Source organism: Planococcus halocryophilus (assembly GCF_022489025.1).
Taxonomy (GTDB): domain Bacteria; phylum Bacillota; class Bacilli; order Bacillales_A; family Planococcaceae; genus Planococcus; species Planococcus halocryophilus_A.
Window position 1 is genome coordinate 1 of record NZ_JAKVTG010000013.1, and the last position, 57,671, is coordinate 57,671.

The 57,671-nt window shown below is 38.4% G+C and carries 50 protein-coding genes and 1 pseudogene (1 of these 51 running past the window's edge); 9 read left to right on the plus strand and 42 right to left on the minus strand.

Annotation, left to right across the window (positions count from 1 at the left end):
• Positions 1-21 precede the first annotated feature (21 nt).
• The 6 genes from MLE13_RS13445 to MLE13_RS13470 form a co-directional block, all read right to left on the minus strand.
• On the minus strand, positions 22-570 hold the full coding sequence (locus MLE13_RS13445) for a divergent PAP2 family protein (RefSeq protein ID WP_240750193.1): 549 nt from the start codon (positions 568-570) through the stop codon (positions 22-24).
• Between the two features lie 116 nt (positions 571-686).
• Positions 687-1,775 (minus strand): threonine aldolase family protein, encoded by a 1,089-nt coding sequence (locus tag MLE13_RS13450; protein ID WP_240750194.1) that lies wholly within the window; start codon positions 1,773-1,775, stop codon positions 687-689.
• Positions 1,776-1,917: 142 nt separating this feature from the next.
• Positions 1,918-3,594, minus strand: coding sequence for a glycerol-3-phosphate dehydrogenase/oxidase (locus MLE13_RS13455; protein WP_240750195.1), 1,677 nt, complete (start codon positions 3,592-3,594; stop codon positions 1,918-1,920).
• A gap of 257 nt (positions 3,595-3,851) precedes the next feature.
• On the minus strand, positions 3,852-5,354 hold the full coding sequence (gene glpK, locus MLE13_RS13460) for a glycerol kinase GlpK (RefSeq protein ID WP_240750196.1): 1,503 nt from the start codon (positions 5,352-5,354) through the stop codon (positions 3,852-3,854).
• Between the two features lie 20 nt (positions 5,355-5,374).
• Complete coding sequence (locus MLE13_RS13465) at positions 5,375-6,205, minus strand: MIP/aquaporin family protein (RefSeq protein ID WP_240750197.1); 831 nt, start codon at positions 6,203-6,205, stop codon at positions 5,375-5,377.
• Positions 6,206-6,389: 184 nt separating this feature from the next.
• On the minus strand, positions 6,390-6,935 hold the full coding sequence (locus tag MLE13_RS13470) for a glycerol-3-phosphate responsive antiterminator (protein WP_346429172.1): 546 nt from the start codon (positions 6,933-6,935) through the stop codon (positions 6,390-6,392).
• A 653-nt stretch (positions 6,936-7,588) separates the two neighbouring features.
• Here MLE13_RS13470 and MLE13_RS13475 point away from each other — a divergent pair.
• The 5 genes and pseudogenes from MLE13_RS13475 (at position 7,589) to MLE13_RS13500 (ending at position 11,711) form a co-directional block, all read left to right on the plus strand.
• Complete coding sequence (locus tag MLE13_RS13475) at positions 7,589-8,299, plus strand: MBL fold metallo-hydrolase (protein ID WP_240750198.1); 711 nt, start codon at positions 7,589-7,591, stop codon at positions 8,297-8,299.
• A 217-nt stretch (positions 8,300-8,516) separates the two neighbouring features.
• A pseudogene (locus tag MLE13_RS13485) lies at positions 8,517-9,421 on the plus strand (glucosyltransferase domain-containing protein).
• Between the two features lie 288 nt (positions 9,422-9,709).
• The gene (locus tag MLE13_RS13490; RefSeq protein ID WP_240750200.1) at positions 9,710-9,970 is read left to right on the plus strand and encodes a hypothetical protein; all 261 of its coding nucleotides are present in this window, start codon (positions 9,710-9,712) and stop codon (positions 9,968-9,970) included.
• Positions 9,971-10,092: 122 nt separating this feature from the next.
• The gene (locus MLE13_RS13495; RefSeq protein WP_240750201.1) at positions 10,093-11,268 is read left to right on the plus strand and encodes a DUF2157 domain-containing protein; all 1,176 of its coding nucleotides are present in this window, start codon (positions 10,093-10,095) and stop codon (positions 11,266-11,268) included.
• A complete protein-coding gene (locus MLE13_RS13500; RefSeq protein WP_240750202.1) occupies positions 11,265-11,711 on the plus strand; it encodes a GDYXXLXY domain-containing protein in 447 nt (148 codons plus the stop codon). The genes MLE13_RS13495 and MLE13_RS13500 overlap by 4 nt, the downstream gene beginning before the upstream one ends.
• 77 nt (positions 11,712-11,788) lie before the next feature.
• Here MLE13_RS13500 and MLE13_RS13505 read toward each other — a convergent pair whose 3' ends face one another.
• The 21 genes from MLE13_RS13505 to MLE13_RS13605 form a co-directional block, all read right to left on the minus strand.
• On the minus strand, positions 11,789-12,502 hold the full coding sequence (locus MLE13_RS13505) for a CpsD/CapB family tyrosine-protein kinase (RefSeq protein ID WP_240750203.1): 714 nt from the start codon (positions 12,500-12,502) through the stop codon (positions 11,789-11,791).
• Complete coding sequence (locus MLE13_RS13510; protein WP_240750204.1) at positions 12,496-13,230, minus strand: YveK family protein; 735 nt, start codon at positions 13,228-13,230, stop codon at positions 12,496-12,498. Before MLE13_RS13510 ends, MLE13_RS13505 begins: the two co-directional genes overlap by 7 nt.
• 207 nt (positions 13,231-13,437) lie before the next feature.
• Positions 13,438-14,151 (minus strand): sugar transferase, encoded by a 714-nt coding sequence (locus MLE13_RS13515; RefSeq protein WP_240750205.1) that lies wholly within the window; start codon positions 14,149-14,151, stop codon positions 13,438-13,440.
• Positions 14,152-14,170: 19 nt separating this feature from the next.
• Positions 14,171-15,496, minus strand: a complete 1,326-nt coding sequence (locus MLE13_RS13520) for a UDP-glucose dehydrogenase family protein (RefSeq protein WP_240750206.1) — start codon at positions 15,494-15,496, stop codon at positions 14,171-14,173.
• 14 nt (positions 15,497-15,510) lie between these two features.
• The gene (gene galU, locus MLE13_RS13525) at positions 15,511-16,398 is read right to left on the minus strand and encodes a UTP--glucose-1-phosphate uridylyltransferase GalU (protein WP_240750207.1); all 888 of its coding nucleotides are present in this window, start codon (positions 16,396-16,398) and stop codon (positions 15,511-15,513) included.
• A gap of 270 nt (positions 16,399-16,668) precedes the next feature.
• Entirely contained in the window at positions 16,669-17,622 is a 954-nt protein-coding gene (gene manA / locus MLE13_RS13530; RefSeq protein WP_240750208.1) for a mannose-6-phosphate isomerase, class I, read from the minus strand.
• Between the two features lie 62 nt (positions 17,623-17,684).
• Entirely contained in the window at positions 17,685-19,070 is a 1,386-nt protein-coding gene (locus MLE13_RS13535; RefSeq protein WP_240750209.1) for a sugar phosphate nucleotidyltransferase, read from the minus strand.
• Between the two features lie 466 nt (positions 19,071-19,536).
• Positions 19,537-20,820: a glycosyltransferase family 4 protein gene (locus MLE13_RS13540; protein ID WP_240750210.1), complete on the minus strand. Its 1,284-nt coding sequence runs from the start codon at positions 20,818-20,820 to the stop codon at positions 19,537-19,539.
• A gap of 48 nt (positions 20,821-20,868) precedes the next feature.
• The gene (locus tag MLE13_RS13545) at positions 20,869-21,978 is read right to left on the minus strand and encodes a glycosyltransferase family 4 protein (protein WP_240750211.1); all 1,110 of its coding nucleotides are present in this window, start codon (positions 21,976-21,978) and stop codon (positions 20,869-20,871) included.
• 58 nt (positions 21,979-22,036) lie between these two features.
• Positions 22,037-23,413, minus strand: a complete 1,377-nt coding sequence (locus MLE13_RS13550; RefSeq protein ID WP_240750212.1) for a hypothetical protein — start codon at positions 23,411-23,413, stop codon at positions 22,037-22,039.
• Positions 23,414-23,470: 57 nt separating this feature from the next.
• Positions 23,471-24,442, minus strand: a complete 972-nt coding sequence (locus MLE13_RS13555) for a glycosyltransferase family 2 protein (RefSeq protein WP_240750213.1) — start codon at positions 24,440-24,442, stop codon at positions 23,471-23,473.
• A 39-nt stretch (positions 24,443-24,481) separates the two neighbouring features.
• Positions 24,482-25,546, minus strand: a complete 1,065-nt coding sequence (gene gmd / locus MLE13_RS13560; RefSeq protein ID WP_240750214.1) for a GDP-mannose 4,6-dehydratase — start codon at positions 25,544-25,546, stop codon at positions 24,482-24,484.
• Between the two features lie 11 nt (positions 25,547-25,557).
• Entirely contained in the window at positions 25,558-26,499 is a 942-nt protein-coding gene (gene fcl / locus MLE13_RS13565; protein WP_240750215.1) for a GDP-L-fucose synthase, read from the minus strand.
• Between the two features lie 262 nt (positions 26,500-26,761).
• Positions 26,762-28,237: an MOP flippase family protein gene (locus MLE13_RS13570; protein ID WP_240750216.1), complete on the minus strand. Its 1,476-nt coding sequence runs from the start codon at positions 28,235-28,237 to the stop codon at positions 26,762-26,764.
• Between the two features lie 21 nt (positions 28,238-28,258).
• Positions 28,259-30,373, minus strand: a complete 2,115-nt coding sequence (locus tag MLE13_RS13575) for a hypothetical protein (RefSeq protein WP_240750217.1) — start codon at positions 30,371-30,373, stop codon at positions 28,259-28,261.
• Positions 30,374-30,421: 48 nt separating this feature from the next.
• Entirely contained in the window at positions 30,422-31,438 is a 1,017-nt protein-coding gene (gene rfbB, locus MLE13_RS13580) for a dTDP-glucose 4,6-dehydratase (RefSeq protein ID WP_240750218.1), read from the minus strand.
• A 12-nt stretch (positions 31,439-31,450) separates the two neighbouring features.
• The gene (rfbA, locus tag MLE13_RS13585; protein WP_240750219.1) at positions 31,451-32,341 is read right to left on the minus strand and encodes a glucose-1-phosphate thymidylyltransferase RfbA; all 891 of its coding nucleotides are present in this window, start codon (positions 32,339-32,341) and stop codon (positions 31,451-31,453) included.
• Entirely contained in the window at positions 32,338-33,510 is a 1,173-nt protein-coding gene (locus MLE13_RS13590) for a DegT/DnrJ/EryC1/StrS family aminotransferase (RefSeq protein WP_240750220.1), read from the minus strand. The genes rfbA and MLE13_RS13590 overlap by 4 nt, the downstream gene beginning before the upstream one ends.
• A 37-nt stretch (positions 33,511-33,547) precedes the next feature.
• Positions 33,548-35,026, minus strand: coding sequence for a lipopolysaccharide biosynthesis protein (locus MLE13_RS13595; RefSeq protein ID WP_240750221.1), 1,479 nt, complete (start codon positions 35,024-35,026; stop codon positions 33,548-33,550).
• Positions 35,027-35,507: 481 nt separating this feature from the next.
• Complete coding sequence (locus tag MLE13_RS13600; RefSeq protein WP_240750222.1) at positions 35,508-36,419, minus strand: glycosyltransferase family 2 protein; 912 nt, start codon at positions 36,417-36,419, stop codon at positions 35,508-35,510.
• A 198-nt stretch (positions 36,420-36,617) separates the two neighbouring features.
• Positions 36,618-37,742, minus strand: a complete 1,125-nt coding sequence (locus MLE13_RS13605; protein ID WP_240750223.1) for a right-handed parallel beta-helix repeat-containing protein — start codon at positions 37,740-37,742, stop codon at positions 36,618-36,620.
• Positions 37,743-38,097: 355 nt separating this feature from the next.
• Between MLE13_RS13605 and MLE13_RS13610 the strand changes: the two genes are divergently transcribed.
• Positions 38,098-39,087: a GNAT family N-acetyltransferase gene (locus MLE13_RS13610; protein WP_240750224.1), complete on the plus strand. Its 990-nt coding sequence runs from the start codon at positions 38,098-38,100 to the stop codon at positions 39,085-39,087.
• A gap of 35 nt (positions 39,088-39,122) precedes the next feature.
• On the opposite strand, the gene galE is transcribed toward MLE13_RS13610, so the two are convergent.
• The 5 genes from galE to MLE13_RS13635 form a co-directional block, all read right to left on the minus strand.
• The gene (gene galE / locus MLE13_RS13615; RefSeq protein ID WP_240750225.1) at positions 39,123-40,088 is read right to left on the minus strand and encodes a UDP-glucose 4-epimerase GalE; all 966 of its coding nucleotides are present in this window, start codon (positions 40,086-40,088) and stop codon (positions 39,123-39,125) included.
• A 271-nt stretch (positions 40,089-40,359) separates the two neighbouring features.
• Entirely contained in the window at positions 40,360-41,487 is a 1,128-nt protein-coding gene (locus tag MLE13_RS13620; protein WP_240750226.1) for a right-handed parallel beta-helix repeat-containing protein, read from the minus strand.
• A gap of 135 nt (positions 41,488-41,622) precedes the next feature.
• On the minus strand, positions 41,623-41,856 hold the full coding sequence (locus tag MLE13_RS13625; RefSeq protein WP_240750227.1) for a hypothetical protein: 234 nt from the start codon (positions 41,854-41,856) through the stop codon (positions 41,623-41,625).
• A 187-nt stretch (positions 41,857-42,043) separates the two neighbouring features.
• On the minus strand, positions 42,044-42,523 hold the full coding sequence (locus MLE13_RS13630) for a VanZ family protein (RefSeq protein ID WP_240750228.1): 480 nt from the start codon (positions 42,521-42,523) through the stop codon (positions 42,044-42,046).
• A gap of 181 nt (positions 42,524-42,704) precedes the next feature.
• Positions 42,705-43,709, minus strand: coding sequence for a peptidoglycan bridge formation glycyltransferase FemA/FemB family protein (locus MLE13_RS13635; RefSeq protein ID WP_240750229.1), 1,005 nt, complete (start codon positions 43,707-43,709; stop codon positions 42,705-42,707).
• A 603-nt stretch (positions 43,710-44,312) separates the two neighbouring features.
• Here MLE13_RS13635 and MLE13_RS13640 point away from each other — a divergent pair.
• On the plus strand, positions 44,313-45,044 hold the full coding sequence (locus MLE13_RS13640; RefSeq protein WP_240750272.1) for a polysaccharide deacetylase family protein: 732 nt from the start codon (positions 44,313-44,315) through the stop codon (positions 45,042-45,044).
• A gap of 55 nt (positions 45,045-45,099) precedes the next feature.
• Here the strand turns inward: MLE13_RS13640 and galU (MLE13_RS13645) are convergent, their stop codons facing one another.
• The gene (gene galU, locus MLE13_RS13645; protein WP_240750230.1) at positions 45,100-45,981 is read right to left on the minus strand and encodes a UTP--glucose-1-phosphate uridylyltransferase GalU; all 882 of its coding nucleotides are present in this window, start codon (positions 45,979-45,981) and stop codon (positions 45,100-45,102) included.
• A gap of 268 nt (positions 45,982-46,249) precedes the next feature.
• Here galU (MLE13_RS13645) and MLE13_RS13650 point away from each other — a divergent pair, with 268 nt between their 5' ends.
• Positions 46,250-48,226 carry a putative bifunctional diguanylate cyclase/phosphodiesterase gene (locus MLE13_RS13650; protein WP_240750231.1) on the plus strand — a complete coding sequence of 659 codons (1,977 nt, stop codon included), beginning with the start codon at positions 46,250-46,252 and terminating at the stop codon, positions 48,224-48,226.
• 44 nt (positions 48,227-48,270) lie between these two features.
• Here MLE13_RS13650 and MLE13_RS13655 read toward each other — a convergent pair whose 3' ends face one another.
• Both MLE13_RS13655 and MLE13_RS13660 read right to left on the minus strand, forming a co-directional pair.
• The gene (locus MLE13_RS13655; protein WP_240750232.1) at positions 48,271-49,464 is read right to left on the minus strand and encodes a cation:proton antiporter; all 1,194 of its coding nucleotides are present in this window, start codon (positions 49,462-49,464) and stop codon (positions 48,271-48,273) included.
• A 153-nt stretch (positions 49,465-49,617) separates the two neighbouring features.
• Entirely contained in the window at positions 49,618-49,989 is a 372-nt protein-coding gene (locus MLE13_RS13660; protein WP_240750233.1) for a helix-turn-helix domain-containing protein, read from the minus strand.
• Positions 49,990-50,182: 193 nt separating this feature from the next.
• Here MLE13_RS13660 and MLE13_RS13665 point away from each other — a divergent pair, with 193 nt between their 5' ends.
• On the plus strand, positions 50,183-50,944 hold the full coding sequence (locus tag MLE13_RS13665; protein WP_240750234.1) for an SGNH/GDSL hydrolase family protein: 762 nt from the start codon (positions 50,183-50,185) through the stop codon (positions 50,942-50,944).
• A gap of 45 nt (positions 50,945-50,989) precedes the next feature.
• Here MLE13_RS13665 and MLE13_RS13670 read toward each other — a convergent pair whose 3' ends face one another.
• The 7 genes from MLE13_RS13670 to MLE13_RS13700 all read right to left on the minus strand — a co-directional run.
• Positions 50,990-51,907, minus strand: coding sequence for a N(5)-(carboxyethyl)ornithine synthase (locus tag MLE13_RS13670; RefSeq protein ID WP_240750235.1), 918 nt, complete (start codon positions 51,905-51,907; stop codon positions 50,990-50,992).
• Positions 51,908-52,270: 363 nt separating this feature from the next.
• Positions 52,271-53,233: a hypothetical protein gene (locus MLE13_RS13675; protein ID WP_240750236.1), complete on the minus strand. Its 963-nt coding sequence runs from the start codon at positions 53,231-53,233 to the stop codon at positions 52,271-52,273.
• Positions 53,234-53,411: 178 nt separating this feature from the next.
• Entirely contained in the window at positions 53,412-54,419 is a 1,008-nt protein-coding gene (locus MLE13_RS13680; RefSeq protein WP_240750237.1) for a GNAT family N-acetyltransferase, read from the minus strand.
• Positions 54,420-54,574: 155 nt separating this feature from the next.
• Positions 54,575-55,516, minus strand: a complete 942-nt coding sequence (locus MLE13_RS13685; protein ID WP_240750238.1) for an acetamidase/formamidase family protein — start codon at positions 55,514-55,516, stop codon at positions 54,575-54,577.
• Positions 55,517-55,665: 149 nt separating this feature from the next.
• Entirely contained in the window at positions 55,666-57,084 is a 1,419-nt protein-coding gene (locus MLE13_RS13690; protein WP_240750239.1) for an amidase, read from the minus strand.
• A complete protein-coding gene (locus MLE13_RS13695) occupies positions 57,081-57,260 on the minus strand; it encodes a hypothetical protein (protein WP_240750240.1) in 180 nt (59 codons plus the stop codon). Before MLE13_RS13695 ends, MLE13_RS13690 begins: the two co-directional genes overlap by 4 nt.
• A 178-nt stretch (positions 57,261-57,438) precedes the next feature.
• On the minus strand, positions 57,439-57,671 hold the 3' portion of the coding sequence (locus MLE13_RS13700) for a DNA/RNA non-specific endonuclease (RefSeq protein ID WP_240750241.1). 1,504 nt of this gene lie beyond the right edge of the window; the window shows 233 of its 1,737 coding nt (coding positions 1,505-1,737); the start codon falls outside the window, past its right edge — the gene reads right to left on this strand; its stop codon occupies positions 57,439-57,441.

Here is a 57,671-nt window from a genome sequence, read left to right on the forward strand (position 1 = left end):
AGGAATGGCTTCTTATATTTATTAAGACCGGGTCATTCGACGACCTCGTCCATCGTAGGCTATTTGATTTTTAGAGCGTTTTTCTTTTTCTTCAATTTCACGGAAGCGGTTTTCAATCGCTGCTGAAACCAATCCAAGAGCTGTACCGAAAACAGCTCCTGCAGCCACTTCTACAGGTTGGTGACCAAGTAATTCTTTTAAATCTTTTTCGCGTTCGACAAATTCAAAACTTGGAAACTCTCCAGAGAATTTCACAAAACTGTCTTCTAGTTCATTTACCAGTCGTGCGATTTCTCCTGTATGACGACGTATCCCTTGTGCGTCGTACATAACGATGACACCGAACACAATCGCAAGGGCTGTTTCTGTATGACGCGCACCTTTATTCGCAGCCACATACGCCGCAAGCGCTGATACACCCGCTGAGTGAGAGCTTGGCATGCCACCTGTTGTAAAGGCTTGTCGCCAATCCCAATTACCCGTTACGGTTTTGTGTGTCACGATTTTCAATGCTTGTGCCACGCCAATAGCCCCTAATGAGGTGATCATCCCTCTGTTCATCTTTCTCATCTGCTCATCCCCCAGTTATCAGTTTGACAACTTGCTGCTGCCATTCAATATACTTCTTTACCCATTCTTACAAAAGAATATGTTTATTCGAATAAAAAAAGGGATTTTTTCACCCATTACCTTATGGCTTCCATCTTTTCGGCCAACCATTCAAAAAGAACTTTCACTTTTTGTTGCGGAATTTTATTGTATTGATCGCCTATACTGACTTCAAACGAACAGCCTTGCTTTTCTTTACGCAAATAGCCGGTAACGCCTAAATTCATTATTTCTTGAGCTTGTGCTAATATCGGCGCGATCCTTTCAGGTATTTCAGTAAAATGCACATGGAACATATTGGTAACAGGCACTTCAGGTATAGTGGAAATTCCCTTGCATGAATTAAAATACAAAGCCAATTCTTTCGCTTGCACGTAATAATCTCCCATGCGATTTTTGCGTTGCGCAAAATACGCATCCGCACTCAAAATATACGGATACAAGGAAATCAAATCACCACCATGACGTTTTTTCCAAATTTTTGATTGAGCTATAAAATCTGAATCACCTGCTAAAATGGCCCCTGCAATACCGCCGATTCCTTTGTACATCGACAAATACACCGAATCGAATAAAACACAAACTTCTTTAATGGTTTTCTCATAGTACGGAAGACATTCTAAAATTCGCGCACCGTCCAAATGAAGCTTGATCTCTTTTTCTCGGCAATAACTTGAAATGGCTTCAAGCGTTTCAAAACTGGGCAGCTGCCCTCCAATTTCACGCTGGGGCAATTCTAGCAACACGCACGCAACATCTTCGCTCATCGAAGTGACATCTTCTAATTCAATTACGCGATCTTCAGTTGCTAATAAAATCGATTGAATGCCATGTAATTCTTTTAAGCCATCTTCTTCGTGGATTTCCAAATGACTTAAAGGATGATAGGCAACTTTTTTCAGGTCTTTTTCATCACACCAAATTCGTAAAGCAATTTGTTGAGCCATCGTGCCACTCGGGAAAAACACGGCCGCTTCTTTCCCTAAAAAATCGGCCATTTGCTTTTGAAAATCTTCGATCACAGAACCTTGTCCATATTTATCACTGTTGATTTTTCCATCAATCGACTCGAAAGCATTTTTCAAAACCGCTATATTTCTTGGGCCATGCCCTGCCAATTGTTGAGTTGTTTGTTCGTAACTCTTCAATAATTCATTTTGCCTCATTGTATTGGTTCCTCCAATAGTCAGACTATTTTCCAACTAACTATAACATGAACTTGAACCGTACAAGTTTTTATAAATAGGCTCTATACGCAAAAAATCCTGCCCAAAGTCACTTATAGACGATGGACAGGCTTGATTTTAATTAGTTTAAGCTTTGAGAAGATACTTCAACCGGATGCGTTGCTTCATAAAGCAAGCCTTCCAATTCAGCACGGTATTCTTCAGTTTGTTCTTCACTCCATACGAGCGTTTTGCTCATATAAGCGATGACATTTTCTTTATGTGCATGTACCCAATGAATATCGAAGAACAACGCACCTGTACGACGGATAAAGAAATCGATTGGTTTGTACGCTGATTCGTATTCCATTGAATAACGCAACATCGCGTAAACAATCGGATCGAGTCCAGCTTCCGCTGCAGCATCTAACCCTTGTGTATAGTAATGTAGGACTTTATCGACGTTTGAACCATAACGACTTACAAGCATATCCATCGCGTCAGGCGTCAGCCCCATGCTAGCCGCTTGTTGAACACGGTCAGCTCTGAACGTTTTCAGACCTTTTGATCCGCCCACATCGCCACCGGAAACCGGCAAGCGTTTTGTTGAGATTTTCGGATACTTAGTTCCCCGTTCTTTTTGTAATTGCTCTGCCACAAGATCGACAATGCTTTCACCCATCTTACGGTAACCAGTCAATTTACCACCCGCAATCGAAATTAAACCAGAATCTGAAATAAAGATTTCATCTTTTCGTGAAATTTCAGATGGATCTTTTCCTTCTTCGTGAATCAGTGGACGCAACCCAGCCCAGCTTGACTCGACATCTTCTTTTGTAATTCCCACTTCAGGGAACATAAAGTCTACAGCTTCCAAGACATAAGTGCGATCTTCTTCTGTCATCGTTGGGTGAGCGATATCTTGTTCGTACACTGTATCTGTTGTACCGACATAAACTTTTCCTTGGCGCGGAATTGCAAACGCCATGCGGCCGTCCGGCATATCAAAATAAATGGCTTGTTTTAATGGGAAACGACGGCCATCAAACACTAAGTGAATGCCTTTCGTCAATTGCAAAGTTTTACCGAATTTCGAATGGTCTTTGTCGCGCAATGTATCAACCCATGGGCCAGCCGCATTGACAATTTTTTTCGCAAACACTTCATGAACGTTGCCATCAATCTGATCTACGACACGTACGCCAACTGCTTTGCCATTGTCGTAAATAAAGCTTTTCACTTTTGCATAGTTCATCGCCATTGCGCCTTTTTCGATTGCTTTCTTCATCACTTCCATCGTTAAACGCGCATCATCTGTTTTGTATTCTACGTAATAGCCCCCGCCTTTAAGTTCTTTTTTCTTCAATAAAGGCTCGCGACGCAATGTTTCTTCTTTACTTAACATTTTGCGGCGTTCTGATTTTTTAACACCTGCTAAAAAGTCATAAACACGAAGACCAACGTTTGTGCTGAGCGGTCCGAATGTTCCACCTTTATAAAACGGTAGTAACATCCATTCAGGAGTCGTTACGTGCGGTCCGTTTTCATATACAATTTCGCGCTCTTTGCCAACTTCTGCTACCATTTTCACTTCAAATTGTTTTAAGTAACGCAAGCCACCGTGAACCAATTTTGTTGAGCGGCTACTTGTTCCTGCTGCAAAATCTTGCATTTCGACTACTGCAATATCCATACCGCGCACAGCCGCATCTAGTGCAATTCCTGCACCTGTAATTCCGCCACCAATGACTAAAACATCTAATTGCGATTGTTTCATTTGGTTATATCGTTCATTTCTGTTCAAACTTGAAAATTTCATAAGTTCATCTACTCCTTCTTTTTTGTTTGAGATATAGATCTTCATTTACCTGCTTTGATCCACCCAAAAACTACATTTGCAAAAAATGGTTTATACGGAATAGGTTCAAGCAGTTTGAAAAATGGCTCTTTCTAACTTGTATACCCATTTTTCCAAATAAAAAGAGAGATCCAGGCACAGTTACAGAATTTTTTCTGTAAAACTGGCTTGGTCTCTCGAAGTCTCCGGCCGTATATCTCTCGTTATTAACTTTTATGTTATTTCTCGGGTTTGAACAATCGTGTTGCTGCTACCGCTTGTTTCCAGCCTTCATAAAGTTTTTCGCCATCTTCTGTCGACATATCACGTGTAAAGGTTTTGTCGACTTTCCATTGCTTAGCGATTTCTTCTTTGTCTTTCCAGAATCCAACTGCCAGTCCAGCTAAGTAAGCTGCACCAAGTGCTGTTGTTTCCTGAACAACTGGACGTTCTACCGGTACATCTAGAATATCACTTTGGAACTGCATTAACAAATCATTTGCAACTGCTCCACCATCAACACGCAAGGTTTTTAGTTCGATTCCTGCATCTTCAATCATAACATCTACAACGTCTTTTGTCTGATATGCGAGTGATTCGAGTGTTGCACGGATAAAGTGAGCTTTCGTTGTACCGCGTGTTAAACCGAACACCGCACCACGTGCATCTGTATCCCAGTAAGGCGTTCCAAGTCCAACAAATGCGGGAACCATATATACGCCGTCTGTTGACTCAACTTCCATCGCATAGTTTTCACTCTCGGGAGCATTTTTGATGATTTTCAAACCATCACGCAACCATTGAATGGCTGAACCAGCTACGAAAATACTACCTTCAAGCGCGTATTCTACTTTGCCATCAACGCCCCAAGCTAAAGTCGTCAACAAGCCATGTTCAGATTTAACACCTTCTTCACCCGTGTTCATCAACATGAAGCAACCAGTTCCGTAAGTATTTTTCGCCATCCCTTTTTCAAAGCAAGCTTGACCGAATAAGGCAGCTTGTTGATCACCCGCAATACCGGCAATCGGTACTTCGTGACCAAAGAAATGATAATCTACTGTGTTTGCATAAACTTCAGATGATTGATGCACTTCTGGTAACATGCTCTTCGGTACAGTAAGAATATCTAATAATTCCTGATCCCATTCTAAATCAAAAATATTATACATCAATGTACGTGATGCATTACTGTAATCTGTTACGTGTGCTTTACCACCTGACAATTTATAAACCAACCATGTATCCATTGTTCCAAACATCAAGTCGCCATTGTCCGCTTTTTCACGTGCACCTTCAACATTATCAAGAATCCATTTCACTTTCGTTCCAGAGAAGTAAGCATCGATTAAAAGACCGGTTTTATTACGGAATAATTCGTTCAAACCTTGCTCTTTTAATTCATTACAAATTCCGTCAGTTTGACGCGATTGCCAAACGATTGCTTTGTAAATCGGCTTGCCTGTATGACGATCCCAAACCACTGTTGTTTCACGTTGGTTTGTGATACCAATACCTGCTATTTGAGTTGGACTAATATCCGATTTGCGCAATACTTCAGCCATACACGCTAGAACAGATGTCCAGATTTCATTTGCGTCATGCTCTACCCAGCCTGGCTTCGGAAAGAATTGCTGGAATTCCTGCTGGCCAGTTTCAACGATTTCACCATTGTGATTAAACAATACCGCACGTGAACTTGTCGTACCTTGGTCGATAGATAAAATATAATCTTTACTCAAAATGATCTCCTCCTAATGAATTATGAAATATTTTCTTCAATTGTATCAGCTGCTGTATGTTCTTTTTTCAATTCTACACTTGCCGCTCCAAATAATACCAGTAATAAGACGACGGTCATGATCCAAAATGGTAAATCATATGCTCCTGTGAACAACGCTTTATAAAATAACGCGCCGTATATACCACCGAAAATAGGACCGACAACCGGCACCCATGCATACGACCAATCTGAACTACCTTTTCCTGGTATCGGCAACAATGCGTGTGCAATACGCGGACCTAAGTCACGCGCCGGGTTAATCGCGTATCCGGTAGTGCCACCAAGTGACATCCCGATTGCGACGATCAACAAACCTACGATTAACGGATTCAAGCCTTCAGTAAAATCATTCGCGCCAATGAACAATAAGCCCATCACTAATACGGCAGTTCCGATAATTTCGCTTACTAAGTTGGAGAAAGGACTACGGATCGCTGGACCCGTTGCAAATACGGCAAGTTTCGCACCCTTGTCTTCTGTACGTCTCCAATGCGGTAAGTAGTTTAAGAAAACAATAACTCCACCAAGAATAGCTCCGAGAATCTGTGCAGCGATATACATTGGAACTTTAGCCCAAGGAAAATCTCCTACAGACGCAAGACCTAAAGTTACTGCTGGATTAATATGTGCTCCTGAAAAACTCCCGACTGCGTAGACAGCCATGGTAACAGCTAGACCCCATGCAAGCGTTATCAAAACCCAACCGCCATTTTCTGCTTTAGAGTCTTTTAATACCGCCCCTGCCACTACACCTCCACCAAAAATAATTAAAATCATCGTACCAATTACTTCTGCTAAAAACTCCGTCATCGTTTTGCACCCCTTTGTTTTTTTCGTTTAAGAACCATCTCGAAAAATATAAAAAGACCCACACTGAACCAGCCACTCTTTTGTTAAAAGCGCTCTTTTCAGTGCAGGTCTCCATTTCTCCAACACAGTTCTTAACTTGTAAGTCTAAGTTATCAGTTAATGAAAACGCTGTCAACATATATTTTCACAATTCCCAAAGTTCTGGTTGTGATGTTGAAATCGCTTTAGCTCCTCCGTCGTAAGCAAGTTGAATATCTTCTTTCGTCCGAATCAATCCACCGGCAATAACCGGTATACCCGTCTTATCGAAAACTTCTTTAATAACGGACGGAATAATCCCTGGCAATATTTCAATATAATCAGGCTTTACTTGATTAATCAACTTAATATTATGTTCTAGCGCCTGACTATCGAGTAAAAACAATCGCTGAATTGTCATCAAATTATTTTTCTTCGCTAATGAAATAACATTGCTTCTTGTCGAAACAATTCCATCTGGTTTGACTTCTCTCAATAAATACTCAAATCCATAAGCATCCGCTTTTAACCCTTGGATTAAATCGACATGAAGAATCACTTTTTTTTCAGCCTTTTTCGCTGCTTGCACCAATTGTTTTAATTGTGATAACCGCGTTTCCAAAAAGATAATATATTCATGATCGCTACTAAGTAAACGTTCAAATTCTTTCATATTGCGTAAAACAGGTAAAACGCCAGTTAACTCATGCACCGAATTCCCTCCTCTCGTTACTCCACATTATCTGCCCAAACAGCTTACCATTCTATAATTTGATACTCTCTTGCCTCTTCTGCTACATACGGATCCATTTTGAATAAGGTGTCGCAGTTTTCATGTGATTCCGCTTTATAAATGACCATTCCACCAGAACCATGCTGAAATCCGACTTTTATCGCTGTCTTTCATTGGCAATAGCACCACAAATTACTTTATGGCCCCATACCCCTTTCATCTATTATAGTGAGCTCGTTTGAAAATGTCTGTTATTGACGTGAAATTCGTTTAAAGTATCTTTACGGATTCCAGTTTCTGGACATACTGTCCGGTTCAGCTCAAATACTGTCCGAATTTGTGAAATACTGTCCAAACGGCACCATTTACTGTCCAAATCACAACAAATACTGTCCGCATCCCATTTCCTCAGCGGAAAGCGCGACCTTGCGCTTTCCTGGTCTTCGGTAAGTATGGTTTTGAACTTTGAGCAGGAAGAAACTGGGCATACTGTCCGAATTCTATTGAATACTGTCCGTTTCAGCACAAATACTGTCCGTTTCGGATGAAATACTGTCCATTTCTCATCATTTACTGTCGAAACAGTATAAACTAGAGTTAAACAAACATTTTCTTAAAGGAGTGAACTACCCATGCGGATGACAAAAAAAGGACCTATTTACCAATTAACTTTCTTACCAAAATTACTTCCAATCAATTGCTATATTATCGATGAAGAAACTGAATTGACCTTAGTAGATGCCGCACTGAGCCTTAATGCGAAACAGATTTTATTATCGATTCGTGTTATGCAAAAACCATTAACTCAAATCATTATCACCCACGCCCATATGGACCATCTCGGTGCACTTGATGCCATTAAACACGAATGGCCAGATGCCGTGGTCAGTATGTCCTCACGCGACGCTCGTTTGCTCAAAGGGGATATTCACACTCTTCCTGGCGAACCCGACTCGCCCATTAAAGGCGGTGTCCCAACAAATATCAACACACAACCTGATCGCTTGCTCGAAGAAGGCGCGCGGATTGGTTCGCTTGAAGTGGTGAATACACCTGGACATACACCTGGCTCGATTTCGTTGCTTGATACTCGCAATCGTTTTCTCATTGTGGGAGATGCCCTTCAAACACAAGGTGGCATTGCCGTTTCTGGCACATTCAAAGCGCTATTCCCTTTTCCAGCATTCGCTACATGGAACAAAAAAACAGCACTGGAAAGCGCCAAAAAAATCAAAAACTTACATCCCCAATTATTAGCGGTTGGCCATGGGAAAATGATTGCTAATCCACTGAAAGCTATCGAATTGGCAATTTTGGATAGCGAAAAAAAGAATTGGCAATAACAGCTTAAGCAAAATTAATCTCCTATATCACTAGGAAAAGAATGTTCTATTTTTCCAAAACAAAGTTTGCTACGATTAGAATTGGGAATTATAAACCAAATTCAATTAGTGTTTGTACTAGATTAGGAGCTATCGCAAAATGCCCGAAAAAATTCCACAAAAATTATAATCAATTATAAAACCACAACGGAAAACAGCTTTTCTAACCGCTGTTGTGATGGAATTTTTATGTTATCTATTTGTGTTCACCAACTTACTTCCTAATCACGACAGCCTGTTTAATACACATAGCCCTCAACTAAAAGCTGATTCAGGACGCTTTTTCTTGTCGCCTTTTAGTGGAATCAGTTCTTATTTCGACTTACAGTGGATTAATGGTATGCTTGCAATTTTTTATTTGGCTTTAATAGCTGTTATGCTCACCGAATTGTTTCAATTGAAAAAAACATTTTCCATCTTGGCTGTTAGTTGCTTGATAGTCACATTTCCAACGATCGCTTCCACTTTTTCTTATATGTTTACTGCGGATGGTTATCTATTTGGGTTTTACTGACAGTTCTATCTGTACTTATCACCCAAAAATACAAATACGGCTTTATCCAGGCTTCTATCCTATTCTACATAAGTGCCGGGATTTACCAAGCCAATTTACCACTTCTTTCTACACTGATCTTAGTTTTCTTTATAACTGAAATCATAGGCAGAAAAATCACCGGCCTTCAATTAACAAGTTATCTTTTACGTTTCTTTGCCTTAGCTAGTATTGGGATGTCTTTGTACATCATTAATTTTAAACTTTATACGACTTTATTCGTAGGCAACATTACGAGCTATCAAGGGCTTGACTTGGTTGGACAAAGCGATGCTTCTATTTTTGAGCATTTTAAACAAATCCATGAAGCCTTTTCTCTATTTTTCTTCCGAGGATTTATTACAGACTTCCCAGTAAATTTATTTGAATGGTTGAATGTTGCGATCTTTTTATTAATCGGCTTTGGCTTCATTTTATTGCTAATTCAAAATAGCAGATTTATATCAAAACTACATGCTTTTTCCGCTGCAGTAATGGTGTTATTTATGCACTCTCTTCTTATATATTGTACTTTATGTCAGCAGACTTGACTTACCAAATGTTGATGGTATTCGCTCTTGTTAGTTTTTATATATTGCCTGTTTTTTTATGAACACCTTTCCGTTCCAACTGTTTTTATAAAGAGCTTTTCATGGCTAAGCGTTCTAATTATTTCGTAACTATTTTCAATTTTTGCGCTTATCTCAAATATCGCATATTTAAATATAGAACTAAAATATGAAAAATCAACTGCTTTTGTTAACCGGTTAATCAGCCGAATCCAGCAAACTGAAAACGTCACACCTAGCTCTAAACTGGCTATTATCGGACGATACAGATTGGACTCAACTTTGAGTACAAGTAACATTTCAGAAAGCATTCCGAAAATGACTGGTCCTTTCGGGGATAGTATTGTTTTATATCCTTACTATTACAATCAGATGATGCAAAATCATTTTGGTGTTACTTATAAATTCGTTTCTGAGCAAGAATATTTAGAAATTGCAGCTTTTGAGTCATTCGCAGAAATGGACGCATGGCCATCCCAAAATGCAATTCGTATCATTGATGATATCGTTGTTGTAAAGCTACAAAACTAGAAATACACCAAACATGGAACAAAATTCCGTTGTTTGGTGTTTTTCTTTTTCTGATACCATTTTCCTATATACTTTAATAATTTTCAGCTATACTTAAAGGAATAAACTAAGGAGGAGTGACAATGGATACGGAGAGAAAACTGAAACAATGGCAACAGGCTGAACTAATAGATCAAGGTACAGCCGAACGTATTTTGGCGTTTGAAAAGCATCAGCCGGCTCCTAAAAAGCTACCTTTGCTTTTAATGATCGGTTTGATTTTCTTTGCGCTTGCCGTGTTTAGCTTTATCGCAGCCAATTGGCAGTCGATACCGGATATAGCAAAAGTATTGCTTATGCTGTCATTAATGTGGCTGTTTTACACCATTGCTTATTTTTCCGAAAAGAAAGCTTTTGGCTATCCACTCTTATTCAGGGTTATCGGTCTTGCAATGTTTGGTGCAACTTTGCTGACAGTTGCTCAGACTTTCCACTTTCCACTTGCGAACTCCGTTTTGCCATGGGCGATGTTTTTAGCAGCGCTTGCTCATTATTTTTACTGGCGGCATCTCATCTATTCACTCATCGGATTTTTCTTTGGTGGATCTGTTTTAATGTCGTTCTTGCCTAATATCGGTTGGGTCGAATGGGGTATTTTTATCGCCGTTACATTTGGCTGGTTTTATTTCAGCAAAAATTTTGCATCTACTGCATTTAGTTGGATACTATTATTCGCTTCTGGCTTTATGCTATGGGGACTCGTAGATTACGATAGTGTTCTTTGGCCAATCTGGACTTTGTTCGCGCTTGTATCACTTCTTTTTATTGCTCCCGAAAATAAACAGCAAATGATTCGGCCGCTTTATTTAATGACTGCAGGGATACTGCTTGTTGTTTATTTAGCAATTCGCGGCCAAACATTTATCAGTATAATCGATGAAAGCCACTGGCTAGAAGCCATCGCTTTAGCCATAGTGGCAGTTGGCGTGCTCCTTATCAGTTATTTCAAATTCCGCTCTCTCATGTGGATAGCAATTCCTGGTGTCATCGGATTGCTACTCTTTGACGAAACGGCCATTGGGCTTGCAGTGGTAGCTGAGCTAAGCGGGCTTGCATATTTAATTATTGCGCAGCAGCAAAATGAAAAGCTGGGATTAGGCTTTGTTTATTTTATCATTGTCCAATTTGTAATTTACATTATTTACGCTTGGGAACGTCTCGATATGTCTCTCTTCTTCCTTATCGGCGCTATACTACTGTTTCTGCTATCAGGAGCAGCTTGGTGGATTAATCGTAGGAAAGAAGGTGTGAAGCCATGAAAGCCTGGCTCTTACCGATTATTCAAACCGTATTTATTGTGGTACTACTCGTAAGCTATTATGCGGCCACTTGGTTCGGCGAACAATATATATTAAGAGCAGAACCTCTCGATCCGTTTGACCCTTTTTACGGGGAGTATGTCATGTTACAATATCCAGACTTGCAGTCTCCTTCTATCACCGATGACAGTTCCATTTACTTTACGTTAAAAACTGGGGAAGATGGCTATGCTATTCTTGACCGCGTTGAAACTAATCCATTCTTTGGGGCTATTGAGGGCTATGTGTATGATAGTCGCGTCACAGCACCTCAATTAGAACAGTTTTACGTAGAACAAGGCCAAGGACCTCAACTCGAAGAAATACGCGACCTGCAAGTAACGATAGACGTTTCAAGCTGGGGCATCATCCGTCCTATCTCGCTCGAAGAACGAATTGAATAATCCACAAAAAAAGTTCAATCAGAAGACTGATTGAACTTTTTTCTATATTATTTCAGCAATAAATACAGGAGATCTAATTATTTTTCAAGTTGAGATTGAGTATAATACTGAGCATAATTGAAATCCTTATCCACTTGAACGTTGTTAAGGACTATACCAAGCAGCCGCGTTTTTGTTGCTGTAGTAATAGCATCTTTTGCTTTAAGCGCATGTGCCCTTTCTGTCTTCCCCGAATTCACCACTAAAATAGTACCTTCGCATTTATTTGCTAAAATAACACTGTCTGTAACCGAAAGAACTGGAGGACTATCAAAAATCAACATATCGTACGTATCCAAAGCATTTTCAAAAAGGAGGTCCATATTAGAAGAACTCAGTAACTCTGCCGGATTTGGAGGAATTGGTCCAGAAGGCAGCAAATCTAAATTTTCAATTCCACTAGCTTGAATCGCCATCTTTAAAGACACTCGACGAACCAATACATTAGATAATCCCTTTGAATTGCTAATTTTAAACGTTTGATGCATTGTCGGCTTTCTCATATCTGCATCAATCAATAAAACACGTTTGCCTTCTTGCGCAAAAACAATCGCCAAATTCGATGAGGTGGTTGATTTACCTTCCGAATGAGATGCCGAAGTCACGACTAATGAACGGATTTTTCCACCCGGAACAGTAAAATGAATATTCGTCCGCAAGGTTCGAAACTGTTCTGAAACACGTGATCTTGAATTGGTAAATGCGATTAACTTTCTATTCTTTACTTCAGGCTTGTTTTTTTTCTTTACCATTCTTGTTCCTCCCTGCGTTTAAAAGCAATCGGTTCGTTAACCGGAATGTCTTCTTCATCATTCATTGGCGAGATTGCTCCTAGAACAGGTAGTCCCAAAAGATCTGTTACATCTTCTTCTACTCTGATTGTCGTGTCTAAATAACGTAATATCATAGCAATGGTTGCGCCAATTACAAGACCGACAATTGCACTTAGTAAAATATTAAGTGGAGGGTTTGGCGACACAGGTATCTGATTCTCCAAGACAACAGCCGGTGATAAAATGGAAACATTATCGATATTCATCAATTCCATAATTTCCGTTTCGAAAACTTCAGCGATTTTGTTCGCAATTCCGACAGCAACGGCAGGATCTGGATCAGTTACGAATATATTGAGTAGCTGTGAATTCTCTGCAAATTCAACATTTACTTTCCCCTTAATTTCTTGATAAGACATATCCAACTCCAATTGACTAACTACTTGATCCAATATAATAGGACTTTTTATAATCTCACTATATGTACCGACTAATTGCAAATCGATATCGATGCTTTGGGAGTCGATAATCATTTCGCTTTGCTTTTGACTAATAAGTAATTGAGTGGATGTTTGATAAATCGGGGTGATTAAGTAGTACGATATCAAGGCTGTGCTCATCATAATTGCAATGGTAATAGCCAGTATTAAGCGCATCTTATTTTTTAATATGCCATAAATTTCACGTAAACTGATGGTTTCTATCATTTCGCCAAACCTCCTTTCAATCAAATTTTCTCAAAAGCTAACATGAGCGACTTTAAAATAGAGACGCTTATTTTTGCTTTTAAAACCAGCTATAGGACATCAAGGTCATTCCTCGATGTCCCCAAGTTCGAATTTATGAGCATTACATGACAGCATCAATTTGTAGATTGCTTGCCTTCACTCAGAAAATCTACTTATTGGCCACCATCAATACGCATCTTTTGATCCGAACAACACTAGAATCGTCTTGAAGATTAATTTAATATCTAATGCCGTTGTGCGCTTGCGGATGTATTCCAAATCCATTTCGACCCACTCTTTGAAACTTATATTGCTTCTGCCATTAACTTGCCAAAAACAAGTTAACCCAGGAGTTACACTGATACGCTGTTTTTCATAATTTGTGTATTGTGCGACTTCATCTGGCAAAGCCGGTCGCGGACCTACAATTGTCATATCTCCACTTAGCACATTAACCAACTGAGGAAGTTCATCGATACTTGTTTTTCTAATAAACTTCCCGATTTTTGTAATTCTCGGATCGAATTTAATTTTGAATACAGGTCCCGATGCCTCATTCTGTTGCTGCAAAGCAGCTTTTAAATCCTCCGCGTTACTGACCATGGATCTGAATTTGTACATATCAAAGGTTCTGCCATGCTTGCCTACTCTTTTTTGTTTAAAGAATACCGGGCCCTTAGGATCTTCCATTTTAATTAACAGACTGATAATCAGAAATACGGGAATCAACATAATCAGCCCTACTAATGAACCGATAATATCTAGAAAGCGTTTTGTATATAAATAACCATTGCTAGTATTTGTTTTTACGCTTTCAAATACCAATTCACTGTATCTTGTTTTCACATTTAACTTTTCTTTTTCAGGAGCGGATACTGACATTTGAATCACCACTTTCATCATAAATTCCTGTTACTTATCAGATGGGAGTTACTTCAATCTTTTTGGTTGCAGCCGGTCTACCGATTGAACGATATTCTATCCCGTGCATTTCCATGTCTTCGACTAAGAAGCAATTTCGCCCATCAATAACAAGCGGAGTTTTCATTTTATTAAATACGGTTAGCTCTACATTTTTAATCTCATCCCAATCGGTTAAGATTAATGCTGCATCGCTATTTTCGATTGCCTCTGCTATTGAGTCAGCATATTGAATGCTTGTGTTGAGGATAGATTTTGCATTATCCATTGCAATCGGATCATACGCCACTACTTCTGCTCCTTGTTTGATCAATTCTTCAGTCACCAAAATAGAAGCGGATTCGCGTAAATCATCTGTATTGGGCTTAAATGCTAGTCCTAGAACAGCAATTTTCTTACCAAAAATATTAGGAATGCAGTCGTTTAGTTTTCGTATAATAAGACCTTGCTGTTTTTTATTGACGTTAACTACGCCTTTCAGCAATTCAAACTCGTATGCGACATTACCCGCGATTTGGATAAGAGCTTTTGTGTCTTTTGGAAAACACGAGCCTCCGTACCCAATTCCGGCTTTTAAAAATTGACTGCCAATTCGTTGATCCAGACCCATACCCGTTGAGACATTTTCGATATTAGCGCCCAATAACTCACAAATATTGGATATTTCGTTAATGAAACTTATTTTAGTTGCTAAAAATGCATTTGATGCATATTTAATCATTTCTGCACTTTTAATGTCTGTTTTAAAAATAGGGACATTAAACGGTTGATTGATTTTTTCAATAACGTCAAAAGCATGTTCACTATCTGCTCCTATAACAATACGATCTCCATGAAAGGAATCGTGAATAGCAGAACCTTCTTTTAGAAACTCTGGATTTGAAACAACTTCAACTTTTAAGTCACTAGTTAATTGAGATTGAATGATGTCCTTAATCATGTCGTTTGTGCCAACAGGAACGGTACTTTTCGTAACGACAATGACATCATGCACTATACAGTCGACAATGTTTTCTGCCGCTTGGATAACAAAAGATAATTCAGCAGAGCCATCTTTGTTTTCTGGAGTTCCTACTGCAATGTAAACGACATCCGCTTGCTGGAGCCCTTTTCGGTGATCACTTGTAAAACTCAAACGCTGCGCTTTAATGTTTTTTGTCATTAATTCACTTAAACCAGGTTCATAAATAGGCGAGGTTCCTTTTTGCATTTTTGCTACTTTGTCTTTATTAAGATCGATACAAACCACGTGGTGACCAATTTCAGACAAACTCACACCGGTTACCAATCCAACATATCCAGTTCCGATTACAGCTATTTTCATACCGATACCCCCGACTAAAATAGTGGTGTAGCTGATTTTTCAGCCATCAATTCGTTAATGATGTTCTCTACATCTCGTCCGAACTCGGGGCTATCTAACGCGAACTCAATGGTTGTCCGCAAGAACCCAAGCATTTCACCTACGTCATAACGTTTGCCTTCAAAGTCATAAGCGAAGACATTTTGAACTTCGTTTAGTTTTTGAATGGCATCTGTAAGTTGAATTTCTCCTCCGGCGCCGGCACTTTGATTGCCTAAAAAATTGAATATTTCCGGTTCTAAAATATAACGCCCCATAATTGCTAAATTCGAAGGAGCAGTTCCTGGCTTTGGTTTTTCTACAAAGTTACTAACTTCGTAACAACGTCCATCCACTGCCCTTGGTTCAATAATGCCGTATCGGTGAGTTTCGTGATCAGGAACTTGCTGGACCCCAATAATAGATGATTGCATTTTGTCGTATTGATCGATTAATTGTTTTAAGCAAGGTTTTTCAGCTTTTACTATGTCGTCTCCTAATAGCACCGCGAAAGGTTCATTTCCGATAAACTTACGCGCACTCCAAACCGCATGTCCCAAACCTTTTGGCTCTTTTTGACGAATATAATGAATTTCCACATTAGAGGTGTGCTGAACTTTTTCAAGAAGTTCGAATTTACCTTTTTTAAACAAATTATCTTCTAACTCAAAATTCTTATCAAAATGATCTTCAATGGCACGTTTGCCTTTGCCCGTAACAATAATGATATCTTCAATACCAGAAGCGATTGCTTCCTCTACAATGTATTGAATTGTCGGTTTATCGACGATTGGTAACATTTCTTTGGGCATCGCTTTTGTTACTGGAAGAAATCGAGTACCTAGACCCGCTGCTGGAATGATTGCCTTTGTAACTTTTTTCATTAGAGTACCCACCCGCCTTTCGATTTTCACAAAACATCAATTCTCGTTTCGGAATGGGTACCAAACGTGCCATGAAAGAAATCACTTCCTTGCATATAGCCCGTTTAATATTGCCCCATTGTAACACCAATAGTCCTTGAACTGGTGTTTATTTATTTAAAACTTTCAGATAAATAATAATATATAGTTTTAAATACCTACATATTTAATCTTATATTTACAAATATACATATATTTTATTTTTAAATATTCTGATAATTAAAGTCAGTTTTAAGTATGAGAAACAATCATCTCAAGATCTCCATCAATAAAATAATCACCTATTGTTGCTGGCACAATGAAATTATCGCCTTTTTTCACAGTCGACACACTTTCTTTCGTGACAAGTTGGCCCATTCCATTAATTACACTGACTAATAAAAATCCAGTTGTTAATGGCACTTCAGCTCTTCCACCAAGCTTCCAGTGATAAACCGTAAAGTATTCACCTTCAATTAAACGAGTCGACTCCAGATTATTCATGCTCTCTTTCAAGTTATCTTGTATGACTTGTTTGTGAGGGCAAGTCAATACTGCCATCGCTTGTTCTAAGTGCAGTTCACGTTTCTTACCTTCATGATCGACTCGGTCGTAATCATAGAGTCGGAATGTAATATCGGAACTTTGTTGTGTTTCTAAAATCACAATGCCTTTTCCAATTGAGTGTACCGTTCCACTTGGAACGTAAACAAAATCCCCTTTTTTTACTTTCAAACTTTGAAATAACTTACTCCATTCACCACAGGCAACTAGTTGTTGAAATTCATCTCTTGATTGTGCCTGGTGACCAATGATGATTTCAGCATCTTCTTCACAATCCAAAATATACCAACATTCAGTTTTCCCACACGACTTATGAATAGAGTCATCGGCGTAATGATCGTCCGGATGTACTTGAACAGACAATTGATCGTGTGCATCAAGTATTTTTACTAGTAGCGGAAATTCTCTATCCGTGATATCAAAACCAAATAACTGAGGATATTTCCACCAAACATCCGATAATTTTTTCCCTTCTAATTCACCATTCATGATAATAGAAGGTCCATTTTCATGAGCAGAGATAACCCACGCCTCACCAGTCGTCTGCGATGGAATATCGTAGTTAAACAGCTCTTGCAGTTTCCCACCACCCCAAATTCTCTCTTGAAAGACTGGTTTTAAAAAAACAGGTTCCTTATACATGAGACTTCCTCCCATCATAGAAATGACAAATTGTTATTCCTGTTCTAATTCTTTCGCACACATCATCCGTAGCGAGCAGTCAGTTTCACTTTGCAAATTTCTTCGATTTCTTCCCATTCATTTGAAGTGCGGAAAATATCTTCTTCGATCAATTCACTTCCTGTTTGCACTTCAATAATCTCCATATTAGTCGTTGCTTTTAACGTGTGCTTTGCACCTAGTGGGATATGGATCACATCACCTGTACGTACATGGCTCAATTGATCGTTAAAAACAAAAATACCTTCCCCTTTAACGATGGTCCATACTTCACTGCGTTTGTAATGCATTTGGTAGCTAAGGTTTTTTCCTGCCGTTATACCTAGTCGTTTAATTAGCACTTCGTTGCCTTCAGCATACCGTGTATATTCCAGCACACGATACCAGCCCCATCTACGCTCTTCATACATCGGCCGACTATTAAAACCCTCGACATACTCTTTTACTTTCGTGCTAGCATCTTTATCTGTCACTAAAATTCCATCTGGACTGGCCGCAACCACTACATTATCCAAACCGAGCAAGGTAATCGGAATATCGAGTTCGTTCACAATATGAGAATTTTTTACTCCCTCGCCGATTACTCCTTTGCCCGTCACTTGAACTGCCATTTCATCTGTTAGCGTGTTCCACGTCCCTAAATCTTTCCAATAACCGTCATAAGGCAAGGATACGATATGATTAGCGCGTTCAACCACTTCATAATCAAAACTATTTTTAGGAAGTTGATGATAATTTCTCAGCAATTGAGAATATTCAACAGGCATTCCTCTGTCTTTTAGCAAGTCGATTATATAACCTAATTTAAAAGCAAAAACACCACAGTTCCAAAGCGCATTTTGTTGGATTAATTCTTCTGCTTGCTCTTCTGTTGGTTTTTCTTTAAAGTAGTCAACTGTTAAATAAGCATCTTCCGTTTTGTTTTCCGGAATAATATAACCGTATTTAGCAGAAGGATACGTAGGTTTTACTCCCATTAATGCCAAGTCCGCTCCAGAAGCTAGTAAGGCTTCTTCCAAATCTTGTACACGATTAAAGAAACGATTCTCTACATAAGGATCTACCGGCAGCATTCCCACAACTTCATCTAGAGAACATTTTTGAACTGAATAAAGATAAACTGCCGCAAGAGCAATTGCAGGGAATGTGTCTCTTCTTTCTGGTTCAGTTACGACATGCACTTCTTGTCCTAATTGCGTTTTGATCATATCTACCTGGGAACTACTGGTTGCAATAATGGAATTTTCAGCCATTCCAGTTTCCTCGATTTGCTTCCAAACGCGTTGAACCATCGAAACTTTATTGCCATCCTGATCACTTAATACTTTAAGAAACTGTTTGGATCGTGCGTCATTTGATAGCGGCCATAGGCGTTTGCCTGATCCCCCAGATAATAATACTAATCTCATATTACGTCCTCCTCCTCGCTATACGCTTCCAAACTGAGTTATCAGCTCTAGTGATTATTAAGACCCAGTTAATGTGCTTGCGGAAAAAAATATAGGTAATATTCGCCTTAAAAACAAACTTACTAACCACTCGTTATAGTTAATTTGAAACGGTATGAACTCATTATATATATAAATACCTAATATTTCAATCTAATTTTCTAATTAATTAGAAATATCAGATATATTTACCTATTAAGAGTCCCGAACATTGGTATATCAACGATTCTCAAGTTATTTTATTTTTCTTTTTTTTTAGAAATTTAATACATTTTAATTTTAGATTTATAATTCCAAACTGATTAACCAATTTTCCGCACCATTTTAAAGAATAAAATTTAACATAAAAAACCTGGGTTTACGAAATCAATTGATTTCGTAAACCCAGGTTTTTTATCATTTGTTTATTTTCATAAATTACTTTCTCTTATTGTTCAATAGGTCGAGTTGCACCTGGCTGCGAATGATCTGACACTGTTTGCAGAACATCACGGTATTTATTAATTGAAGTATCTCTTGTTAAGTTTTTTTCGAGATAAGAACGTCCTTTCAAGCCCATCGCTTTCAGTTCGTCTCCGTCTAGACTCCTCAAATAATTAATCGCATGCACAACACCTTGATAATTTTGAGGTTCAATAACCAAACCTGCTCCACTTTCAAAAATTAGACGTTGCACTTCGCTCCCTTGTTCTAGAACTCCAAGAACTGGTTTGCCAGCGGCCATAACACCATAAATTTTACTCGGTACTGAAACACCTTTAATCCCTTTTTGATTCACAACCAAATGAACGTCAGCTGCATTTAAGGAATACTTAAGAAATTCTTTAGGTTGATAAGGTAAAAATTTAACGTTCTCCAACTTATTTTCTAACGCATATGTTTGTATCCGTTGTTTAACGGCTCCTTCTCCGATAAACAAGAAGACAATATCTGGCTGACCGACAAATTCTTTAGATACTTGAATTAAGTTTTCTAAATCATAATACAATCCAAGATTCCCTGAATACATGACGATAAATTTATCTTGTAACCCGTGCATTTCTAAAAACTCACGGATTTCAGGCTCGTTTTTCTCAAGCGGTACAATGGCGTCTTCATCTGTCCAATTACTGATGACCGTATGCTTTGGTACTTTTCCTCCCTCGAATCGGCCTCTTAACGTTTCTGCCATATCTTCCCCGACAACCAATACTTGATCCGCATAACTGCAATTTAGTTTGTCGATCGCTTTAGCAATTTTAAAGACGGTTTGGTTGTTTGTATAAGCAACTGCTTGCGCCTGTTCAGGATTAAAGTCATGAATACTATAAATATGTCGCGACCGTTTCAGCAGTTTTCCGATGGTTCCGATCAATCCGCCCAATACGGGTGGTTGAGAAATCGTAAAAATAACATCTGTCCCTTTTTCCTTGAGCAACGCAAGGTTTGCTAACAAGAAATAAGAAGAGATGTATTTGATTCGACTGATTTTCGAGTTTTTGTTTACTTCGGGCAGCTTGATCCGAACCACTTTAATATTTTCTACGTAAGCTTCTTCAAAGAGCTTTTTACTGTCATGATTTTCTCCTGCATATCCCGGTTGTGCCGCAATAACTGTAATTGTGAAGTCATATTGGAGATACTTTGTTAGTTCGGTCATCAATTGACTTGTTGCTGCAAGATCCGGATAGAAGTAATTAATAACAAATGTGATTTTTCTTTTGCGTATCATATGACCCTTCCTTTCCTTAAAAGCACGCAACAAATTCGTTGCCTTTACTTAAAGTTCATCAAAAATAGACACTAACCGATCGGTGTATTTATCTTCCGTATAAAACTCTTCAAACGTATCACGACTCATTCTTCCAAGCCGCATACGCTCTGCATCATTCGTCACCAACTCTTTTATCGCAGCTTTTACGCCTTCTATCGTTGGTTCGATAATCACACCACAATCTTTGATCAACTCCGCAATAATTCCTCGGTCCGAAGAAATAATCGGCAATCCCGCTGCCATTCCTTCAATAATAGACATGGGTTGACCTTCTACTTTATATTTGGTCGGTAACGCCATCATATCTGATTCAAGGAAAAAACGTTTTTTCTCTTCCCCTTGCTTTAACCCGTGATATTGAATCAAGTGATCTACATCATTCTCTGCGATATAATGCTTGATTTCTTGGAATTCATCTTCATTTTGAATTCCACCAACCAAATCTAAGCGTAAATTATGACCTTCTTGAATTAACGCAGTTGTTGCTTTAATCAATTCAATATAGCCTTTTTCAAACATGAGATTACTCAAATACAAAAGAGAGATCGATCCTTTTTTCTTCCCCTGCCCCACTTCATTCTTCAATATAAAGTCTGCAGGAATACCGTTGGATACCACTTCCACATGTTTGACATGACCGCGGTAATTTGGCGTTAGCTTTTCACCTAATACAATTCCAACATCAATTTTCTGCAATGAATGGATGATGAATTTTTGCGTAATTCCAGAAGTAGCGTCAATCGTGCCACCTAAGTTATTGCCATGTAAATGACTCACTACTTTACCACGCCCAAGAACTTTACAAGCTTGGATCATCACACAATCACGTAACAACCCCATTTTAGTTTGCGAAATGGAAATATACAAAATTGGTTTTTTCATACGCAGTGATAAAAAGCCAGAGTAAAAAACAGCTAACGAATCATGCAGCAATTTATCAAAAGAAAGCGCACCAGGATGTTCAAAATCTTTCTTGCTTAAATTAATTTTTTTCACATTATATTGTTGGTGAAGTTTTTCTGAATTATACAGGGATTGAAGAGCAATGCTTTCTCCTAGTATCGGAGGAGGCAAGGGCCCAACAAATATCAAATCCCCTTTTTTTGTCCCAGTCATGTTAAAGCACCTCTCTTATAAATGACATCAACTAGCCAGTGCCACAATCCGACGTTTTTTAATGCGGATCAGTAGATTTCAATTCACGTTTATCCACTAAATCTTTTTCGAACGAAGAAACAACAAGATAGATAATGATAAAAACCGGAAGGATAATGACTAACGGCTTGATGTAATAAATAAAGCCGTACCAGAATACTCGCGCAATGGTTAAAACAATCCAGTAATACCCTAATGCCATTCCGAAATTACCGAAGAGTTTTTTCAGGATAATAGTGGGCGTGAAAATAATAATATATGTAGCAAATGGTGCAATAACTAGCCCAAGAACTCCTAAGTTTAAGTAAAATTCTCCGTAGACAAATAAACCGTAGTTTGTGTGTATAATCGAAGCGACAAGATGGGCAGCTTCTGGGCTCTTCGCTTCAATTCCAAGAAAAGAAGGAATTAGTTGTGGAATGTAATCGATAATTGTATGGAAATTACCGTACGTATGAGTTACTTCAATTGCAGCAGCTGTGGAATAAACAAGATCTTGAACAGTTGGGTAGTTGACCAAAATTGCTACAGAGTCAAGAATTGCTTGCACGTCAAAAATCAGTCCTGTATGTCTCACCAAACCTAAATAAGAAAAAAGTAGCAATCCCCCAGCGATTAACGCCACTTTTTTAAATGAAAAACTCGACTTAATCACATCTAATTTTTTAGTGGCCGTTAATAATAAATACAAAATCAACAGCAAACCTAAAATATCGACTCGAGCATAATGGGACAAAAGCCAAAAAGGGACAAACAAAATGGCGAATTTCCGTAGTCCACTCTCTTTAACGCCCATCAGCACAAAGAAGTACGAAATAACAACAACAGAGTTCCATGCATTCCCAGGCAATAAACTTGGTGAAAGTTCGTTATACGCCCCTCCAGGTAGATCCGGCAAATAGATGATTGCGGAAACTACAGCTAAAATACTGAATAGCCAAGTCGCTAACAAACTATGAACTGTTCCGGAATAATACGCCAAAATTTTAGCATCGTAATTGCCATAAGTCTTATTTGATACCCACAGCAAAATCGACCAAGCGTAGTAGAAAAAAAGCGCACCAAATGCCAATGTATAAAAATGTCGTTCAATAAGATGGGTACGATCATTAAATAAGGGCTGCACTTCCCCAATTGGCGCATAACCTAATATACTGATAATCGGCAAAAACAAAAGAACAAGTGAAAAAGAAGAAAATCCCACCTTGAATATATAAATATCCATTAATAACTTGAAGGAAAATATAATTAAAATGAACAAGTTCCATGGATCGTCAGCATTGAAAACCTGACCTAACTGAAGCAAGTAATAGATCACTGAAATCCCAGTTATTAAATTAACGATGATAAATAGGACTTTTTCAAATCGATCATCGGCTTCTATATGCTTTTCCATAGTCTCATTCCTTTATTTATAATTCTCTTTTTAGACAACCCATTGCCTACCACTCTGTTAGGAAGGTACATCTGCAGAGAACATCTGGGATTTTTTATTGTTTTTTTTGGATTGTCTATATAGGTAGCTTAAAATTTTTATATGCAAGAAAGTGGACAGGTAATAGAATAGAAAATTCAATGACACTCGGTCATTTTTAAATCCTTCTAACAGTATTTTTCTAGACAACTGCACGACTTCTTTGTTTTGACCGATTATCCCCGTTCGGAAAACAACTTTCCAAATGGTTAAAGTAAAACGATGGAAAGTAGACTTCCGCTGTTGCATGGCTAGTTTTTTATACTTCTCGAAAATGCTTAAATGCCCATTGAGTACAGAAGTTTTATTGGTCGTAATTCGTTCCCCGCTATGATGATAAAATAACACCATGCTTTCTGTGACAAAATCGAATTTTGTCACCTGCGCCAGCCTGATATACAAATCCCAATCTTGACAACTTGGCAGCTTGGCATCAAAGCCATCTATTTGGTCTAATACTTCTTTTCTAACTAATACCGAAGAAGTAGTATCGATATAGTTAAATTCAAGTAACTTGGACAAAATATCTCCGCGATATTCCGGAATGATTTTACGAGTAGGCTGATTGTTTTCATCAACTACTTGCACACCTGAATAAACTACTCCGACATCTGGCTCATCATTAAATTTCTCCAGCTGCTTTTCGATTTTTTCTGGTAGCCACTGATCATCTGAATCTAAAAATCCGATGAAATTTCCAGTGGCTCTTCTTAAACCGGTATTTCTTGCTTCCGACCCACCTTTGTTCACCTCGTGTTTCAAGTAGATAATTCGGTCATCAGTCATTTCTGCAACAATAGCTGCCGTATTATCAGTTGAAAAATCATCAATAATGATGATTTCCAAGTTTTGATGACTTTGCTTTTCTAAACTTTCAACAGCTTTTTTCAGCAGTTCCGAACGATTGAACGTTGGAATAATAACACTGACTTTGTCATTTAAGGTCACCATTGCACTTTATCCCTCCCCCCGTTAAGGAACCCGCTCAGTTTAGTATTCGCTAATTGCACTCTTTTCTCGGTTCACCAAATTACAATCATGTGTCACCATAATTTCCACTAGCTCCTCAAAAGAAGTCGCTGTTGGATTCCAACCAAGTAGCTTTTTCGCTTTTGAAGGATCGCCCAATAACTGCTCAACCTCAGCTAAACGGAAATATTCTGGATTTACTTCAACTACAACTTCGCCGGTCTTTGCATTAAAGCCTTTCTCATCAATTCCTTCTCCTTGCCACTCTACTTCGATTCCCGCATGTTTAAATGCGAGTGTCGCAAATTCACGAACAGTATGCATTTCCCCAGTTGCGATGACAAAATCTTCTGGCGTATCATGTTGTAAAATAAGCCACATGCATTCTACATAGTCTTTGGCATAACCCCAGTCTCGCCTTGCATCAAGGTTCCCGAGTAACAATTTGTCTTGCTTGCCATTCGAAATACGCGCAGCAGCCATTGTAATCTTACGTGTTACAAACGTTTCTCCACGTCGTTCGGATTCGTGGTTGAAAAGAATACCGTTGACCGCGAACATATCATAAGATTCCCGGTAGTTTTTCGTGATCCAATAACCATATAATTTTGCCACTCCATATGGGGAACGCGGATAAAACGGCGTTGTTTCTCGTTGTGGAACTTCTTGTACTTTTCCATATAACTCTGAAGTAGAGGCTTGATAAATGCGCGTCTTTTTCTCCAAACCGAGAATACGCACTGCTTCGAGAATACGCAAAGTTCCGATTCCATCAACATCTGCTGTGTATTCAGGAGTTTCAAACGACACTTTTACATGGGACATTGCCGCTAAGTTATAAATTTCGTCTGGTTTAATTTCGCTAATCAGTCGAATGATGTTGGAAGTATCCGTCATATCCCCATAATGAATATAAAAGTTTTCACTCGACTTTAACTCTTCAATATATAAGTGCTCGATGCGCCCTGTATTGAAACTCGAACTTCTCCGAATGATGCCATGTACCTCATATCCTTTTTCTAATAAGAAATCCGATAGAAACGAGCCATCTTGACCGTTAACTCCTGTAATCAATGCTTTTTTCATAATAATCCCCCTTATAATCGTACTTTCTCTGTCTGTTCTAAAAACCAGTCATAAGCCATTTTTAATCCATCATCTAACGGGATTTTCGCTTCCCATCCAAGACTCTTTAATCGACTAACGTCCACTAACTTACGCGGTGTACCATCAGGTTTCGATGTATTAAAGACGATTTCTCCTTCATAGCCGACAGTTTTCCCAACTTTTTCGGCGAGCTCTTTAATCGAAATATCTCTGCCAACACCGATATTGACCAAATCGTTGCCATTATAAGTATTCATCAAATAAATAGCTGCATCTGCCAAATCATCAGAGTAAAGAAATTCACGTTTTGGTGTTCCTGTGCCCCAAACTTCAACAGTCTCAGCCTGAGCGTTTTTTGCTTCATGAAATTTCCGAATAAGCGCCGGTAGAACATGTGAACTTGTTAAGTCGAAATTGTCATTCGGTCCAAATAAGTTAGTCGGCATGATTGATATAAAGTTCGTACCATATTGACGGTTATAAGATTGGCACATTTTAATGCCCGCTATTTTAGCAATGGCGTATGGCTCGTTGGTTGGCTCAAGTTCTCCAGTCAATAAGGCATCTTCTCTCATCGGCTGTTCTGCGAGTCTTGGATAGATACACGTACTGCCGAGAAACAGCAGTTTTTTTACTTTATTCCGATGAGCAGCATCAATGACATTTGTTTGAATCATCAAATTGTCTCGGATGAATTCTGCTGGGTAGTCGTTATTTGCAGCAATCCCCCCAACTTTTGCTGCTGCTAAAAATACGTAGTCTGGTCGTTGTTCTTGAAAAAAAGAATCGACTTGATTGGAGTTTGTCAAATCAAGTTCTTTACTGGTCCGAAACACAAGATTGTGATAGCCCTTTTCTTGTAGGTTTCTCACAATTGCTGATCCGACAAGACCTCGATGTCCCGCTACATAAATTTTCGACTCCAAGTTCATAAATATCCCACCTTTTTTAGCTATTGCCTCACGTGATCCGATAGAAGTTAACGTTTATTTCATGGTCATTTTTTCAAAAAAGCTATTTCAGTAAAAAAACAACCTTTTACCCAAGACTTTATACTTACTAATCAAACTTATTTTCTTATTCTACCATACAATAGTCTAAATATTACAGATTATTTAGACTATTTAATGTTTTGTGCAATTAATTTTAATTTTGTACCGAGCAAATGCATAAGACATTTCTTTCGAATCATGTTTACCCTTGTTTCACTAAGGTTTTTTTTCGAAAAAATCCTTTTACTTCAACTACTAACTCACGTTGATTTAATACCATTAACACACCATAAATTACCCCACCAGTAATCGAGTCAATAATGATGATTCCAACTGCTCCAACTTCTGTTAACTGGGAATTCAAAAAATACAAAAGTACCATCATAATAAGTGAATGAACAACCGGCTTCGCAATAGAGAGGTTTAATTCACGTAAGCTATCCCCAATAATTTGACGGATTCGCACAAAATAACTGACGTAAAATAACAGCATTCTAAGCAAACCAACTGCAATTGCAACAATGAAAATTTCACCAGACAATCCTGCTAGGAATACGACAACCGGAATAATCCCTAGTTGAAACAATTGCCAGTAAAAGCTCCACCTTACTTTGCCAACGGCGATAAACAAGCTGCCGCTCGGATTTCCTAAAGCTTTGAATAATCCGTACAAGCAAAGAATTTGGATAATGAGAACGCTTTGCGTCCACTCTTTGCCAAGTAGCAGAGGGACTGCGTATGGTGCTAAAACAATGACGCCCGCCAACAGCGGCGCATTAAAGCTCGTTAACATATTGGTGATTAGTAAATATGTTTTTCTCAGTTTACGTTGATCCAATTGAATTTTTGAAAACACAGGAAACGCCACTCGATTAATCATAGAATTCAACTTTTGCACCGGCTGCATAATAAGATTCATAGCCATGCTGTAATAACCAAGCGCAACAGGGCCTAACATAACACCTACAACCATTTGATCAATTTTAGTCGTAAAATAATTGATACTTGTGGAACCTAGACGATACAGACCGAAGCTGACAAAACCTTTAATCGCATTCCACGAAAAGACCAGTTGTGGTCGAGCTTCCGCATCCCGGTACCCAGCTATAACCCACGGAACACTTCTAAATAACGACATCACAATATGACCGTAAACGAGTGACCATGCACCAAGAGTGGTAAAGCTAGCTAAGTAAACTGTTAACAAAACGCCAATTGTTGTTGCCAAAATTTCATTTTTTGTAATTTGTGCAAATTCCAGTTTTTTTGTAGCAAGTGTCTGAAATTGCAAACCGAATGGCAAGATGATAAAGCTAATTCCAACGACTTGTATCATGCCAGTTAAACTCGGTTCATTGAACATCAACGCAATGACTGGAGCCAGCATGAATAAGATTAGGAACAAGAAGAATCCGACAAAAATAGAAAACCAGTACAAACTTGATAGCTCAATTTTGCTGATTTTTTCTTTTTGAATAATGGCGTCTGTTATCCCCATTTCCAAGAATAGTTGTGAAAATTGAATAACAATTTGCACCATAGCTATTAGACCAAAAATTTCCGGCCCCAACACTCTACCCAAAATCAGTAACTGAGCGATTTGGAGAACGCTCGTCACAAGCATCGATATGGAAGTAAGTTTGACACTAGTTACTGCTTTGCTTTTTAAAGATGTCATAGGCCATTCCTCTAATCCGGTTTAATATAGAATTTTTCTCCACATATTCCGCCGTTGCTTCGGGAAAATCCCATAAGGACGGTCTTCTGCAAAATCTTCTGGGAATCCATTAAGGTCAAACGAATCATTAACACTGGGTGGTAGTTGCTCGTATTGATACAAAAACTCAAAGTCGATCAATCTTAATCCTTCAGATGTTAGCAAGATATTTCCGGGATGGAAATCAATTAGCGCATAGCCTTTGTTGTAGAAAAACTCGTTAATCCTAAAAATTTCTTGTTTATGTTTTCGTTTTAATATTTGTTTTTTGATATGCCAGCTTTCCGATAATGGGTTTGTTTTTAAATAAGGAACAATAATATAATTTTTTCCGCTGCTAATTAGCTTCGGAATAAATTCACATTCTTTGCTCAATTCACCGTAAACAAATTTTTCGCGTTCCAAAAATCGCTCTTTGCCCGCTTTATATGTCTTTTTCACAGCTTTACGCCCCTGATATTCAATAACTTCCACTTTGGCACGACGTTTTTTCTCTGAAACATCAGCAATTACCTTTTCTTTTGTCCGGTAAGCTTTGTCCCAAGCTATAACGATGTCTTTAACTTCTAGTAAAAGATCCGGAGCGACTGCTGCAATATAATCCAATGCTTCAATTTCATCGTCTGCACTATGAAGCGGATTGGCGCGCTGTTCGTTAACTAGAGCAAAGTTAATCTCCGAACGCAGCTGTTCTTTTAACAAATAATGTTGGTTCGACACATGTGGATACTTTTTCTTCATTTTTGCAGGTAGTGGTTTGGGGTGATAATCATACATGACCAGTAAGGTGGACGGCTTTCCGCCACTCACTGGCCATGGTCCTTGCCCCCAATTTCCGCCTCTTAAATTTTGGGCTGCGTTTCTTTTTTGTTCGTCATCGAGTGTAATTGCTCGAATAAGACATAACCCATTACGTTCAAACCAATCAATAATTTTGTCAGTTAGTTGCCGTTCTTCTGCCCATTCTCTTACGACAAATACCATCAATTCGCCGTCTTTTTCGAAATTGTGCTCACTCGACTTAATAATCGACTCGAGCCAATTGCCACTTACCCCAATCAATTTACGAATGGTATCTGTTGAAGGAGCCCAGCCTTTTTCCTCAAGAAAATGATGAAAATATTCCAAGCTGACTTCGTCAAGCTTATGTCCAGTTTCATTTGCTAAACGCTTTAAAATCCCTGGATAATCATGATCTTGCGGAATTTGTTTGACTACGCCGTCCGATTTTGCCGGAATCCCCGACTTTTCACCTTTATGATAAACTGCGTGATACATCAAGCTAAGCAAATGATGATCATCTGACGGTACGTAATACTTGTTGTTCCACAGCTGACGTTGATCCAATATGATTTCTCCAATGTACGGAGGATAATAAGCAATGTTCTTGAAATTACTTCCCATCAGCCCGCCCACGCTGTATATATCAAAAGGTAAAATCCCTACTTTTTCGTTTAATAAATCTCTAACCTTTTCAATATGTTCGTCGGCAATTAATAAATCTACATCCTCGTCCAACTCTAAAAATGACAATTCGTCAAACCAACGCAAAATAACGTATTCCAGCTGGCGTTTGTTAAGAATGCCAAAGAAATTCTCCAGTCCAAGTTCAGGTGACAAATATTGTCGCGCTTGCTTTTCTTTTTGATGATTTCGCTTAAAGACGATGCTAGTTCGCGTACCTCCTAAACGATCCGTAAAATTTTCAAAGCGGAAACTCCATTTTTTCTTCCTGGCTAATTTATACGCCCAAAGAGGTAAAAAGCTTGCGCGATCAATAATTTTCGCCGGGATAAAAAGAATGATATTTGCAGAAGAATGGAAAGCATTTTTTAAATCCAGAAAATCAGCTTTGTTAATCACCAGTACTTCTGCATTATTTTTATAGGTAAGTGTTTTTTCATCAGCATAATAAAGATCTGGATTTTGCTTCTCTCCTGGCTTTTGTGTGCAGATTCCTAAATAATTTTCATACCCTTCATCGGCAAGCTGTCTTTTCAAACTACTCGTTTCAGCATTATATTCCAGTATTTTTACTGATTGTTTTGTTGGATACGCAGTTTTTATAAATTCACTAATTGTCGGCTGAATTGCCATTACCCCATTCCCCCTTGTCCACCGGCAGATCTGGTTAGACACAGATTGTTATTTGCGCGCATATTGCCTGTCAAAATATTGTTGGTATTCGCCACTGATAATTTGTTCCCACCATTCATTGTTCTCTAAAAACCATTCGACCGTTTGTGCAATTCCTGTTTCAAAATCGTAAACGGGCCGCCAACCTAATCGTTCGATTTTTGTCGGATCAATCGCATACCGTTTGTCGTGACCAAGACGATCTTCGACAAATTCGATTAAGTCTTCTGATTTTCCCAAAGCGCGGATAATCGTTTTTACAACATTAAGATTTTTTTGTTCATTATGTCCGCCAATATTATAAACTTCTCCAATTTCTCCGCTATGCATGACCAAATCGATTGCCGAACAATGATCTTGCACATGCAACCAATCTCGCACATTTTTGCCGTCGCCATAAACCGGTACTTTTTGATCATTCAACACACGCGAAATTGTTAATGGAATTAGCTTTTCTGGAAAATGGTAAGGACCATAATTATTGGAGCAACGTGTAATATTGACCGGTAAGCCGTAAGTTTCGTAATACGCTCTTACCAATAAATCCGATGATGCTTTACTAGCACTGTAAGGACTACTAGGTTGAAGCGGTGTTTCTTCAGTAAAAAAAGTAGTAGGATCAAAATCCAGCTCTCCGTATACTTCATCTGTAGAAACGTGGACAAATTTTTTAATGTTTGCTCGTTTTGCAGCTTCAAGTAATACTTGCGTTCCAAGCACATTGGTCCGGATAAAAATTTCCGGCTCTGTTATAGAACGGTCAACATGACTTTCAGCCGCAAAATGAACGATATACGTAAAGTCAACTTTTTCAAATAAGGCTTCAACAGCTTGACGATCCGCGATATCGATATGAACAAAACTATAATTTTCATCTTTTTCGATCGCTTGATGTTTCGTTAGATCTCCTGCATATGTCAGTAAATCTAAGTTGTAAATATGGTAATCAGGATAATTAGCGGTCATGTATTGGACAAAGTTCCCTCCGATAAATCCCGCTCCGCCGGTGACGAGTATATTTTCCATAGGTGCGCTCCTCTACGATTTATTCGGTGAAAGTGATTTCTCACAAGCAATATCCAATAAGTACTTGCCGTATTCCGTTTTCTTTAAAGACTGCGCCAAGTCGATCAAATCTGACTGACTAATATAGCCTTTCCGGAAAGCTATTTCTTCAAGACATGCAACATACAAACCTTGCCTTTTTTGAATCGCTTCTACAAAATTTGAAGCTTCTAACAATGCTTCGTGTGTACCTGTATCAAGCCACGCAAGTCCGCGCCCCATAATATTGACGTGCAATTCTCCCCGTTTTAAATATTCATTGATAATAGAAGTAATTTCTTTTTCACCACGTTCTGAAGGCGTTACTTGTTTGGCGATTTCAACAACTTGATTGTCAAAGAAATAAAGCCCTGGAATCGCATAGGAGGATTTCGGTTTTTCTGGTTTTTCTTCTATAGATACAATATTTAACTCATCATCGACTTCAACCACTCCATAAGCTCTCGGATCTGCGACGTGACATCCGAAAATAATGCTACCATTTGTTAGTTCAGCTGACTCCGTAAGTCTGCTACCAAAATCCGAGCCGTAAAAAACATTGTCTCCTAATATAAGGGCAACAGGAGATTCTCCGATAAAACTCTCACCAATCGTAAAGGCTTCAGCCAATCCATTTGGTTCTTCTTGAATCGCATATTCCAGCTTGATACCGAGTTTTTGACCGTTTCCTAGCAAGCTTAAAAATCCAGAAATGTCTCGTGGTGTTGAAATGATTAGAATTTCTTTAACACCGGCAAGCATTAAAACAGATAGCGGATAGTAAATCATTGGCTTATCATATACAGGCAGCATTTGCTTTGAAATTGACTTCGTTAACGGATACAATCGTGTCCCCGTTCCTCCAGCTAATATAATCCCTTTCATCCTAACTCCCTCATTTCTATTAAATGAAATAAATTCTTTTCTTTGCTGTGAATGTCTTCGATTATGGTGCATATTTCAGCGACTGATTCGATTGTTAACGCCCCGTAATACGGCATCGCTAATACTTGTCTAACAGCCTTTTGAGCTTGTGGAAGGTTTTCCGGCTGCGCAGATTCGAGTCCGCTATACCATGTGAAATCACTACATAGTGGAGAAAAATATTTTCTTGCGAACACATTGGATTTTTGAAGTTCTTCATAGACAAAATCTCTCGATTGACCAAATTTCTCTTGATCGATTTCAATAACGAAATACTGATAGCTGCTAGACTCGTTTTCAAGTGTAGTTAACACCCGAATTCCTTTAACAGATGCTAAGTTTTCTTCATAAGTAAGTTTTATCTTGTGGCGCTTGTTACGTTCTTCTTCTACTACTTTTAAAACTTCCAGGCCAACACTTGCTTGAACTTCATTCATTTTGGCGTTCAACCCAGACAATGCCACTTCTTCAGCGTTAACGATGCCGAAATTTCGCAACAAGTCTAAACGTTTGTCGAGCGCCGCGTCATGATAAGTTAGCGCGCCACCTTCAACCGTATTAAACAATTTCGTCGCATGAAAACTAAACATTGTCATATCTCCAAAGCTACTAATAGGAACACCCTTCACTTTTGCACCAAAAGCATGAGCGCCATCATAAATGACTTTGAGATGATATTTGTCTGCAATTGCCTGTATTTTTTCAACATCACACGGATTGCCAAACACATGAACACCTAAAATAGCAGTCGTTTTTTCAGTGATTAATGCCTCAATTTTATCGGCATCAATATTGAAAGTAACTGGATCTATATCGCAAAACACAGGCGTCAGATTGTTCCAATCTAGCGCTTGAACAGTTGCCGGAAATGTAAATGGCGTAGTAATCACTTCACCTGTCAGTTCTAAAGCCTTTATCCCCAACAATAATGCGAGTGTGCCATTTGAAAACATCGAAATATGATCTACTTCCAGGTAAGCTTTGAGTTTTTCACTCAATTCGTCATGTTGTGCACCAAAGTTTGTTAATTGTTGACTGTCCCATACCGTTTTCATTCTTTCCGTAACTGCATCAATATTCGGTAATAACGGTCTAGTTACATAAATTGGATGTTCAAAAGCATTCGCCATTCTATTCCCTCCCATAATAAGCATCTTTTTAAGTGATTCAGCTCACCTTAACGGATTTTATCTTTTTTATTACAGGCACCAATAAATCGTAGACGGTATCAAACTCCTGAATTTTTAAAAGTTTTGAAATTGCGATATAAAGAATTGCGCCAATTCCAATCTGCAAAACTAGCATCAGAAGTTCCGGTAGTGGTAGGAGTTTGCCGATACCATAAACAACTGCTCCCATTCCTAATGAAATTGTATAAATCGGTAAGAGATCTCGAACCTGTTCTTTGACACCATAAGATATTTCGCGACCTGAAAAATAGATGTTGATAAACAATGATAAATGCGAATCTAAAACCATGGTTGCTACTAATATGGTAATGCTCCAATCCATCCAGATAACAAGAACAATAAGTATCGTAGGAATGATTGTTTTGATGATTTCTAAGTAAAGAAACAAATCCGATCGCCCTTTGACTTGTAAAATGTTTAAATTTAAAGCATGAATTGGATACAACATGCTAGCGAGGCATAAAAGTTGAAAATATGGCACCATTCGCATCCACTTTTCACCGAAAATTAAGTAAATCAACGGATCTGCCACTGCCGCTAATCCAACCATGAGTGGGAAAATTAAAAAACCCGAAAGTTTAATAACCTTTTTGAAACTTTGTTTTAAGCGCTCTTCTTGATCTTGAATTCCGCTTAACACTGGATAAGTCACCCTCTGAATTGTCGCTGTCAATGATTGCGTCGCTACATCACTGAATTTAGATGCATTTGTAAAATATCCAAGAGTTCCAGCCGAATATTGCTTCCCAATAATTAAGAAGTAAACATTGTTATAAGCTGTATCAATCAACCCCGACACAAGTAGCTTCCAGCCAAATCCAAATAAGCGCTTGAACGAGATAACACTAAAAGTAAGTGAAGGTAGCCATCTTCTATAAAAAACGAGTAATAATGCCTGGATTAGATTCATACCTAACATGCGAATCACAAGGCTCCATACACCAAACCCTGAGATGGCCATTGCAACTGCAACAACTCCAGACAAAATACTCGCTGCCATGTTGACTTTTGCTTGCACTTTAAAATTCACTTCTTTAGTAAACATCGCTCTAGGTATAATGGAAAATGCGTTAATAATAACTCCCAGTGTTAGCACTCGGATTATAGACATCAACTTTACTTGATCAAAGAAATTACTGATTAGCGGTGCTGATAAAAATAGCACACCATAAATAAAAATCGAAACCGCCAAGTTAAAATAGAAAACCGTCGAATAATCGGTTTGATCAGCTTTTTGATCTCGGATTAATGCTTGTGTAAATCCACTGTCGACGAGAGAGTTTGAAAGTGCAACAAACACTAAAATCATTCCAATTAACCCAAAATCCTCAGGTGCCAATAATCGCGCAAGAATAATCTGGATAATAAACTGAATGCCTTGATTGCCCAACATGTCTCCGAAGCTCCACAGCAGTCCACTGATTGTTTTTTTCTTCAATGATTTTTCCTGTTTCATAGACCTGCTCCTATCTCTATCCATTAAAAACTGATTATTCAGAAGTCTTAAGACACTGAATATATACCTACTAAAATAGGTATATCAAATCTAATTATTGAATCAATTGAGTTGACTTTACTGAAAAAACACTACTTTATGCTTAATTATCGTACTTTCTTTTTATTCTAACACATTACATGTCTTAAAAAACAGATAATTTAGATTATTTTTATTTTTTATTTTGCAAATTATTCCACTATTTCATATTTTCCGAATAATTTATTGGATATTAAGAATAGTCTTTAAGCAAGATTCTTCAATTAATTGTTATATACTTACTGTTTTCTGAAAATATCTTCTAATAGATTTTTCTTTAATACTTGCAGACCAATTTAACTACTTCACACTTTTAGGAAAAACAAAAAAGCAGTTTCCAGTAGCAGGCGTTGCCTGTTACAAAAACTACTTTTTCTTAATTAATGGGGTAATAAGGGTGGTTTTAAATAGTAATTCGTTTAAAGATTCGTTTATAAAATTCAGGTTTCACATAGAACTCTCGGTAACCCTTTTTCAACGTTTCTCTAATTTTCAATTGCTTAAGCAAAAGATAGAAGCGGTTCCGTTTTTTTGTGCGGCTAATGACGTAATCATACTTAAAATTAGTATAGACGTTTACTTCATCGAGCAAATCCGCGACATCTTGAAGGTGCTTTTGCTTTGCAGAAATATCATTGAGGTGCATGTCTGTCCAGGACCCTTTCACTTCCACTCGATACGCAGCCATATCCCTGTCCATGTAATAAACCGTTCCTCTTAATGCCCCTAATATGACCAGAGGATAGTCTCCAATTGTCGCATTCAAGTAAAAATCGGACATCTCAGGAATTTTTTCACGGGAATACATAATCGAGTTAGTAGCGAATAGTTCCCCTCCCCCTTCTATTACTTCTTCTACAGAAAAGACTTTGTTCCTATTGCTAGGTCGGACAGTAGCAACTCTTTTTTTAGTGACTGCAGATACCTTTTCTGCAGCATGCACACACATGCTGCATTCAGGATGCGCTTCCATATAATCCACTTGCTTCTGCAACTTCTCCGGATCCGTCCAATAATCATCGCCTTCACAAACCGCCGTGTACTTTCCTAATGAACGATCACTATTATACACTTCAAAAGGGATATCTTGTGAATACTGATTTTCTGTTTGGTAGATGGGTTTAACGATATCCGGATACTTCTGTTCATAACTTCTAATGATGTCAGCTGTTCGGTCAGTAGATGCGTCGTCATGAATTAAAATTTCATAAGCGAAATCTGTTTTTTGCATTAACATGCTTTCTAATGCCTCCGCTATAAAATCTTCATGGTTATAAGCATTACACTCGATACTCACCATTATCCGGTTTCCCATAAATTAAAGGCTCCTCTACAGTTAAATAAGTTTTCTTAAACATTTTAATGAATTAGTCCGCAATTAACCTGTCAGATTCAGCTAATTCAATGGTTGATGAATTTCTATACATATCGTATCTTAGCACAGAATACTAGTATAAAAAGAGTATTCAGATAAATTAATCGAAAAATTTACATATGTTCAAATTTTTCCCTGCTATTCATCCGTTACAAAAAAATTTTCCCGCTGATATGTTACTCTCAACTCTTCATCGCGAAGAATGAGATTACCTTTCTCGATTGTATTGCCTTGAACTATATGCCCAGTTCCAATATTAATATAAATCCCCCGTTCTGAGTTTTCACGAGGACTAATAGCCAAATTATTAAGTATGCTAATATTGTGGCTCGGCGTCATTAAATTCTTTCCTCCATCACCTGGTCTAATCGCAATATTATATTCATTGTTGTAAACCACATTTCCTTTAATGACATTGGATTCCGCTCCATTTTTAACATCAATACCATAATAAAAACCACTGACCATATTTTTTTCAATCTTGCTTTCTTTTTCGCTTTCTATTGTAATGCCTTGTTGATCTGTGTAGCCTGGACGATCTTCAGTAACTACGCACCCTTTTACCAGATTATGTTTTCCTTTTCCAAACAAAGAAAGATGGCCATCACCTGAATTTCGAATTACACAAGATTCTATTGTATTGTAATCTGATGCAAAATTGATAATACCCGAACCATAATTGGATTCACTTATTACATTTCGAATGACATTGTTATGAGCATGATGCAAGTGGATACCTTGTGAATAATTTTTTGTATAAACATTTTCAATCGAACTTTCACGACTGTTTTGTAGTAAAATAGCAATATTTGAAATCAAGGTGCCTTCTTCAGGCAATTTATCCCCCATCAAAAAACCACCTTTTAGATGGACATCCGCCGTTGCCATTATCCAAAACACTCCATATTCTCCCGCTGATTCAGTCTGAAAAATTGCTTGTTCCATTATAATGGTAATTGGCTTAGAAATTTTCAAAGCAAAATAACTGTCTCCATATCCAGTACTAGCCTTTAAATCAGGGTTTTTAGTCAATTTATAAATTCCCGGCGGAATATGCAATTCCCCACCTATTGGAGTTTCATCAATCGCTTGTTGAATTGCTTGAGTATCATCCATCACGCCATCACCTTCTGCTCCAAATTGTGTAGTTACATCACTTTTCTCTTTTGCTAGAAAATAAGTCGGCGCCATAATTACAGTGGCAATCAAACCACAAATCCCTATTACACTAAGAAGCAAGCGAGTGATTTTTTTATGGTTCATAAACAGCTCTCCTTCAACTTAACCACTATATCGTAGAATAATAGTATAAAGCATACTTAATTATAGTATAAGTCAAATTCTCTAACAAAGCACATTTTTCTGAATATTTTTTATATAAATATAGCCATTTACTTCGTTACTCTAACCTATAGCCTATATTTTTTTTATAAACAGGACTAAAGAAATATTTTACCCCCTCGCATTCCTTTAAAATGTTCGCTATAATCAATTAACAAGATGTTTTTTGAAAATTTAGTCATATTAATGGGATTACGAATTACTTTTAGATGAACTCTTAGAGAAAAGGGAACTTAAAAATTCTCATAAAAATTATAAGGAAATGAGGTTTTACTTTATGAGAGACTTATTTTTCGTGAAAGATTATGTCGAACTTTACGAAAAAATCGAAGGAGGAAATTGTGAAGTTTTTGAATTCGAACATCCAATAGGTACGGTTTATCACCAGTTTATCAAAAGAGAAATTCCAATTCCTGTGGAAGACGGACCATACTATGATTTGCTCACACCATACGGTTATGGAGGCCCAGTTATTACCGATTTAAAAGATAAGACACGTAAAGATGAGTTAGTTACTCTTTTCTGCCAAGCCTTTCAAGATTATAGCTTAGAACATAATATCGTCAGTGAATTTGTTCGCTTTCACCCGCTTGTAGAAAACGCTCAAGATTTTGATTCTTGCTATAACGTTCTTTTTAGACGTCATACTACAGGAATTACTTTGAAAGGTTTTGAAGATCCAATACAAGAAGAATTTTCGGGCTCGACCCGCAAGAGAATTCGTAAAGCATTAAGAGATGGTGTGACTTATCGAATCACAAAAAATCCATCTAACCTAGACCAGTTTCAGGAAATCTACCTCACAACAATGAAACGGGTAGGTGCTGAAGACTTTTACTTATTTGACGATGAATACTTCTCAAAAATGATTGAAAATTTAGGCGAAAAAATAATCTTAGTTGAAGCTATCTACGATTCAAAAGTGATTGGTGCAGAACTTCATTTCCACACAGGTCCATATGTACATACTCACCTATCAGGCACTATCGACGGTGACATCAATCACTTGTCGCCTGTTTATGTCATGACCTACGCCATTGTATTATGGGCCCAAGAACATGGAGTTGAATACATTCACTCAGGAGGCGGCGTGAACCCGGGTCCTGATGACTCGCTGTATTTATTCAAAAAGAGATTTGGCAAAAATACTGAATTCGACTATTATGTCGGCAACAAAGTCTGGAATGAAGAAATTTATGACAAATTAAATGAGGCCGCTAACGTTAGTTCAGATAGCGGACTATTCCCAGCTTATCGCTGGCCATAGAAAAATGGGAAGCAGAAAAATCTGCTTCCCATTTTTTAATTTGAATGCCATGCCCAAGCACTTGAAATGATATCGTTCAAATTAAAGGCTGGCTTCCATCCTAATTCTTCACTGATTTTATCAGATGAAGCTACAAGAGCCGCCGGATCTCCCGCACGTTTTGCTGCATAATCAACCACAGCTTCCTTGCCAGATATTTGCTGACACGTCTCAATAATTTCTTTAACAGAATATCCTGCGCCGTTGCCAAGGTTGTACGTTTTGTTCGCAATTTTGCCACCAGCCATACCTTCATATGATAAAATATGCGCACGCGCTAAATCAGTCACGTGGATATAATCACGGACGCACGTTCCATCAGCCGTCTCATAATCTGTACCAAATACCGAAATTTTGTCGCGTTGTCCAAGAAGATGCTGAAGTACAATAGGAATTAAATGAGATTCCGGATCATGGCTTTCACCAATTTCGCCAGATTCATGTGCACCTGCTGCGTTAAAATAGCGCAATACAACATATTGAAAATCATGGACATTGGCTAAATCAGCTAAAATTTGCTCAATCATTAGCTTAGAACGACCGTATGGATTGATTGGGTTTGTTTTTGTTTTTTCTGTAATCATGTCTGTATCAGGAATGCCATAAGTTGCTGCTGTGGAAGAAAAGATAAAGCGCTTCACACCATGCTCAATCATTTTGTCTAACAACACCAAAGTCGCACCAACGTTATTGCGGTAGTACTTTAATGGATTTTCGACTGATTCACCTACTAAGCTGTTCGCTGCAAAGTGAAATACCGCATCGATATCATGCGTAGTGAAAATGTCATCTAAAATCGCCGGATCCCCTAAATCCCCTTTTACAAAAGCGGCTTTTGGGTCGATCAATTGTTCAAAACCAGTCGTCAAGTTATCCAACACGATAACCTCATATGTATTTACTAATTCTTTGACGGTATGACTGCCAATATACCCCGCGCCTCCACAAACTAAAATCGCCATAAAATCTTGACCTCCTTTATTTGAAAAAAGCTCCTATATTTCCAATTGTACCATTTGCAGGTATATTTATTTCATATAAAAATGTGTGAGCGCACCTTATTTTGTTCCGAGCGCACCTCATCAAGGGTTAACCGCACCTTACCAAGCTAGAACCGCACCTCAAACATACTTTTTCGCATCTCAACGCACCTAAACCGCACTTGCAATAACAAAACACGTTTTCTAAAAGCCATAAATGGCTCTATTAGAAAACGCGCCTGCTAGTTAATATTTAGTCATCATCTTCTTCGACAAAATAGTTTTCGCTTTCATAAATTGCTAAATCTTCATCTGGCATGATTAGGTTGTCGAAATTTAATGTATTGCCAATGACCACATGACCACTTCCCGCGCCAACGTAAATTCCATAAGAAGATTTATTGCGCGGATCAACAACCATATTGTTTAAAATCTGTGTATTGTAACTCGGCAGCTTCAGGTTTTCACCACCATCACCACCACGCACTGCGATATTGTACTCGTTGTTAAATGAAATATTCGATTCTATGACATTTGATTTTGAGTCATTTTTTATGTCGATGCCATAGTAAAATCCGCTAACTGTGTTGTTTTCGATTACACTTCCTGTTTCGCCTTCTACAGTAATGCCTTGTTGATCCTCATAACCTGGACGATCTTCGGTAACTAGGCAATTGATAACATGATTATCTTTGCCCCCACCATATAAAGATAAATGACCATCCCCCGAATTTCGTACCACGCATGAGTCAATCAAGTTTTGATTTGAATCAAAATTAATGATGCCAGAGCCGTAGTTAAATTCAGACGTTACTTTCCGAACAATGTTTTGATTTGAATGATTTAGATGTACACCTTGGGAAAAGTTTTTGATATACGTGTTCTCAATCGAACTATCATGTGTGTAAAGAAACAATATACCAATATGGGAAGTTAATGAGCCCTCTTCTGGCAATCGTTCTCCAATTAAAAACCCGCCTTGCAAATGAACATCTTCTGTTTTATCGACCCAAAATACGCCATATTCATCATCTGTATCTGTTTGAAAAATTGCCTCCTCCATGAGGATCGTAATTGGCTTCGAGATTTTCAATGCAAAATAACTGTCTCCATATCCCGTAACTGCTTTATGGTCAGGATTTTTACTAAGCTTGTAAACGCCAGGTGGGATTTCCAATGTACCTCCAGCTGGAGTGTCATCAATGGCCGTTTGAAGTTCTACCGTCTTATCTTCCGCTGCATCGAAACTCGCACTATAGCTTTCAGGTCCGTTTTGAGCTTCATTGTCCTTCGTCAGTTTTTCTATTACTAGAAATAAATAACTAAAGCCAGCCATGCCTAACAGAACTAAAAAAAGAAACCCAATAGTTTTCGTCTTCACTAAAGACACCTCCTTTAGTAGCAATTCATTTCATCCTTATCATACAGACAGAGCACCAAAAATAATAGTTTGTTGTCCGATAATTCAGAAAATATACTAAAATAGGGTAATAAGTACTAAAAAACACGACATCCATTAGACCTGCTCTGATGGATGTCGTGCGGTATTTCCTTTATGTGGTTGTTGCTGATCAGTCGATTCATTGTGCACCATTACAGTTGTTTCTGATTCGGACTCGTTGTCTTTGCTGCGTGCCAACAATTCTTCACGATGACTGTAAGTTGCTTCTTCACGCTTAGAGCTTGCTTTGCCCAATGAGAAAATAACAGCCATTCCAAACACAAAACCGCCTGTTATTAAAGCCCACATATACTCCACCTCTTTTTAAGTAAACCAGTTGCTGTCATGATTGCACTTCTCCTTACAATTGCCATTATTCTTTCTGATTTAATCCATTTTACGCTTAATCCAGACCAAATACTAGATTCATATGTACCAGTAATACGGAATAACATAAACCTTTCAGCTTAAATTCAAACTATTTTTTGTCAATATTCTATTTTATATTTCTTTTTATTGTATTTACTTTCTTATAATCCCATAAATTACAAAACACCATATAAATCAGTACACTTAATCCCACACCAGAGCTATCGATCAAAACGTCTCTAACTTCTCCGCTGCGCCCTTCTATAAACAATTGATGAATTTCGTCAGTTACCGCAAACAAGACACTCAATCCAAAACTTAACATCAACTGTTTAACGCCTCTAAAACCGCTACTTCTCCAAGCATTTAAACTCAATAAACCAAGTAAGAAATAGGCGATAAAATGGGCATTTTTACGAATAAACGTATGAAAGCTTTCGATATCAATATCTAGTTGCGGTGCTACTCCATCGATAAAATTTAACAATGCTGCGACGATACCAGAACTTAAGTGGCTAGAAGCTGAACCTGGTTGATGAGAAAGATAAAAAATGATAGCCATCCAGGAAAAGACTGCAATCCATGAAACAAGTTTATTTACTTTCATATGACAAATCCTTTTCTATTATAATCGTTTCTACTCTATGAATCTTATTATAGCATCCTTCAAAAAAGTAGTAACTGAGAGAGTTCTAAATCCCAATGCCTTTCCTATACAAAATTAAAAGAGAAGTTGCTATAAGACGCAAACTTCTCTCATTCATACACGATTGGGTATCGATATCAAGTCAATTTCCGACTAAATTTAATGGTTTAGAACGATAAGCTGGAAAAGACACCTTATCTTTATCCACCCAAACAACCTTACACAATAAATCGTATACTTTTTGGTTCCAAATTTTATAACTTACATAGAATGGAAATTCAGTGTTTTTCCCGAATTGCTTTTTAAAAAGATATAACGAATCATCAGGGTTGCCTGTTAAACCACCACCTTCATGAATTAGCTCCATGCCATGTTCTTTCCCCCATAATACTAAAGCGTATCTCATCACAAAAGCTGATGATAAACATTGATGTTCCTGTGTAGTTCCTGATAAATGAATATGAATAAACTTCTCATAAACAAAGTTTAAACCACTAGCAATTACTTTCCCTTCATAGAGGACTTCTACAACAATAATATTCTTACCAAATGATTTAAGAAGACCATTAAAGTATGCGTCATCAAAATAATAAATTGATGTTGCGTCTCTTCTTTTCATTGTTTCATAATAGAGTCGTTTAAAATTTTCTAAGTCAGGAGGATCAACAATTATACGGTATTCAACACCTGCGTTTAAAGCTTTTTGAATACTTTTTTGCTTTGACCTCGAGAACTCTGATTTAATTGGATCTTCATAATCTTTTAAGTTTGTTCCGGTGGTAAAGCGACGAAACGTCAATTCATAACAACCTTCAAAATCTTTAGCGTTTGAGAACAAAGGATGAAACCGGACAAACTCACAGATAATATTTTCGTTTTGACAGTATTCCTTAAAAGCATTTTGAAAAGCTTGAACTAATTCAGATTTATGTGCTTCTTCACAATCGATAATACGTGGACCTCCGTATCCATATGGAGTTGTAATATCGTAGAAAACTTCTTCAGTCATGTTCATAGAAATGGGCCTCTTAATGAATAAGTGGTTGACCTTTCCAAGTGGATGTTGAAACTCAAAAACTTCGCAAACACCATTTTCAATCTGTTCATATAAGCGACCGTAATCTTTTTCAAAATAAATATCTCTCAACTTGTAGATGCCTCCTCAACACTTTTTGTAAGCGCTCCATTATTTTTAGATACAAATTTCCATTCACTTACAAATTCGATTCTGCTATCACTTATTTTAGCACAAAATAATTATAAATCTACAAATTAATTTTTTTTTTAGAATATTCAGTATTTTAATATTAGTAAGAAATTTATTTAAACTAAATTGATTCTAAAGAGATAGCAATAATTTCATAATTAATAATAAATACCTATTTAAGTGTTTATTTTATACATATATTTACTTGCGATAACTTTATATTACTATTTTTCACAAAAAAGATTTGTTGTACATATGCAGAAATATGAGGTGAAATGAAAAGTATAAATTCGTTTTAAATCTTTTATTTCTAATTGGTATTTGTCTTTCACTTTCGAGTGTAAAAGCAGAATCGAACTATACGGACAATCGCTTCGGCAATTTTAAACTTCTACCTGCCACTCAAACTTCATCAAATTTACTGATGGGGACACCACTACGTTTTATTTTGGAGTATTATGGCTTCAAAATGGGTTGGAACGAAGAGGCTACTGTTGTTCCTATCAGCTCTTCGAAAACAACTCCGTAGATATTCCCGTATTGATGTATCATATTTTGATTCCAGGTCGAAATGACTCTATTAGTGTCGATCCGGTCCGGTTCAAAGAACAAATGCTCTCTTTAAAGTCAGCTGGCTACACGAGTATCACTAAAGAGGAATTACTTGCTCATTTAGAAACCAATGCCCCATTGCCTGATAAATCGGTGCTAATTACGTTTGACGACGGCTATATTAGTAATTACACAATTCCCTTTCCGATACTAAAAGAGCTAAACATGAAAGCAAGTATTTATGTGATTGCAAGTCGCATTTTCGAAACCAATGGCGGTACTGCTGGTGAATATGAAAAGTTTTCTTGGCAGCAAGCTAGAGCAATGACGGGAACGATGAGTATTCAAAGTCATACATGGGATTCTCATTCCAAACAGCCCGATTTCCAGCAGCAAGACCGTGGACTCATTACAAGCCGCTTGTTTACAGATAACAAATTAGAAACACAGCAAGAGTCTGAAGATCGTACATTTACGGATTTATATACAGCTAAAAATACCATCGAGAAAAATGTTGGTACTGAAGTTGTCGCAATTAGCTATCCATACGGTGAGTACACGGCCGATACAATTCGTCTAGCAAAAAAAACAGGCTATAAAATGGCTTTCACCATTCATACTGGGACCAATACTCAAAATTCATCGCCTTTCGAATTAAAACGAATCACTGCTGACGGTATGTATTCTGGTCAGGAATTGATTCAACTCATTGAATCCGATTAAAAAGCAGCGACCAAGGAATAATGGTCGCTGCTTTTTTAATGTGTATTTACTTTCATTATTTTTCATTGATAAAGGATTCTTTTAACTTCTCCTCAAAGAGCTTCAACAACCGCTCTCTTAATTCAGGACGCTTTAAAGCAAACTCAATCGTTGTCTCAATAAAGCCAAATTTTTCACCAACATCAAATCGGCGTCCGTCAAACTCATAAGCATAAACCTCTTGGACTTCATTGAGTTTTTGGATGGCATCTGTCAGTTGAATTTCACCACCGGCACCAAGTTCGTGTTGTTCAAGAAACTCGAAAATTTCGGGAGTTAAAATGTAACGACCCATAATTGCGTAATTTGAAGGTGCAGTTCCTGCCGGTGGTTTCTCTACAAAATTATCGACTTTGATCAATTTTCCTTCAATTGAAATCGGGTTGATAATACCGTAGCGATGCGTTTCGTCTTCTGGAACTTGCTTAACGCCGATGACACTTTTACCAGTCGATTCGTTTTGTTTCATTAATTGAGCTAGACAAGGTTCTTCGTTTTCTACAATATCATCACCTAATAGGACAGCAAAAGGCTCGTTACCGATAAATCGGCGCGCAGACCATATCGCATGACCAAGACCAAGTGGTTCTTTTTGACGGATATAGTGAATTTCCACATTGGAAGTTTCTAAGACGGAATCCAGCATATCGATTTTTCCTTTTTTAAACAAATTGTCTTCCAATTCGAAAGCATGATCGAAATGATCTTCAATGGCACGCTTACCCTTACCTGTAACAATAATAATGTCCTCGATGCCAGAAGCGATTGCCTCTTCGACTATGTACTGGATTGTCGGCTTATCAACGATGGGCAACATTTCTTTTGGCATAGCTTTTGTCGCCGGAAGAAATCGTGTACCAAGACCCGCAGCAGGAATGATTGCTTTTTTCACTCGCATCTTTTCACCTTCTTATCCTTAGTTTTCAGTTATCTACTGTTTAATAATAACATTTTTCTATTATAAAGCTAATATTTAAAAAAGTCCCGATAGTAAATATACTTTTAATTACTAAATTTAATTAAAAATTTTGTAAAATTAGTAAAAAATATTTACATATATGTTAATATAAATACATCGAATGACCTTGTTTGTTTTCATTTTTTTATTTTTTTCACAAAAAACTGTATCGTTTTACTCTGTACCACATAAAGGAAGTGTAAATTAGTTGAATGTTTCACCATTATCCTATGACTCTGTGTTAATCGTTATTTCGATTATTATTGTATTTTGCTCTTTTTTTATCACGTTGAACATTAACAACACTCGATTTGAGGCCGTTGGAAAAGCAAGAGTCAAATGGATTTTGTTTAGTACTCTCGTTATGGAACTTGGAATATGGTCAATTCAATTTATCGGCATTGCAGCTTTACCGGTGGATTTGCCTTTGACTACAACACTCCTTCCAACGAGCAGTAATTATGTAGATTATATTATTGGTATGATCATCGTGATGACTTTACTAGTCTCTATATTCAATCTACATAGCAACAAAGTAAAACTGTTAGCTGATGAATATACACGTCAATTTGATTCTCTTATCGAAACCGCAACGGATGGTATTGTCGTAACCGACGCCAATGGCATTATTACCCAATGGAACCAAGGTGCTGAGTCTCTTTTCGGTTACGATAAAGATGAAGTAATCGATCAAAATGTCTGTATCATCTTTCCTGACGATTATCCCGGTACTTGTAGTCACGAGCTTGTCGGACAAATTCGTGAACTTATAGGCTTAAAAAAAGACGGCAGCCAATTTCCAGTTGAATTATCCACAGGTTTTTGGGAAACAGTCAGAGGTGATTATCATAGCTTAATCTTTCGGGACATTACCGATCGGAGAAATAGCGAGGAAAAAATCAGTAATTTAGTTTATTTGGATTCGCTGACGGGCTTACCAAATCGCCGCTTATACAACGATCGACTTGAGTCCACGCTTGATCAAGCAATTGATACCAGTACGATTCACACGGTTTTGTATTTAGATCTTGATCAATTTAAGCTAATAAATGACACGTATGGACACCAAACGGGTGACCAGCTATTGATAGAAGTGGCTCACCGGATTAAGTCCTGTATTAGTAAAGCTGACACGCTTGCAAGGCTTGGTGGTGATGAATTCATTTTGTTGCTACCCAATAGTAATTACACTAAAGCAGAAGCCATCGCGCGAAAAATTTTAAACGTCTTGAACCACGCCTTTTTACTAAACGACGAAGAAGTATTCATCACGCCCTCAATCGGTGCAAGCTTGTTTCCAGCAGATGGTACGGATTCTGAAACTTTAATCAAAAATGCCGACATTGCCATGTATCGTGTTAAAGAAGAAGGCAAAAACAACTTTCAATTTTTCACGTCTGACATGAACGACTTGATCTCTCGCAAATCTAAAATCGCCATGAGCATCCGGAAAGGATTAGAGCTTGGTGAATTTTCTGTTCACTATCAACCACAAATCGATATAGAAACCGAACGCATTATTGGAGTAGAAGCACTTGTTCGTTGGAACCATGCCAAGTTAGGTCCGATTTCACCTGCTGAGTTTATACCGATTGCTGAAGAAAACGGCATGATTCTCCACATCGGTGAGTTTGTTCTTCGGACGGCTTGTCAACAAACAAAAGCTTGGCAAGATGCTGGCGTTGAACCTTTCCGAGTAGCCGTCAATATTTCTGCCAAGCAATTTTCACAAGGCAATATTTCTGAAGTAATTACTTCGGCTTTAGAAGATGCACAGTTAGCACCGGAATTTCTTGAACTTGAACTGACGGAAAGTCTGATTCAAGGCGCCACATCCGCCATTACTAAAATGCAGGAATTAAAAGCAATGGGCATCCATTTATCTATAGATGATTTTGGTACTGGCTATTCTTCCTTGAGTTATTTAAAGTTGTTCCCTATCGATAGTTTGAAAATTGATCAATATTTCACACGTAATATTAACAAAGATGCTAAAGATGCCGCTTTAGTCGATACTATTATTCAAATGGCGCGCAATTTGGGATTGAACGTTATTGCAGAAGGTGTAGAAACGTTAGACCAACTAGTTTACTTAAAAAATAAGCGTTGCAATCAAGCACAAGGCTATTATTTCCAAAAGCCATTATTGCCTGAGAAAATTGAAGAATTGTATTCTAAAGTCTAATTTAATAGCCCATGCCGGAAGTTGAATTTCCGGTACGGGCTATTTTATTTGCTATCTAGCATTTTTGATAAAGGATGAATGCCCAAACTTTGAATGATTAAGGATAAAATAACAACTGAAAAACTGAGCGAAATTAGTTCGCTTGCGATCTCGCCGTTTCCCATGGCTCCTAGTTGCAGCAGTAAGAACACCGACATGGACCCACGTATGCCAGACCAAGAAATAAGCAATGCTTTTTTCCAAATAGCGCTATGTTGCTTACCTGCTAATAATTTAAAGCTACTGCCGACTACGACAAAGCGAATGGCAATACTCGCAAATAAAATCAAAATCGCTAGTATCCAATTGTCCCATGATAAGTATTTCGTGGCTTCGATACCAATTAGTAAAAACAATAATGCGAGCAGTGAAGGTTCTACCACGCTCCAAAATCCTGATAACGCTTCGCGGTAATGATCTTCTTTATTGATATGTGAAAACTCCCACGACAACATAATACCTGCTGAAACAGTCGCTAATACACCTGAAAACCCAAAGCTTTCTGCCAGTTGGAACGCACCGTAAGCGAGTACAATGCTGAGCATCACTTGGTAATCCTTGTGATGCGTAATGTGAACGGCCTTACTTAATAGCCATCCGACTGTAATGCCTAGAATCACACCACCTGCAGAAACATAAAGAAATTCACCTAATGCAGCAAAAACATCCAGTGATTCGGATTGCAAATACATCGCTGACAACACACTAAACAACACAATGCTCGTGCCATCATTAATCATCGATTCCCCATCAACAATATCCGCAATATTTTTGTCAGGTGATGATTTTTTCAAAATGGATACGACAGAAGCTGGGTCTGTAGGTGCCAAAATTGCAGCAGCCACAAACGCTCCTGCTAATGAAATCGAAAAGAACCATCCACCAATCCAATAAATAGCCAGTCCCACTAGGACAACCGTTAACCCAAGTCCAACCGTGCTTAACAAGCCAATAATACCTGCATTTTTTCGCAAAGCTTTTGCCGAAAACTGATAAGCAGATACAAAAAGTAAACCTGGTAAAAAGACATCATAAATCAAGGTCTCAGTCACTTTGACGTCTGCAAAATAAGGGATAAAAGATAAGCCAATACCAATTAATACGAGCACAACCGGTACTGGGAAGTTTTCTTGTTTTTTATCAATGGTGAATACTAAATAACCTATGCACAATAAAGTTGTCACGAGTGCAGCCGACAATGCCATCCCCCCAAAAGTAAAACGTCCGTAGGTACCCAAGTTCCCGTAAAGCGAATCTATCAAACAAAACAACCGGACCGTCTAGTAGTTACGGTCCGGTTGTTTCTATATTGACAGGAAAAAATTTAAAAAATACTTCTATTTATATGTTCTTTATTTTGCAGTTTGTTTTTCTTGCAGCAGGCCGTCTTCTTTTAAACGACGTTTAACTTGTAAATAGGACATGACATCTGCCAACTCTTCTTCACTTAATGGATGATCGTCTACTACTAAATTCACCGAATTTAAATCAGCTAGTTGTATAAAATCAAGCTTATTCGTCGGTTGATTGCGTTCCAATATAAAATCTACAGGAACTTCAAAATAATCGGCTAGCAATTGTAAATGGGAAACCCTCACTTGCTTTTTGCCACTTTCATAACCCCAGACTACGGATTTGGCAATGCCTAATTTTGAAGCTAAATCATCCACGCTCAAGTGATGACTTTCTCTTAACTCTCTTATTTTTTGTCCTATTCTCTCCATTTTATCGCCTCCTTTATTTCTGTATTGGCTATATCTCCTATATTACCCCGCTCAAACTCGCTAGCAAACTTGTAAAGTAGCGCTATAGTTGATTTCGAAGCTAAATACCTATAAAAAATCTGAAATTTCAACTAATTAAGATTCAAGTTGTGGTAAAATTGAATTAATACAGAAGTGAAAGGTGGGTATTAGGATGTTAAAAAAATTGATTTACTTATTATTGATTGCCCTCATATTCATCGTAATCACTGGTGAAAGAAATTTAAACAGTATTCAATTATCCGACGAAAGTGCACTTCATACGAAAACGGTTGAAACACAGTCCTTGCCTAGTAGCTTTTCTACTAAGCTAACATCTGGTAAACCTGTGACAATTGTTTTCCTAGGAGATTATGTCACATCAGACGATTCCTTGCCCGATGGTAATTTGAATCATGTCGGCTTGTTAGCCAGTTGGTTTAACAAAAATTATCCGGATCAAGTAAAAATTATCAATGCGGGCATGAACGCAAATACCGTCTCTCATATGAAAAAAAGAATCGAAACTGACGTCATTAAACATGCACCTGATTTAGTCGTGATTTCTGCAGGTTTAAATGATGCATTAGGCGCTTGGAAAATTCCAGTAAAAGAGTACGCCGCCGATTATCAAGTGATTATTGATGCAATCCTTGACTCTAGTGATACGGAAGTCATTATTCGAACGCCAAATCCAACGACTTCTGCTGAGGACAACGTAAAAATGCAGATTTATATAGAAGCAAGCCGTGAACTCACAACCCAAGATAGCGTTTACTTATTTGATTTTTATCAAGTAATGGCCGATGATGTTCATGCCAAAAATATTTCTCAACTTGATTTGATGCAAAACAAGTTGCATCCGAATATTAGAGGTCAAACTTACTTATCCGAACAGTTTAAATTGTACTTTACTTCAGAGATAATCAAACCATGATAAAAGCGTCTCGTGATCAATTGATCGCGAAACGCTTTTTCGAATTTATTTTACTAATAGGTTTCTAGCTTCTCTAAATTCTTTAATATGGTGATCGAGGATATGGCCGTTTTCAATGACCACAGAATTGCGAATCATGTCCGTCCAATTGCCTTCGACAAAACGATCGACCATCGGCGAAAACCCTTCACTCAACACTTTAGTCACCGTGTGCGGGAACATCGCTGGCGTGTTGTCTACTGTGTAGTGAATAATACCGTCTATTGTATAAACAGGATCATCAATTGTCGACGGGCGAGACGTTTCAATTTCCATGTTCGGGTCGCAACTCACATCAATAATCATCGCGCCTTTTTTCAAGCGTTTCAAATCTTCTTTGTAGATGATGCGGTCGGTACGTGTCGTATCCCACATTACGCAGTTTACAAGGACATCGTAATTGACCATGTTTTTAATAAACAATGACTCTAACTTACGTCCGTAAACATCGACATCAGCGCCTAAGCCGTGAAGAATGCGCAGCACGCCTTTTGTGGTATGACCGTTTCCAAGAACCGCTACTTTTGTTTCATACGGCATTTTTCCGACATATTGGTACGCTTGCAAAACTGCTGCTTCCCCAGCAACTTCTCGGTTGCGATAGAAAATATAACGACCATCTTCGAACATTTCTTCCCAAGCCACCACTGTATGGTCACCCGCAAGAACAGAATCCGTAAATGCGATATCTTGTACGGCATGAGCCCAACCAATTAATAATTTCCCAGGTGTTAATTGATCAAAATAATCTGCGTTTCCTAGTTTCACATCAACAATAGCGTCACATTTCAATACTTCTTCGCGAGACACAAATTGCGCGCCAGAAACTTCATATTCTGCGTCTGAATAACCAAGCGCATCGCCATAGCCCACTTCAAAAAACAATTGTTCAATGTTTTTGATGTTCGGCATATCTTTCGGCAAAAGCGCTCTTCGTTTTTCATTGTTTTTATGACTGATGACAAATCCTATCGTGTAAATAATAAAACCTCCAATTAATGAAATCTGTAACTCTTGGTCCGCATATAATAGGCATGTCCTAGAACAGCGACCGAACAACATTCAATAATTGTTTTCGCATGCCTCTTCCGAAAAGCTGACCTACTCTGCATCATACCATATTCCGGAAACATTATAAGTACTTTGTAATGATGATTGAAAATAAACATAGTACGTGTGTACAGATGTATTATAAATTTATTGTTGATGTAAGAAATCATTTGATAACTGTATGAAAATATTTCAAGAAAAATACTCCCATAACCGTGTTGGTATTGGGAGCATTTCTTACTCTTTGTAAACAAGCTGGCTTTTTAATGCTTTCACTAAATATTCCATATCCTCAAGGGTATAACGCTGATCACAAGGCAGAGGCAAAATGTTAGCAGCGTATTGATATTCAATGCTGGTCTTTGGACAATCTGCAAGAACATTTGGCCACAACAGCGGAATGTAGATGTTCTCTTGCACTAACCTTTTTCGAATCGTTGGGCCGTCTTCGACCAAAAGCGGATAGGCAAACGCGCCATCTGGCATCGTCAATGGCAAAGGGTTTTCCGCTCCTAACTGCTCATGTAAATAAGTATAGTTTTCATTGCGAACGAGACGTGCACGTTCATAATCTATAGCGCCCATTAAGTTGCTTGTCAATTTAGACATAGTACGAAGTGACACTTCAGAAAGGCCATCGTTCATCACAATAAAATCAGCATAATAGTCGCTAGCTTTTCCTTCCGCTCGGCCAAGTACATGAACCATGCGATCTTTTGAAATGTCTTGTTCAAGTTTTTCAGAAAGCATGGCATCGGTAGCTAAATAAGCGCCGTCCGGAACGCCAAAAAATTTGCGACAAGAATAAATAGTGTCAACGCCTTCAATTGGTTTTTGGAAAAAGGCTTGGCTATGATCTAAAATCAGCTGACTGTACCTTTCTTTTAATGCGCGCGTTTTTTCTTCTGTAATTTGGCCATATAAATTTACGACATATAAGTACTCGCCTAGCGCTAACTGCTTGTCAAAAATCGGATGGAACTGAGAATCTACATAATAATATTCATATTCATAGCCGTGTTTATCTAACAATATACTAACGCAATCACATAAATAATAAGGAATGTGTATTTTTTTAATTTGACGTGCTTTTAATAAATACAGCAACGCATTGCTGCCGCTATTAAGAGCTAGCAAATCACTGTAAAACTCGTTATCCACCAAATCCTCTAAACCAAAATAGCCACCGATTTCTTTCATAGTAGATCTCCCTTTCAACGGACCCATTTGGGCTGACCGCACCTGAATAGTTGTTAACCGCACCTTTTGTGACCAAGACCGCACCTCAGCCAGTGATTTCCGCACCTTGCAGCAACTTTTCCGCACCTTCTCGGCTAAAAAGTGCACCTCACGAGGAAAATCATACGCTCATGCTAGCTTAGTTTATGGGAATTGAAGATTTCATGCTCCGATAAGCAGGAAATGAATCGGTATCGTTTGAATTGTTATGAGCTTGACATAATCGTTCGTACGCAGACTGATTCCAAATTTTTTGACCAATATAATACGCTAAATCTTCATTACGCCCGAATTTCTTTTTAAAAAGATAAAGTTTATCATCCACTTGTCCTGTTCGTCCCCCGCCGTGATGAATTAGCTTTTTACCATGCTCTTTCCCCCAAAGGGCAAGTGCATATTGTAAAATATAAGCCGGTGCAAACTGATGAAACTCCTGACGCGTACCAGTAAGATGAACGTGGATATAATCTCCATAAACGAAGTTCAAACTCATGCCAATCACCTTGTCTTCAAAACTTACTTCAACAACTACTAAATAGTCGCCAAGCTTATCGATACAACGCTGAAAATATGCATCATCGAAATAGTAAATTATTTCTGCAGCATTTCGTTGCATGGTAGAATAATATAGCTCTTTAAAATTTTTCAAGTCTTTTGGGTGATCAATCACACGGTATTCTACACCTGCTTTCAAGCCATGCCGGATGTCCCTTCTACTCGAAGCGGAATACTCTGTGAGAATAGGGTCAGCTACATCCGCGAGTCGGGTCTGAATCGTATACCGCTTAAAACTAAGGGAATATGAATTCAGAAAATCTAAGTGATTTCTAATAACGGGATGAAAGCGAACAAATTCAGAAACTATCCCATTCTCGAGACAATATTCTCCAAAATTCTGCTCAAAAGCAGTTACCAGTTCCTCTTTATCTTCACTTCTTCCCTTAACAATTCGCGGTCCCCCATAACCATATGGCGTGACGAGATCATAAAAAACTTGATTGTCTAACTTGATCGGAATTTCACGTTTGATAAATAAATGCCGGACAACCCCTAATGAATGTTGGAATACAAACTCTTCGCAATAACCACCTTCGATTTTTTCATACAACTGTGCATATTCTTTCTCAAAGTAAATGTCTTCATTCATAGGACCTCTCCCTTAGAATTAAACTTATCCATTTTTTTCAATATTTAATGCTTCTTTTGTTATTTTATCATTAAAATTACTAAAAAAACAGATAATTAAGAAAACTTTTGGTGATTATAAAAAACGCTACCCAATTGGGTAGCGTTTTTTTCTATTTATCCATTTTCTTGAAATACAGCAAGTGGTAACAATGCACTCACAATATATTGTCCAGCATCCACGATTTCGGAAATTTTCAAATCGACGCAAACGCTTGATAATAGGTATGCATCTTTTGGTTCAAGTCCGTAATTGCTAGAGATATGATCCACCATTGCACGGATGGCGTCGCGTGACGCTTCCATTAAATCAGGTCCCACACCGGTCGTACCATAAAAGCCTCGATGGTCGACTTTCGGGGTTAGTGCACCAGCTGTTTGAAATTGTGGAGCGGGAATCGATTTGCCTTTGATTAGACGAAATTTCAGTGATGCTTGCATCGGACATTCAAGGGCGGTCACACAAACTTCTCCATCCCCTTGCGCTGCATGGGCATCCCCGCAGCTAAACATCGCACCCGCCACTTGCACAGGTAAATACAATTTTGTTCCGACAGTCAAATGTCTCGTGTCCATATTGCCACCAAATGTTCCGGGTGGCATAATCGTTTCTCCATCGGCATTTTCTGGACCGACACCCATTGTGCCAAGAAAAGGAGCGATTGGCACTTTGATGGTTTCATTGAAATGAATAAATTGTCCATCGCTCAAATCGAAAGTCCTTAAGTAGGCATCTGGAAATTCTTCCGGCAATAGCCCGAGCCCTGGCAGGATTGCCATCCATCCCCAGTCTCCCGGTTCTAGCTCGACAATTTCGACTTCCAATGTGTCACCCGGTTCTGCCCCGCGAATTTCGACCGGTCCTGCGAGCGGGTATACTTTTGCCCAGTCGAGTGTATCAATGTCTTTAGTCGTAGAGCTTTTAGTAAACTGATTGTCGGCCACTTCTCGCGTAGAAAAATCCACTTGCTCTCCACTGTCGATGGTCAATACCGGCTGTGGATTCTTGTCCCATGTATAATGCACGCGGTCTTCCGGAAACTTATGTCTATTGGTCACGTATTGTCATCCTTTCTAGATGGATCGTTATTTTGGCTTCATTTTAATTCATATGGAATACTTTCCAAACTTTAAAACCGTTTACATACCATAAAACAAGGAAAGCGCATGCTGCGCTTTCCGCTTTAAAGTTGCATTCTTATCCCGATTTATCTATGTCTATATAAATCAGGTTTCTGGCCATTCATTAACTCCAATTTCTCGATTGCGAAAGCGACGTTCAAAACTTTTTCTTCTTGGAAAGCCGGACCCATGATTTGCAAACCTATTGGCATTCCGTCCCGAACGCCGCAAGGAATACTGAGTGATGGCAAGCCCGTTAGATTGCCTGGTCCAGTAAAGCGAATGACTTCATCTAGAAAACTCAGCGTTTGTCCGTTGATATCTACAGTGCTTTCGCCAAGTGCTGGCGGCAAAAAAGGCAATGTCGGTGAAATGAGTACATCTACTTTTTCAAAAGTTGCCGCGAACTCGAGATTCAGCTTGCGACGAATTTGTTGAGCCTGTACATAATCCACACCAGACATTAGCTCACCCATTTCCAATAATAAGCGGACATCATCGCCAAATTTCTCTGGCTGTTTGACCAAATTATCGTGATGAATCGCGCTTGCTTCGGTCGTGATGGTGACGAGCTCCGCAAATTCAGCTTGCGCAAGCGAGGGGATTTGGACCACTTCGATTCGTGCTCCTAGCTTCTCTAGTTGTTTCAAAGCTTTTTGTACGGCTTCATCCACTCGATTGTCGACATTTTTGAAAAAATAACCTTCCTCAATGCCAATTACCAGCCCTTTAACATCTTCATTCAATTGGCCTGAATAGTTTTGTGTTGGCCGGTCAACCGAAGTCGGATCTTTCGGATCATAGCCACCGAGCACTTCCAACAAAAGCGCAGCATCAAAGACCGTTTTCGTCATCGGTCCGATATGATCGAGACTCCAAGACAAGGGAAAACAGCCATATTTACTAATACGGCCATGTGTCGGCTTTAAACCAATAATGCCACAACTCGATGCCGGAATCCGGATGGAGCCCCCCGTGTCTGTCCCAAGAGAAGCAATTGACATATCTGCTGCCACCGCGGCAGCAGAACCCCCACTTGACCCGCCTGGAATCCGATTCAAGTCCCATGGGTTTCTGCAAGCACCGTAATGCGGATTGGTAGTGGTGGCTCCCCAGGCATATTCGTGCATATTGAGCTTGCCATGAAAAGTCACTCCCGAGAGCTTGAGCTTTGAAACGACCGTCGCATCAAAGTCAGCAATAAATCCTTCATGGATTTTCGAACCCATCGTTGCTGGTTCGTCTTTAAAATACAAAATATCTTTTAATGCCATTGGAATACCGTGCAAAAACCCCCGATAATTGCCACTTTGAATTTCCTGCTCTGCCTCTTTTGCCGATTTTATCGCCTTTTCTTTGTCTATGCGGATAAAGGCATTGATGTCGTGGTCATAAGTATCCACATTCGCCAAGACCGATTCAGTCAATTCAACCGGCGATATTTGTTTATCGCGCAGTTTCGGTGCGAGTTCTCCAATCGATAATGCGGCTAATTCTTGAGTCACAGACGCTCACCTCCCGGCATATGCGTCAGTGCCATATCAAAATCCTTTAGTTGCGAATTGTCGACCGTTTCTCGTAATTTTTGTAACGCCTTCATTTGCTGCGCAAGTATTTCTTGATGCACTTCCGACACTTGAATACCCCGTTCCTTTAAAATGCTATGAATGCCTTGAGCCAATGAAAATCCCCCCGTTCAGATAATAGTAAACCGTCTGAGATTCTGGGTTGTCTATCGTCAGTTTATCATATTTAATGGATAATTCAGATTTTCTAAACATAAATTTAATAAAACCTTGTCGTCCAAGAAATTCTCTTAAAATACAAGATTATGGGTATTTTCAACATCAAACTCGCTGTTACTGCCGGATATCTTCCCGGTTCGAAACGAGAGCCGCTTGTCCTTCTGCTAATGAATCCGCTTGGCGCAATTCACCAAAATCAAGACCGGTTAGCTCTTCAATTTTTGTAACCGGTACTTGATAGGTTTGGAACTGACCGTAAACAAATTCCAAATCACCAACAATCAAATTTTCTTGTGTTTGTAAATAAGCGGTCGCTGACAATTCGGTGCCGTTTTTTACCATGACTG

Coding starts and splice junctions, on each gene's coding strand:
- MLE13_RS13450 (WP_240750194.1), bottom strand. CDS start 1,775: ATGAGGCAAAATGAATTATTGAAGAGTTACGAACAAACAACTCAACAA.
- MLE13_RS13540 (WP_240750210.1), bottom strand. CDS start 20,820: ATGATACGCAAAAGAAAAATCACATTTGTTATTAATTACTTCTATCCG.
- MLE13_RS13675 (WP_240750236.1), bottom strand. CDS start 53,233: ATGAAAGAAATCGGTGGCTATTTTGGTTTAGAGGATTTGGTGGATAAC.
- MLE13_RS13445 (WP_240750193.1), bottom strand. CDS start 570: ATGAGAAAGATGAACAGAGGGATGATCACCTCATTAGGGGCTATTGGC.
- MLE13_RS13610 (WP_240750224.1), top strand. CDS start 38,098: ATGAGAGACTTATTTTTCGTGAAAGATTATGTCGAACTTTACGAAAAA.
- MLE13_RS13455 (WP_240750195.1), bottom strand. CDS start 3,594: ATGAAATTTTCAAGTTTGAACAGAAATGAACGATATAACCAAATGAAA.
- MLE13_RS13680 (WP_240750237.1), bottom strand. CDS start 54,419: ATGAATGAAGACATTTACTTTGAGAAAGAATATGCACAGTTGTATGAA.
- MLE13_RS13640 (WP_240750272.1), top strand. CDS start 44,313: ATGTATCATATTTTGATTCCAGGTCGAAATGACTCTATTAGTGTCGAT.
- MLE13_RS13465 (WP_240750197.1), bottom strand. CDS start 6,205: ATGACGGAGTTTTTAGCAGAAGTAATTGGTACGATGATTTTAATTATT.
- MLE13_RS13545 (WP_240750211.1), bottom strand. CDS start 21,978: ATGACTGGGACAAAAAAAGGGGATTTGATATTTGTTGGGCCCTTGCCT.
- MLE13_RS13515 (WP_240750205.1), bottom strand. CDS start 14,151: ATGAAAGTGGTGATTCAAATGTCAGTATCCGCTCCTGAAAAAGAAAAG.
- MLE13_RS13600 (WP_240750222.1), bottom strand. CDS start 36,419: ATGGGAAACCGGATAATGGTGAGTATCGAGTGTAATGCTTATAACCAT.
- MLE13_RS13660 (WP_240750233.1), bottom strand. CDS start 49,989: ATGGAGAGAATAGGACAAAAAATAAGAGAGTTAAGAGAAAGTCATCAC.
- MLE13_RS13535 (WP_240750209.1), bottom strand. CDS start 19,070: ATGAGATTAGTATTATTATCTGGGGGATCAGGCAAACGCCTATGGCCG.
- MLE13_RS13570 (WP_240750216.1), bottom strand. CDS start 28,237: ATGACATCTTTAAAAAGCAAAGCAGTAACTAGTGTCAAACTTACTTCC.
- galU (WP_240750230.1), bottom strand. CDS start 45,981: ATGCGAGTGAAAAAAGCAATCATTCCTGCTGCGGGTCTTGGTACACGA.
- MLE13_RS13665 (WP_240750234.1), top strand. CDS start 50,183: ATGTTAAAAAAATTGATTTACTTATTATTGATTGCCCTCATATTCATC.
- MLE13_RS13550 (WP_240750212.1), bottom strand. CDS start 23,413: ATGGAAAAGCATATAGAAGCCGATGATCGATTTGAAAAAGTCCTATTT.
- MLE13_RS13595 (WP_240750221.1), bottom strand. CDS start 35,026: ATGAAACAGGAAAAATCATTGAAGAAAAAAACAATCAGTGGACTGCTG.
- MLE13_RS13630 (WP_240750228.1), bottom strand. CDS start 42,523: ATGAAAGTAAATAAACTTGTTTCATGGATTGCAGTCTTTTCCTGGATG.
- fcl (WP_240750215.1), bottom strand. CDS start 26,499: ATGAACTTGGAGTCGAAAATTTATGTAGCGGGACATCGAGGTCTTGTC.
- MLE13_RS13605 (WP_240750223.1), bottom strand. CDS start 37,742: ATGAACCATAAAAAAATCACTCGCTTGCTTCTTAGTGTAATAGGGATT.
- MLE13_RS13505 (WP_240750203.1), bottom strand. CDS start 12,502: ATGGTAAAGAAAAAAAACAAGCCTGAAGTAAAGAATAGAAAGTTAATC.
- MLE13_RS13510 (WP_240750204.1), bottom strand. CDS start 13,230: ATGATAGAAACCATCAGTTTACGTGAAATTTATGGCATATTAAAAAAT.
- galE (WP_240750225.1), bottom strand. CDS start 40,088: ATGGCGATTTTAGTTTGTGGAGGCGCGGGGTATATTGGCAGTCATACC.
- gmd (WP_240750214.1), bottom strand. CDS start 25,546: ATGAAAAAAGCATTGATTACAGGAGTTAACGGTCAAGATGGCTCGTTT.
- MLE13_RS13555 (WP_240750213.1), bottom strand. CDS start 24,442: ATGGTGACCTTAAATGACAAAGTCAGTGTTATTATTCCAACGTTCAAT.
- MLE13_RS13495 (WP_240750201.1), top strand. CDS start 10,093: ATGGATACGGAGAGAAAACTGAAACAATGGCAACAGGCTGAACTAATA.
- MLE13_RS13500 (WP_240750202.1), top strand. CDS start 11,265: ATGAAAGCCTGGCTCTTACCGATTATTCAAACCGTATTTATTGTGGTA.
- MLE13_RS13520 (WP_240750206.1), bottom strand. CDS start 15,496: ATGAAAATAGCTGTAATCGGAACTGGATATGTTGGATTGGTAACCGGT.
- rfbA (WP_240750219.1), bottom strand. CDS start 32,341: ATGAAAGGGATTATATTAGCTGGAGGAACGGGGACACGATTGTATCCG.
- rfbB (WP_240750218.1), bottom strand. CDS start 31,438: ATGGAAAATATACTCGTCACCGGCGGAGCGGGATTTATCGGAGGGAAC.
- MLE13_RS13575 (WP_240750217.1), bottom strand. CDS start 30,373: ATGGCAATTCAGCCGACAATTAGTGAATTTATAAAAACTGCGTATCCA.
- galU (WP_240750207.1), bottom strand. CDS start 16,398: ATGAAAAAAGTTACAAAGGCAATCATTCCAGCAGCGGGTCTAGGTACT.
- MLE13_RS13590 (WP_240750220.1), bottom strand. CDS start 33,510: ATGGCGAATGCTTTTGAACATCCAATTTATGTAACTAGACCGTTATTA.
- MLE13_RS13475 (WP_240750198.1), top strand. CDS start 7,589: ATGCGGATGACAAAAAAAGGACCTATTTACCAATTAACTTTCTTACCA.
- MLE13_RS13625 (WP_240750227.1), bottom strand. CDS start 41,856: ATGTGGGCTTTAATAACAGGCGGTTTTGTGTTTGGAATGGCTGTTATT.
- manA (WP_240750208.1), bottom strand. CDS start 17,622: ATGTATAAGGAACCTGTTTTTTTAAAACCAGTCTTTCAAGAGAGAATT.